Origin of the sequence: Actinomadura meridiana, from assembly GCF_039537545.1 — a bacterium.
GTDB classification, from domain to species: domain Bacteria; phylum Actinomycetota; class Actinomycetes; order Streptosporangiales; family Streptosporangiaceae; genus Spirillospora; species Spirillospora meridiana.
Genome location: NZ_BAABAS010000005.1, coordinates 110,697 through 167,513, shown reverse-complemented (window position 1 = coordinate 167,513; position 56,817 = coordinate 110,697). Strand labels below are relative to the sequence as shown.

56 protein-coding genes (2 of these 56 running past the window's edge) are annotated in these 56,817 nt (G+C 70.4%); 15 read left to right on the top strand and 41 right to left on the bottom strand.

Annotated elements, in window-relative coordinates; genetic code table 11:
* The 6 genes from ABD808_RS10075 to ABD808_RS10050 all read left to right on the top strand — a co-directional run.
* A protein-coding gene (locus ABD808_RS10075; RefSeq protein WP_344893434.1) for a protein phosphatase 2C domain-containing protein crosses the window boundary here: on the top strand, positions 1-1,077 show its 3' portion. 231 nt of this gene lie to the left of the window's left edge; the window shows 1,077 of its 1,308 coding nt (coding positions 232-1,308); its start codon lies off the left edge, out of view; its stop codon occupies positions 1,075-1,077.
* The gene (locus ABD808_RS10070) at positions 1,074-2,420 is read left to right on the top strand and encodes a vWA domain-containing protein (protein WP_344893431.1); all 1,347 of its coding nucleotides are present in this window, start codon (positions 1,074-1,076) and stop codon (positions 2,418-2,420) included. Before ABD808_RS10075 ends, ABD808_RS10070 begins: the two co-directional genes overlap by 4 nt.
* A 2-nt stretch (positions 2,421-2,422) precedes the next feature.
* Positions 2,423-3,283 carry an FHA domain-containing protein gene (locus tag ABD808_RS10065; RefSeq protein WP_344893428.1) on the top strand — a complete coding sequence of 287 codons (861 nt, stop codon included), beginning with the start codon at positions 2,423-2,425 and terminating at the stop codon, positions 3,281-3,283.
* Positions 3,280-4,797 (top strand): hypothetical protein, encoded by a 1,518-nt coding sequence (locus ABD808_RS10060; RefSeq protein WP_344893425.1) that lies wholly within the window; start codon positions 3,280-3,282, stop codon positions 4,795-4,797. Before ABD808_RS10065 ends, ABD808_RS10060 begins: the two co-directional genes overlap by 4 nt.
* Positions 4,785-5,708: a glutamate ABC transporter substrate-binding protein gene (locus tag ABD808_RS10055; protein WP_344893422.1), complete on the top strand. Its 924-nt coding sequence runs from the start codon at positions 4,785-4,787 to the stop codon at positions 5,706-5,708. Before ABD808_RS10060 ends, ABD808_RS10055 begins: the two co-directional genes overlap by 13 nt.
* A gap of 173 nt (positions 5,709-5,881) precedes the next feature.
* The gene (locus tag ABD808_RS10050; protein WP_344893419.1) at positions 5,882-7,042 is read left to right on the top strand and encodes a hypothetical protein; all 1,161 of its coding nucleotides are present in this window, start codon (positions 5,882-5,884) and stop codon (positions 7,040-7,042) included.
* Here the strand turns inward: ABD808_RS10050 and ABD808_RS10045 are convergent.
* A complete protein-coding gene (locus tag ABD808_RS10045) occupies positions 7,006-7,584 on the bottom strand; it encodes a hypothetical protein (RefSeq protein WP_344893417.1) in 579 nt (192 codons plus the stop codon). The two genes, ABD808_RS10050 and ABD808_RS10045, sit on opposite strands and share 37 nt — an antisense overlap.
* A 124-nt stretch (positions 7,585-7,708) precedes the next feature.
* On the opposite strand from ABD808_RS10045, the gene ABD808_RS10040 reads away from it, so the two are divergent.
* Both ABD808_RS10040 and ABD808_RS10035 read left to right on the top strand, forming a co-directional pair.
* A complete protein-coding gene (locus ABD808_RS10040; protein ID WP_344893414.1) occupies positions 7,709-8,227 on the top strand; it encodes a PH domain-containing protein in 519 nt (172 codons plus the stop codon).
* 222 nt (positions 8,228-8,449) lie between these two features.
* On the top strand, positions 8,450-8,701 hold the full coding sequence (locus ABD808_RS10035; RefSeq protein WP_344893412.1) for a type II toxin -antitoxin system TacA 1-like antitoxin: 252 nt from the start codon (positions 8,450-8,452) through the stop codon (positions 8,699-8,701).
* A 222-nt stretch (positions 8,702-8,923) separates the two neighbouring features.
* Here ABD808_RS10035 and ABD808_RS10030 read toward each other — a convergent pair whose 3' ends face one another.
* From ABD808_RS10030 to rlmN, 4 genes are all read right to left on the bottom strand, one after another.
* On the bottom strand, positions 8,924-9,328 hold the full coding sequence (locus ABD808_RS10030) for an HIT family protein (RefSeq protein ID WP_344893409.1): 405 nt from the start codon (positions 9,326-9,328) through the stop codon (positions 8,924-8,926).
* A gap of 1,156 nt (positions 9,329-10,484) precedes the next feature.
* Positions 10,485-11,312, bottom strand: a complete 828-nt coding sequence (locus tag ABD808_RS10025) for a DUF1963 domain-containing protein (protein ID WP_344893406.1) — start codon at positions 11,310-11,312, stop codon at positions 10,485-10,487.
* Between the two features lie 63 nt (positions 11,313-11,375).
* Positions 11,376-11,882 carry a DivIVA domain-containing protein gene (locus ABD808_RS10020; RefSeq protein WP_344893403.1) on the bottom strand — a complete coding sequence of 169 codons (507 nt, stop codon included), beginning with the start codon at positions 11,880-11,882 and terminating at the stop codon, positions 11,376-11,378.
* Positions 11,883-11,939: 57 nt separating this feature from the next.
* On the bottom strand, positions 11,940-13,085 hold the full coding sequence (gene rlmN / locus ABD808_RS10015; RefSeq protein WP_344893399.1) for a dual-specificity RNA methyltransferase RlmN: 1,146 nt from the start codon (positions 13,083-13,085) through the stop codon (positions 11,940-11,942).
* A 112-nt stretch (positions 13,086-13,197) separates the two neighbouring features.
* On the opposite strand from rlmN, the gene ABD808_RS10010 reads away from it, so the two are divergent.
* Positions 13,198-14,343 carry a suppressor of fused domain protein gene (locus tag ABD808_RS10010; protein ID WP_344893396.1) on the top strand — a complete coding sequence of 382 codons (1,146 nt, stop codon included), beginning with the start codon at positions 13,198-13,200 and terminating at the stop codon, positions 14,341-14,343.
* A 42-nt stretch (positions 14,344-14,385) separates the two neighbouring features.
* Here ABD808_RS10010 and ABD808_RS10005 read toward each other — a convergent pair whose 3' ends face one another.
* The 5 genes from ABD808_RS10005 to rpsB form a co-directional block, all read right to left on the bottom strand.
* On the bottom strand, positions 14,386-15,159 hold the full coding sequence (locus tag ABD808_RS10005; protein WP_344893394.1) for a phosphatidate cytidylyltransferase: 774 nt from the start codon (positions 15,157-15,159) through the stop codon (positions 14,386-14,388).
* Positions 15,160-15,524: 365 nt separating this feature from the next.
* A complete protein-coding gene (gene frr, locus ABD808_RS10000) occupies positions 15,525-16,082 on the bottom strand; it encodes a ribosome recycling factor (RefSeq protein WP_344893392.1) in 558 nt (185 codons plus the stop codon).
* A gap of 89 nt (positions 16,083-16,171) precedes the next feature.
* The gene (gene pyrH, locus ABD808_RS09995) at positions 16,172-16,984 is read right to left on the bottom strand and encodes a UMP kinase (protein ID WP_344893390.1); all 813 of its coding nucleotides are present in this window, start codon (positions 16,982-16,984) and stop codon (positions 16,172-16,174) included.
* 55 nt (positions 16,985-17,039) lie between these two features.
* Positions 17,040-17,876: a translation elongation factor Ts gene (tsf, locus tag ABD808_RS09990; protein WP_344893388.1), complete on the bottom strand. Its 837-nt coding sequence runs from the start codon at positions 17,874-17,876 to the stop codon at positions 17,040-17,042.
* Between the two features lie 85 nt (positions 17,877-17,961).
* The gene (rpsB, locus tag ABD808_RS09985; RefSeq protein WP_344893385.1) at positions 17,962-18,984 is read right to left on the bottom strand and encodes a 30S ribosomal protein S2; all 1,023 of its coding nucleotides are present in this window, start codon (positions 18,982-18,984) and stop codon (positions 17,962-17,964) included.
* Between the two features lie 382 nt (positions 18,985-19,366).
* Between rpsB and ABD808_RS09980 the strand changes: the two genes are divergently transcribed.
* Positions 19,367-20,113 (top strand): M23 family metallopeptidase, encoded by a 747-nt coding sequence (locus ABD808_RS09980; RefSeq protein WP_344893382.1) that lies wholly within the window; start codon positions 19,367-19,369, stop codon positions 20,111-20,113.
* 53 nt (positions 20,114-20,166) lie between these two features.
* Here the strand turns inward: ABD808_RS09980 and ABD808_RS09975 are convergent, their stop codons facing one another.
* Entirely contained in the window at positions 20,167-21,072 is a 906-nt protein-coding gene (locus tag ABD808_RS09975) for a tyrosine recombinase XerC (RefSeq protein WP_425548907.1), read from the bottom strand.
* Between the two features lie 132 nt (positions 21,073-21,204).
* On the opposite strand from ABD808_RS09975, the gene ABD808_RS09970 reads away from it, so the two are divergent.
* From ABD808_RS09970 to dprA, 3 genes are read left to right on the top strand one after another with little or no spacing between them, the layout of a single operon-like run.
* Entirely contained in the window at positions 21,205-21,558 is a 354-nt protein-coding gene (locus ABD808_RS09970; protein ID WP_344893379.1) for a YraN family protein, read from the top strand.
* Positions 21,558-23,111 (top strand): YifB family Mg chelatase-like AAA ATPase, encoded by a 1,554-nt coding sequence (locus ABD808_RS09965; protein ID WP_344893376.1) that lies wholly within the window; start codon positions 21,558-21,560, stop codon positions 23,109-23,111. The genes ABD808_RS09970 and ABD808_RS09965 overlap by 1 nt, the downstream gene beginning before the upstream one ends.
* Complete coding sequence (gene dprA, locus ABD808_RS09960; RefSeq protein ID WP_344893373.1) at positions 23,108-24,277, top strand: DNA-processing protein DprA; 1,170 nt, start codon at positions 23,108-23,110, stop codon at positions 24,275-24,277. Before ABD808_RS09965 ends, dprA begins: the two co-directional genes overlap by 4 nt.
* Before the next feature lie 458 nt (positions 24,278-24,735).
* Here the strand turns inward: dprA and ABD808_RS09955 are convergent, their stop codons facing one another.
* The 26 genes from ABD808_RS09955 to rsmD all read right to left on the bottom strand — a co-directional run bounded on the left by ABD808_RS09955 (position 24,736) and on the right by rsmD (position 50,043).
* Positions 24,736-25,050, bottom strand: coding sequence for a DUF2469 domain-containing protein (locus ABD808_RS09955; RefSeq protein WP_344893370.1), 315 nt, complete (start codon positions 25,048-25,050; stop codon positions 24,736-24,738).
* Positions 25,047-25,772 carry a ribonuclease HII gene (locus tag ABD808_RS09950; protein ID WP_344893367.1) on the bottom strand — a complete coding sequence of 242 codons (726 nt, stop codon included), beginning with the start codon at positions 25,770-25,772 and terminating at the stop codon, positions 25,047-25,049. Before ABD808_RS09950 ends, ABD808_RS09955 begins: the two co-directional genes overlap by 4 nt.
* 324 nt (positions 25,773-26,096) lie before the next feature.
* The gene (gene lepB, locus ABD808_RS09945; RefSeq protein ID WP_344893364.1) at positions 26,097-27,002 is read right to left on the bottom strand and encodes a signal peptidase I; all 906 of its coding nucleotides are present in this window, start codon (positions 27,000-27,002) and stop codon (positions 26,097-26,099) included.
* Between the two features lie 199 nt (positions 27,003-27,201).
* Complete coding sequence (rplS, locus tag ABD808_RS09940) at positions 27,202-27,552, bottom strand: 50S ribosomal protein L19 (protein WP_344893361.1); 351 nt, start codon at positions 27,550-27,552, stop codon at positions 27,202-27,204.
* 118 nt (positions 27,553-27,670) lie between these two features.
* Positions 27,671-28,489: a tRNA (guanosine(37)-N1)-methyltransferase TrmD gene (gene trmD / locus ABD808_RS09935; protein ID WP_344893358.1), complete on the bottom strand. Its 819-nt coding sequence runs from the start codon at positions 28,487-28,489 to the stop codon at positions 27,671-27,673.
* Positions 28,486-28,998 (bottom strand): ribosome maturation factor RimM, encoded by a 513-nt coding sequence (gene rimM, locus ABD808_RS09930; RefSeq protein WP_344893355.1) that lies wholly within the window; start codon positions 28,996-28,998, stop codon positions 28,486-28,488. The genes trmD and rimM overlap by 4 nt, the downstream gene beginning before the upstream one ends.
* 11 nt (positions 28,999-29,009) lie before the next feature.
* The gene (locus ABD808_RS09925; protein WP_021598307.1) at positions 29,010-29,252 is read right to left on the bottom strand and encodes an RNA-binding protein; all 243 of its coding nucleotides are present in this window, start codon (positions 29,250-29,252) and stop codon (positions 29,010-29,012) included.
* A 1-nt stretch (position 29,253) separates the two neighbouring features.
* Positions 29,254-29,709: a 30S ribosomal protein S16 gene (rpsP, locus tag ABD808_RS09920; protein ID WP_344893352.1), complete on the bottom strand. Its 456-nt coding sequence runs from the start codon at positions 29,707-29,709 to the stop codon at positions 29,254-29,256.
* Positions 29,710-29,936: 227 nt separating this feature from the next.
* Positions 29,937-31,535, bottom strand: coding sequence for a signal recognition particle protein (gene ffh, locus ABD808_RS09915; RefSeq protein ID WP_344893349.1), 1,599 nt, complete (start codon positions 31,533-31,535; stop codon positions 29,937-29,939).
* A 105-nt stretch (positions 31,536-31,640) separates the two neighbouring features.
* Positions 31,641-33,917, bottom strand: a complete 2,277-nt coding sequence (locus ABD808_RS09910; protein WP_344893346.1) for a [protein-PII] uridylyltransferase — start codon at positions 33,915-33,917, stop codon at positions 31,641-31,643.
* Positions 33,892-34,230, bottom strand: a complete 339-nt coding sequence (locus tag ABD808_RS09905) for a P-II family nitrogen regulator (protein ID WP_344893343.1) — start codon at positions 34,228-34,230, stop codon at positions 33,892-33,894. The genes ABD808_RS09910 and ABD808_RS09905 overlap by 26 nt, the downstream gene beginning before the upstream one ends.
* Positions 34,227-35,552, bottom strand: a complete 1,326-nt coding sequence (locus ABD808_RS09900) for an ammonium transporter (RefSeq protein WP_344893340.1) — start codon at positions 35,550-35,552, stop codon at positions 34,227-34,229. The genes ABD808_RS09905 and ABD808_RS09900 overlap by 4 nt, the downstream gene beginning before the upstream one ends.
* A 169-nt stretch (positions 35,553-35,721) precedes the next feature.
* The gene (gene ftsY, locus ABD808_RS09895) at positions 35,722-36,876 is read right to left on the bottom strand and encodes a signal recognition particle-docking protein FtsY (protein WP_344893337.1); all 1,155 of its coding nucleotides are present in this window, start codon (positions 36,874-36,876) and stop codon (positions 35,722-35,724) included.
* 81 nt (positions 36,877-36,957) lie between these two features.
* Positions 36,958-37,620, bottom strand: coding sequence for a DivIVA domain-containing protein (locus ABD808_RS09890; protein WP_344893334.1), 663 nt, complete (start codon positions 37,618-37,620; stop codon positions 36,958-36,960).
* Between the two features lie 5 nt (positions 37,621-37,625).
* Positions 37,626-38,822 (bottom strand): globin domain-containing protein, encoded by a 1,197-nt coding sequence (locus ABD808_RS09885; RefSeq protein WP_344893331.1) that lies wholly within the window; start codon positions 38,820-38,822, stop codon positions 37,626-37,628.
* 5 nt (positions 38,823-38,827) lie between these two features.
* Positions 38,828-39,235 (bottom strand): globin domain-containing protein, encoded by a 408-nt coding sequence (locus ABD808_RS09880; protein WP_344893327.1) that lies wholly within the window; start codon positions 39,233-39,235, stop codon positions 38,828-38,830.
* Positions 39,236-39,596: 361 nt separating this feature from the next.
* Positions 39,597-43,250, bottom strand: a complete 3,654-nt coding sequence (smc, locus tag ABD808_RS09875; RefSeq protein WP_344895343.1) for a chromosome segregation protein SMC — start codon at positions 43,248-43,250, stop codon at positions 39,597-39,599.
* A 514-nt stretch (positions 43,251-43,764) separates the two neighbouring features.
* A complete protein-coding gene (locus tag ABD808_RS09870; RefSeq protein WP_067883924.1) occupies positions 43,765-43,962 on the bottom strand; it encodes a hypothetical protein in 198 nt (65 codons plus the stop codon).
* Positions 43,963-44,140: 178 nt separating this feature from the next.
* Positions 44,141-44,431 carry an acylphosphatase gene (locus ABD808_RS09865; RefSeq protein WP_344893318.1) on the bottom strand — a complete coding sequence of 97 codons (291 nt, stop codon included), beginning with the start codon at positions 44,429-44,431 and terminating at the stop codon, positions 44,141-44,143.
* Between the two features lie 21 nt (positions 44,432-44,452).
* Complete coding sequence (mutM, locus tag ABD808_RS09860; protein WP_344893315.1) at positions 44,453-45,406, bottom strand: bifunctional DNA-formamidopyrimidine glycosylase/DNA-(apurinic or apyrimidinic site) lyase; 954 nt, start codon at positions 45,404-45,406, stop codon at positions 44,453-44,455.
* The gene (gene rnc / locus ABD808_RS09855; protein WP_344893312.1) at positions 45,399-46,172 is read right to left on the bottom strand and encodes a ribonuclease III; all 774 of its coding nucleotides are present in this window, start codon (positions 46,170-46,172) and stop codon (positions 45,399-45,401) included. Before rnc ends, mutM begins: the two co-directional genes overlap by 8 nt.
* Positions 46,173-46,490: 318 nt before the next feature.
* Entirely contained in the window at positions 46,491-46,670 is a 180-nt protein-coding gene (gene rpmF, locus ABD808_RS09850; protein ID WP_344893309.1) for a 50S ribosomal protein L32, read from the bottom strand.
* A 1-nt stretch (position 46,671) separates the two neighbouring features.
* A complete protein-coding gene (locus ABD808_RS09845) occupies positions 46,672-47,322 on the bottom strand; it encodes a YceD family protein (RefSeq protein ID WP_344893306.1) in 651 nt (216 codons plus the stop codon).
* 91 nt (positions 47,323-47,413) lie between these two features.
* Positions 47,414-47,893, bottom strand: coding sequence for a pantetheine-phosphate adenylyltransferase (gene coaD / locus ABD808_RS09840; RefSeq protein WP_344893303.1), 480 nt, complete (start codon positions 47,891-47,893; stop codon positions 47,414-47,416).
* Between the two features lie 95 nt (positions 47,894-47,988).
* Complete coding sequence (locus ABD808_RS09835; protein ID WP_344893300.1) at positions 47,989-49,443, bottom strand: penicillin-binding transpeptidase domain-containing protein; 1,455 nt, start codon at positions 49,441-49,443, stop codon at positions 47,989-47,991.
* A gap of 30 nt (positions 49,444-49,473) precedes the next feature.
* Complete coding sequence (gene rsmD / locus ABD808_RS09830; protein WP_344893297.1) at positions 49,474-50,043, bottom strand: 16S rRNA (guanine(966)-N(2))-methyltransferase RsmD; 570 nt, start codon at positions 50,041-50,043, stop codon at positions 49,474-49,476.
* A gap of 205 nt (positions 50,044-50,248) precedes the next feature.
* Here rsmD and ABD808_RS09825 point away from each other — a divergent pair, with 205 nt between their 5' ends.
* The gene (locus ABD808_RS09825; RefSeq protein ID WP_344893294.1) at positions 50,249-50,986 is read left to right on the top strand and encodes a hypothetical protein; all 738 of its coding nucleotides are present in this window, start codon (positions 50,249-50,251) and stop codon (positions 50,984-50,986) included.
* Between the two features lie 58 nt (positions 50,987-51,044).
* On the opposite strand, the gene ABD808_RS09820 is transcribed toward ABD808_RS09825, so the two are convergent.
* Positions 51,045-52,808 carry a serine/threonine protein kinase gene (locus ABD808_RS09820; protein WP_344893291.1) on the bottom strand — a complete coding sequence of 588 codons (1,764 nt, stop codon included), beginning with the start codon at positions 52,806-52,808 and terminating at the stop codon, positions 51,045-51,047.
* A gap of 187 nt (positions 52,809-52,995) precedes the next feature.
* Positions 52,996-55,185 (bottom strand): ATP-dependent DNA helicase RecG, encoded by a 2,190-nt coding sequence (gene recG / locus ABD808_RS09815; RefSeq protein WP_344893288.1) that lies wholly within the window; start codon positions 55,183-55,185, stop codon positions 52,996-52,998.
* Between the two features lie 189 nt (positions 55,186-55,374).
* Here recG and rpmB point away from each other — a divergent pair, with 189 nt between their 5' ends.
* Positions 55,375-55,569 carry a 50S ribosomal protein L28 gene (rpmB, locus tag ABD808_RS09810; protein WP_117399620.1) on the top strand — a complete coding sequence of 65 codons (195 nt, stop codon included), beginning with the start codon at positions 55,375-55,377 and terminating at the stop codon, positions 55,567-55,569.
* 97 nt (positions 55,570-55,666) lie between these two features.
* Here rpmB and thiD read toward each other — a convergent pair whose 3' ends face one another.
* Together thiD and ABD808_RS09800 are read right to left on the bottom strand one after the other, a co-directional pair.
* On the bottom strand, positions 55,667-56,479 hold the full coding sequence (gene thiD, locus ABD808_RS09805; protein WP_344893280.1) for a bifunctional hydroxymethylpyrimidine kinase/phosphomethylpyrimidine kinase: 813 nt from the start codon (positions 56,477-56,479) through the stop codon (positions 55,667-55,669).
* A gap of 68 nt (positions 56,480-56,547) precedes the next feature.
* Positions 56,548-56,817: the 3' portion of a cellulose binding domain-containing protein gene (locus tag ABD808_RS09800; RefSeq protein WP_344893277.1), read on the bottom strand. It continues 639 nt past the right edge of the window; 270 of the gene's 909 nt are visible here — the last part of the coding sequence; its start codon lies off the right edge, out of view; its stop codon occupies positions 56,548-56,550.

The window sequence follows — 56,817 nt, the reverse complement described above, 5'->3', positions numbered from 1 at the left end:
GACGCGGAGGGCTACTGCGAGTCCTGCGGGCTGCGCCAGCCAGCCGCACGCGACCACATCGAGATCGAGGTCTCCGCAGCGGGCGGCGGGAACGGGACGCGTCCCGTCGTCGCGGCGGGCGCCAGCGACCGTGGCCGCCGGTACAGCCGCAACGAGGACGCCCTCGCCATCACCGCGCACGCCGCCGGAGTCGCGGCCGTGGTGTGCGACGGCGTCGGGTCGTCGCAGCGTCCCGACGACGCGTCCCACGCGGCGGCCGAGACGGGCGCCGCCGAGCTGGTGGCGCGCATCGACGCCGGTGAGGACCCCGAGGACGCCACCCGCCTGGCCGCGTTGAAGGCCGCCGCCGCCGTCGCGGCGCTGGCCACGTCACCGAACGACGCGCCGTCGTGCACGTACGTGTCAGCGGTGACGCGCGGCTCTACGGTGACGGTCGGCTGGGTCGGCGACAGCCGCGCCTACTGGCTGTCCGCGGACGGCGCCGAGGAATACGACCCCGCCGGCCAGTCCGGGGACACCGACCCCGCCGAGGTCAGCACCGGCGACATGGCGGAGCTGGGGCCCTCGCGCAGGCTCACCGACGACGACTCCTGGGCCGCGTTCATGGTGGCCGAGGGCTCGCTGACCGAGGCCGAGGCCGAGGCGCACCCGAACGCGCATGTCATCACGGCCTGGCTCGGCGGCGACGCCGGGCAGGTCGACCCGCACGTCGCGTCGTTCCGTCCCACGGGTCCCGGCACGTTGCTGGTGTGCAGCGACGGCCTGTGGAACTACTTCCCCGAGGCCCGCGACCTCGCCGCGCTGCTGACCGCGAGCCCCGCACTCCCGAACCCCGCGCTCCCGGGCGACGCGGCCGATCCGAACCGTCCGACAGACGACGCACCCGGCCCGGCCGACGCGACCGGGGCCGATCCCGGGGCCGATCCGCTCGGCGCGGCGCGGACGCTCGTCCGGCGCGCCCTCGACGCGGGCGGCCGGGACAACATCACGGTCGTCGTCATCCCGCTTCCGTCCCCCGCCGCCCCGCAGAGCCGCATCCATGAGAGCACCACGCCGAGCACGGAGCAGCCCCGATGAGCGACCAGCCGAACTTCACCGTCAAGATCGACCAGAACAAGTTCCTGCCCGAGGGCGGCCACGAGGTGCACGCCATCGTGTCCGTCGAGGCGACCGCGGCGGAGGGCGCCGAGGGGGCCGCGCCGGTTCCGCCGACCACCCGGGCGTCCGAGGTCATCATCATCGACACCTCGGGCTCGATGTCCTACCCCGAGACGAAGCTGCGCGCGGCGGTCGCCGCGGCGAAGGTCGCGATCGACACGCTGCGCGACGGCGTGGAGTTCGCGGTCGTGTCCGGGTCCAACGTCGCCAAGATGGTGTTCCCGGCGCGGCCCGGCCTCGTCGCCGCGACCCCGCAGAGCCGCGAACAGGCCAAGGTCGCGTTGAACAAGCTGGGGGCGTCCGGCGGCACCGCGATCGGGTCGTGGCTGCGGCTCGCCGACGAGCTGTTCGACGACGACCAGGGCGGCATCCGGCACGCGATCCTGCTGACCGACGGCAAGAACCAGCACGAGACGCCCGAGCAGCTCGACGCCGTCCTGGCCCGCTGCGAGCGCCGGTTCGTGTGCGACTGCCGGGGCGTCGGCACCGACTGGGAGGTCGCCGAGCTGCGCAAGATCTCCTCCGCGCTGCTCGGCACCGTGGACATCGTCGCCGACCCGGCCGGGCTCGTCGCCGACTTCCAGGCGATGACGGAGGCGGCGATGGGCAAGACCGTCGCGGACGTCGCGCTGCGGGTGTGGACGCCGCAGACGGCGCGGCTCCGCTTCGTGAAACAGGTCATGCCGTCGGTGGAGGACCTGACTGCCAAGCGCGTCGAGTCGGCGCCGCAGGCGGGCGACTATCCGCTCGGCGCGTGGGGCGAGGAGGCCCGCGACTACCACATCTGCGTGGAGGTGCCGCCCGGCGAGATCGGCAAGGAGCTGCGCGCCGCGTGGGTGAAGCTGGTCGTCCCCGGCCCGCCGGGCGCGGAGGCGCAGGTTCTGGCCAGCGCGAACGTCCTCGCCCAGTGGACGGACGACGAGGCCCAGTCCACCAGGATCAACGCGCGGGTGGCGCACTACACGGGCCAGGCCGAGCTGGCCTCCGCCATCCAGGAGGGGCTCCAGGCCCGCAAGGACGGCGATGTCGACACCGCGACGGCGCGGCTCGGCCGGGCCGTGGTGCTGGCGAACGAGGCGGGCAACGAGGAGATCACCTCGATGCTGCGCCGCGTCGTGGAGGTCGTCGACCTGGAGACCGGCACCGTCCGGCTGAAGCGTGAGGTCAACAAGGCCGACGAGATGGAGCTGGACACCCGGTCAAGCAAAACGGTCCGGACGCGCAAGGACGAGACCGTCACCACGCGCCGGGGCGAGGGCTGAGCATGGCGAGCTGTCCCAACGGCCACACGTCGCAGGCGTCCGACTACTGCGACGTGTGCGGCGAGCGCATCGACCCGTCCGCCTCCGCCTCCCCGTCCGGCGGTGGCATGGGCGCGTCCGAGCCGCGCGCGGCCCAGTCCCACCGGGCCCAGTCGCAGGCGCGGACGACGAGCGCCCAGGCCGGTCCGACGCCGTGTCCCGACTGCGGGACGCCCGGCACCGACCGCTTCTGTGAGGCGTGCGGCTACGACTTCGCCACCGGCGGCGGCAAGCCTACGCCCCGGACGGCACCGGCCAACCCGTCCACGCCCTCTCCTCCACCTCCGCCCACCCCGCCTCCACCGACTCCGCCTGCGCCGACCCCGACTCAGCCCGCACCCACTCCCTCGGCGCCCGCGACCGGCCCGCCTCCCGTGACTCCGCCCGTCCCGACGGCGCCCGCCGCCGCGACCGTCTGGACGGCGGTCGTCACCGCCGACCGCGACTACTACAACTCGGTGATCGCCGAGGAGGGCCCGGACTCGGCGTCCCTCACGTTCCCGCCGTACGCGCCCGAACGGCGGATCCCGCTCGCCGAGCGGGAGATCCGCATCGGGCGGCGCAGCTCGGCGCAGCAGACCCCGCCGGAGATCGACCTGCGCGAACCGCCCGAGGACCCCGGCATCTCCCACGTCCACGCCGTCCTGCTGGCCAAGCCGGACGGCACCTGGACGCTCGTCGACCCCGGCTCCACCAACGGGACGTGCCTGAACGGCTCGATGGAGCCGATCCCGAACAACGTGGAGATCGGGGTCTCCGACGGCGACCGGATCCACGTGGGCGCGTGGACCACCATCACGCTCATCCGAGGCGAGGCGACATGACGGCCGTTGAGCAGACAGCCTCGGCGGGTCCGCCCGCCGTTTCCCCGCGGGGCCCGGCGGGGCCCGCGCAGCGGCGGTCCTCGGGCCGGCTGTGGCGGACGCCCGAACCGGCCCCGTCCGGCGTGGCCCGGCTGTTCCCGCGCACCGTCGCGTCCCGCATACGGGCGATGACGGCGACGACGGCGGTCCTGCTGGTGGCGATGCTGGCGGTCGGGTGGTGGGCGATCGCGAACGCCCGCGAGGGCGTCCGGGTGATCGGGCACGACGCGGGCCCGCAGGTCGTCGCGACCGGCGACCTGTACTTCCAGCTCACCGACATGGACGCGCAGCTCGCCAACGCGCTGCTGATCGGCGCCGCGCCGGGCGGCGGACGCGCGCAGGCCCTCGCCCGCTACAACGTGAACCGGCAGAAGGCGGGCGACGCGCTCCTCAAGGCCGCCAAGCTCGCCGACGAGCGCACCGAGGACAACACGGCCCGCGACGTCCTGGACGCGCTCGGCCGCTACGAGCGCTTCGCCGGGCAGGCGCTGCTGCTCGACGAGCAGTCCGGGCACGCGTCCGGGCCGCCGTCGGAGCGGGTCGTCAAGCTCTACCAGCAGGCCACCGACCTGATGAAGCTGGACCTGCTGCCCAAGGCGTACAACCTGACGCTCGACAACGGCACCCTCGTCCGGCACACCTACGAGGACAAGCGGTCGGCCGTCCGCGCGGGCCGCACCTGGATCCTCGCCACGGGCGTCGCGCTGCTCGCCGTCCTGGCCATCTTCCAGCTCTACCTGGCCAGGCGTTTCCGCAGGCTGCTGAACGTGCCGCTGGCGGCGGCCACGCTCATCACCCTCGCAATCGTCGCCATCGGGGCCACGATGCTCTCCAGCCAGGCGAGCCATCTCCGCAAGGCCAAGGAGGAGGGCTTCGACTCGATCCTGGCGCTGTCCCGGACGCGCGCAATCAGCAACAGCGCCGCCGCCGACGAGACCCGGTTCCTCCTCGACCCCGAACGTGCCGACGCCTACGAGCAGGTCTACCTGAGCAAATCCCAGACCGTCCTGTATCTGAAGGCCGGGAACCTGACCGAGTACAACGCGGCCGTGCAGAAAGACCTGGAGTTCGAGCCGGGACGCGCACCGTTCCTCGGTTTCCTCGGCACGGAGGCGAACCGTCCCACCGAGTCCGACAAACGGCGCGCCCAGCTGGCGGAAGCGCTGAGCAACGTGCTGAAGAACTACCAGAAGGTGCAGGCGAACGACAGTCAGATGAGGGCCCTCGTCCACGGCGGGAAACGCGACCAGGCCGTCGCCGCGCGCGGCGCGACCGCGGCCGACTTCGCCCGGTACGACCAGTCGTTGCAAGAACTGGCGCGCGTCCACCAGAAGGCGTTCGACGAGGCCGTGGACGACGGCGACGGCGGCACGCGCGGCTGGTACGCCGTCCTGCCGATCGCGGGCATCGTGATCGCCGGGCTCGTGCTCATCGGCGTCCGCCCCCGCCTCGCGGAGTACCGGTGGTCGAAGTGAGGCCCCGCGCGCTCCGCACCATGGTCGCCTTCCGCGCTGTGACCGCGCTGCGCACCGTCGCCGCCCTCCGGACCGTGACCGCGTTCCGCGCCGTGGCCGTGCTTCTCGCGGTCGTGGCCGCGGGCACCGCGTGCGGGGTCGCCGACGCGCGCGAGACCTCGGTGGCCCGCAAGGACACGCTGGTCATCGGCGTCAACGCCGACCAGCCCGGCGTCGGCGAACGCACCGGCGACGGCTCCTACGAGGGCTTCGACATCGACATCGCGTACGAGATCGCGAAACGGCTGGGCGTCGCCGCGGCGGACGTCACGTTCAAGAAGGTCACGTCCGCCACGCGCGAGAAGATGATCGAGGACGGCGACGTCGACCTCGTCGTGGCCAGCTACTCCGTGACACCCGAACGCAAGGTGAGGGTGGCGTTCGCGGGTCCCTACTACGTCGCCCACCAGGACGTTCTCGTCCGCGAGCCCGACCTGTCCAAGATCCGGAACGTGCACGACCTGGCGGGTCGCAAGCTGTGCAAGGTGCCCGGATCGGTGTCGTTCCCGCGCGTCCACGACGAGCAGGGCATCGCCGCGCTGCCCGTCCAGGCGGACGGCTACACCGACTGCCTCACCGCCCTCACCGCCGGGACCCTGGACGCCGTCTCCACCGACGACCTGATCCTCGCGGGCCTCGCGGCCAAGGCGTCCCTCCAGAAGCACCGCCTCAGGATCGTCAACGCCCCGTTCACCGACGAGCCGTACGGTGTCGGCATCAGCAAGGCCGACGTGGAGGGCTGCGAGGCGGTCAACAAGACGATCACGGAGATGTTCCAGGACCGCACCGCACCCCATCTGCTGGACAAATGGTTCGCTCCGGTTGGCCTCAAGGTGACGCCGACCGTCCCGCAATTCGAGGGCTGTGTCTGAAAGCCGTGACCGAGCGCACGAACACGGCTACGGAATGGCACAGGAAGGACAGGTGAAACCGCCTGGTCACTGAGATCAGTCGGTTACGTAAGTGGCGATCGGCGCGCGTGATCGTAAGTTATGGTCGCGAACAAATCCCGTTCCGGCAATCACCGTCACGCGCGAGGAGTCCCATGACGACGGTCATCCTGGTGGTGATGTGCGTCGTGGTGGGGGCGCTCGAACTGTACGCGGGCAGGCAGAGCCGGGACCAGGCCGACGCCTTCACCCGCCGGATCGAGGCGATGAACGACCAGGTCACCAAGCAGAACAACGTCCTGGTCGCGGTCGGTGAACGGCTCACCGCCGAACTGGCGCGCGTGAAACAGGATGTGCTTCCCGCGCTCGACACCCGGCTCCGGCAGAACACGGGGCAGGTCGAGGAACTGGCGGGCCTCGTCCACCAAGCCGACGACTCCCTGCGGACCCAGGCCGGACGCCTCCACGACCTCGAACAACAACGAATAACCCTCACCGCGTTGCGCCGCAAGCTGACCGAACTGGAAACGTCCGTACGCGCCGTCACCCGGACGGGCGCGGACGCGATCGAGGGCAGGGTCGACGCCGCGCTCGACAGGCTCGCCGACCTCGAACGCGGCGGCACCCGGATCCTGGAACTCCAACGCGCCCTCACCCGCACGCTGGAGGACGTCGAGGACGTCGTCGCCGAACTCCTCCGGTTCACCGAGGGCGAGCTGGACGGCACCGTCGTGGCCGCGCTCACGGGCCGTTCGGGCGGCCGTCCCGTCACCGCCACGGGCCGCCTCTGGACCCGCGACGAACAGCTCGACGACATCCTCGGCGACATCTACGAACGATGCGTCCGCGCGGGCGGGATGGACGTCCGGTTCCGCACAGCCGACGAACCCACCCCCGGCTCTCCTGAACGTCGCCGATACTTCCTCGGCGGGCGCCCCGTCGAAGCCCTCTCAGGGGCTTTCACCGCACTGCTCATCTCCACTGGCGCCGACCTGCCCGGCAACGGCACCGCCAGCCGACGCGGCCTGGCCCGCGTCGAACCCGGCGCCCCGCCCGTCGAACCCACGCGCCCGCCCGAGGACGAGGCCGCGCTCAAAGCCCTCCTGCGCACCCTGTCGGAAAGCACCGGCGCCATCGCGCAGATAGGCCCGCTCATGGCCGTCCGCACCCGCGACGAACTTCTGTGCGCCGTGCTCAGCCCGGAACAGTCCCTGGACAACGACGCAGACCTCTGGGACCCGGCGGCCGCCGCCGTCCGGCTGCGGCGGCTGCCGTCCCATCAGCTGTGGGACCTCACCGGCTGGGCCACCCCATAGACCCGCACGGTCCGCTCCGACGGCCCGCCGAGCCGCACGTACAACGGACACGCCACGGCCCGCGTCACCGGATCGGCCTCGACGCACAACCCGATCCCGGCCGCCCGGTCAAGGAACACGGCGTTCTCCACCGCCCGCGCCCCCCGCACCGCATACGGGACGGAATCCGCGTCGCCGGTGTCGAACAGCTCCTCGAACGTCAACCTGCGCGCGAACCGCATCAGCGCCCCGGCGTCCACCACGCGACTCCCGATCGCCGCCGCCGGACCCGCCGCCACGATCCCGAAACTAGGGTTCTCTTTCCCTCGCACATAGATCTCCCTATCCGGTTCAAGCCCCTTGCGCCGATCCCTGACCTGGACGCCGAACCCGGCGTCGTCCACATAGGCGGGCGGCCCGAAACCGTCCGCCGCGCCGTCCCGCACCCGCAGCGCACCCACCGGCATCTCCCAGCCCGGCAGATACACACCGAGGCCCCTCAGCAACAGTCGCCAGATGGGCCGAACCGTCACGTCCACCGCGAACTCGCGAACGCCCTCCATGCCGACCATAATCAGTCGCGATTCCCGCCCCATCAAGGCCAAGGCCCTTACCGCGCGGCCTCCTGCACCTGACCGCCGCGTCGGTTACCGTTGAACCAACCCGGATCATGACGAGGACGCCGCCGTGAATCTGCAGGACATGATGGTGCAGCACGACACCTCGTCGCGCACCGTCGACAAGTACCTGATGTCCTACGAGGGACGGGTCATCGCCGTCCGCCGCCACCCCGCCGTCCTGCTCCTCCCCGTGGCCGTCGTCGTCGCCGGCCTCGTCGCCTGCGGCGCCGCCAGCGCGGTCGTCGGCCTCGCCTGGATCTGGTGGCTGTGGCTCATCGCCATCGGCTACCTGGTCTGGAAGGTCATCGCCTGGTCGGTGGAGTTCTTCCTCGTCACCGAACACCGCGTCATGGTGATCAACGGCGTCCTCAACCGCAACGTGGCCATGATGCCCCTGGCCAAGGTCACCGACATCGCCCTGAACCGCTCCATGACCGGTCGCATCCTCGGCTACGGCGAGTTCGTCATGGAATCCGCGGGCCAGAAACAGGCGCTCCGCAACGTCGGCTTCATGCCGTACCCGGAACAGCTCTACCTGGAGGTCTCCTCGGTGATCTTCGGTACCATCGACGAGTCCCCCGACTAGCCCGACGAGCGGGACGCACGCCCCCGGAAACTCTCACGGCCGAATCCGCGCCGTCCCGGGCAACACCTCCACCAAGCGCTTCGTCTACACGAAACTACGCAAACAGGCCTACACCAGGCCCCGCGTCCTCCACCTGAGAGCTGACGATTCTCGTTCTCTCGTGGGATGTCTCGCTGACACCCCACGGCGTACTTTTAGATGCCCGAAGGAAGGAGACCGGCCATGTCTGAGTCGGTTCGCCAGAACCTTCCCGCCGCCGACGAGATCACGCTCCACCCCTCCGCCGAGCAGCTCCTGGTGATCCGCAAAGCGGCCGAGCTGATCGGCTGGACGGTCACGGACTACGTCATGTCCGCTCTCCTGGACAGGGCCGAACGAGACCTCTACGAACACGCCGCCGCCCGCGAGGAAATGCCCCCCACCAACACAGAACCAGTCGCCCCCCTAACAGCCCTCCTACTGGCCTACACCTAACCCCACCCCCCAACGCAAACTCGCGGCCACCACCACCCACCCGCCACAAGGCCCGCAGCCATACCGTGCCCCGCCACACCCACAGCCGCGCCCACTTTCGCTCCCTCCTCCCCCAAGAGCGAGCTGCATCAACCCGATAACAACCGCAATAACAACCACCTCAAAACCAGAACAGTAAGCGACCCTCCCCGAACCGGCCGGTCACCACCGTCTCTCCACAAGTCATCCGCCAACCTCAGCCGACAAGCGTGCGGCGTAGTCAGCAGCCTCCTCATCGGACTCATACTTCTGCCGAGGCCAGAAGAATCCGCGAAGGCCGTCCTTCCGATTACGCGGGACGACATGAACATGCAGATGCGGGACGCTCTGACTGACCCGGTTGTTCATCGCCACGAACGAACCCGCCGCGCCGAGCACCGACTCCATAGCCCCCGCGATCCGTTGAGCACGTTCGAAGAACGGCCCCAGAAACTCGCCAGGCAAATCCATCAGCGTCTCGTAGTGCACGCGCGGCACCAGCAACGTATGCCCCTTGAACAGCGGCCGCGTATCAAGAAACGCCACCACATCCGGCATGTCCATCACCAGATGCGCACCCCGCTCCCCCTCAACAATCTCGCAGAACACACACCCCTGCCCCACCCCACCCACTCGCACCACTCCCCTTCACCCGCATCCCCCGCGACGCTACCCGAGCCCCACAACTACCACCCAGCACCGACAAGACGCCTGACACCCACCACCGACAACACAACCGCCAAACAAAACACAACCAACCCCCAATAACCACCACCAAACCTCCTCTCTAGCAACAACCCACGCAGCACACGACCAACGGCGCAGCACGCGCCACCAACCCTCGGCACGCCACCAACCCCCGTTGCCACACCACCAGGCACTCTCAAGCTGCTCGGCGTTGTCCGAGAGATCCGGTGACGTGACGCCCGGACGGGGCGACTTTGTGTACTTCGGGTGGTGCCGGGATGGCTGGGTCATCTGACGGGCCAGGTCCTCGACCGTGGGGGGCGCACTCGGTGATTGCCCCTGTTACGAGGTCGGGTTCGCGTGAGTCATGGGGCGTTGAGGTGGGTCGTGTGTGTTGTTGATCAGCGCGCGGGGCCGCGCTCGGGCTTAGCTCTCTGGTGTCGCGCCGAGGGGGTTGGCGTGCCTTGGGCGGAGAGTGTGTTCTCCATACGCAGCCAAAACCCCTGGCATCACGCGGAGCGTCACGCCACGCCCAGACAGGGGCCCCGGTCAAGGCACGTAAACCTCCTCGGGAAAGCCTGGGTCGGACGAACGAGCACTCGGTTGGACTTGGTTTGGTGGGAGGGCGTTGTTCGGGAGTGCGGTTGCGTGATGGTGGACGCGGGCCAGCTCGGCGTCCTCGGCACGGCTGAGTCTCAGAGGAGCCTGGATGGGACGAGCGCTCGGTCGAGCCTGGCTCAATGGGAGGGCGTTGTTGGGTGGGGGTGTCGGTTGCGTGATGGCGGGTTCGCCTTCGTTCGGGTGGTGCGGGCGTGGCCGGTGGCTTGGTGTGCGGCGTAATGGGGACGCCTGTTGTGGTTGCGCGTTCGTTGGTCGTTGGGTGAGCGTTGGTCGTTGTGCGTGCCTTGGTCGTTGGGGTGAGCGTGCCTTGGTCGTTGGGGTGAGCACCCGTCGTTGGGTGAGCGTTGGTCGTCGGGGTGAACGTTCGTCGTTGGGTGGGCGTTCCTCGTTGGGGTGGGCATGGGAGCTGGGGGGTGGTGGGGCTGTGGGCGGGTGGGGAGGCTGGGGCGGGGGTGGGTTAGGCGGCTTGGAGGGTTAGCCAGGAATTTTCTGGGGGGTCGGTGGGGCGGGCGGAGAAGTAGATGCGGCCTGGGTCGCCCCAGTACCAGCCGAGGCGGTCGTCGGAGTCGAGTTGGAGGAGGAGTTGCCACTCCTGCACGGCTTGTTCTTCCTCGGGGGTCAGGGGTGGGGGGTTGAGGGTCTCCAGAGGGCGGCCCGTTGAGGCGTACAGGCAGTCGGGGCCGATCGGGCGTTGGACGAGGGCGGGCCAGCCTCCCAGTTGGTGGACGGGCATGTCGTCCGGCCAGATGTGCTGTGCCCAGACTGCGTGCAGCTGTTCGTAGATGGCTAAGAAGCCGCTGCAGGTGGCCTCCAGGCGTCGTATGGGCGCCTCCTGGGGTGAGGGCAGGGAGAGGAATGGGGCGGCGTGCAGGAGGGTTTGAGGGGAGTTCGAGGCGCCGGGTGGCGGGGTGGCTTCGCGGAGGTCGCCGGTGAGGACGCGCCAGCCGTCGCGCTGGGTCGCCTCGTCTCCCCACGGGCGGGGAGTTTCGCAGGCGTAGTAGAACGCGGCCTTGCCGGATGGCGGTAGGCCAGCGATGTCCTTGAAGCGGCTGAGGGCGGCGAAGTCGATCGCCCCCAGGAAGCCGAGGAGGCGTCCCTTCCAGCACGGCCAGGGCTCGTCGGGCGGGAGCAGCGGGACGCCGCCCAGGTGGACGGGTACCTCGCCGCTGGTGCCCAGTCGCAGCGCGGGCCTGGTCAGGGGCATCAAGGCCGCCGCGAACTCGGGAGGAAGGAAAGCCGCCAGAAGGCATCGGAGCCGCACAAACTGTGCCTTGAAGTCGTCCATGTACGTAGGGTTACGCAGCCCCCAGGCCGCGTGCAGCACCCCGCGAAATTGTGGATAACTTCGTCAGCGGCGTTCGAGGGCGCCCGCGAGCTGCAAGAGGAAGCGGTCGACCTCCTGCTCGTCGTAGCCGGGTCCGAGCCGGACGACGCGGAACGAGCTCTCCCGCACGTCCCGGGCGGACAGCGGTGGGGCGGTGCCGCGCAGACCGGCGATCACACGGTCCAGGAAGGCGTCCACGTCGCGTACGTCGTAACCGGAACGCATGCCCGCGCCCGCGAAACGGGCGTTCTGGATCCAGTTGATAAGCCAGGCCGGGTGCGCGCGCGGACGGCCGAGCCGTTCGGAGAGCGGAGACTTGACCTGGAGTTCCAGGATGCATTCACGTACCAGTTGGTCCACGGCATGGGGTTCGTAGCCGCGCAGGACGATGTCGAAGCGCACCCTCCGCACCTCGTCCGCGGACATCGGGGGCCCGCCGTTCAGTGCCCGCGCGATCCGGCGCAGCAAGCGATCAACCTGGATCCTGTCGTAGCCGCGCAAGACCACCGGCAGCCGCGCATCCGCTCTCACCGCGACCTGCTCCTCAGCCGTGTCCCCTCGCCCCGCGGGCGCGACCCCGCGGAACGCTCAGTCCTTGGTCGACGCGGCCAGCTGACCGCAGGCCCCGTCGATCTCCCTGCCCCGAGTGTCGCGCACCGTGACCGGGACCCGGTGGGCCTCCAGCCGCCGGACGAACTCACGCTCGTCCTCGGGCCGTGAAGCGGTCCACTTGGAACCCGGCGTTGGATTCAACGGGATCAGATTGACGTGTACGAGTTTCCCGCGCAAGAGCCTTCCGAGAAGATCCGCCCGCCACGCCTGGTCGTTGACGTCCTTGATGAGGGCGTACTCGATCGAGACACGGCGGCCGCTGCGGTCGGCGTACGCCCAGGCCGCGTCCAGGACCTCGGCGACCTTCCACCGGTTGTTGACCGGGACGAGGTCGTCGCGGAGTTCGTCGTCGGGCGCGTGCAGGGACACTGCCAACCGCACCGACATGTCCTCGGCGGCGAGTTTCTCCATCGCCGGGACGAGCCCGACCGTCGAAACAGTAACCGCGCGTTGCGAGATGCCCAGGCCGGCGGGTGCGGGGTCGGTGATGCGCCGCACCGCGCCCATCACCGCCTTGTAGTTCGCCAGAGGTTCACCCATGCCCATGAACACGATGTTGGACAGACGTCCCGGCCCACCAGTGATGCGTCCACGCGCCAGTGCGCGCGCGCCCGCAGTGACCTGTTCGACTATTTCGGCCGTAGAGAGGTTGCGGGTGAGCCCCGCCTGACCCGTCGCGCAGAAGGGACAGTTCATGCCGCACCCTGCCTGGGACGAGACGCACAGCGTGGCCCGATCCGGGTACCGCATCAGCACGGACTCGAACAGCACGCCATCGAACGCCTTCCAGACGGTCTTCAGCGTCTTCCCGCCATCGCAGTCCATCTCGCGCACCGAGGTGAGCAGCGAGGGCAGAAGGTCGGACACGAGACGTTCCCGGACGGCGGCGGGCAGGTCCGTCATCTCGGCGGGATCGTCGACCAGCCGGGAGAAATAGTGACGCGACAGCTGGTCGGCCCGGAACGGCTTCTCACCCAGCTGGACGACCGCCTCGCGGCGTTCCGCGGAGCTGAGGTCGGCGAGATGCCGCGGCGGCTTACCGCGCCTGGGCGCCGCGAAGACGAGTTTCGCGGGGGTCTTCTCAGGCGCGGAGGCAGTGACGGCTGGCTGGGTGCTAGACATGGTTCTTCCAGTGTCGCAAATACCGGCACGTGCATCGTCCATCTACGGACACACGCCCACTCGACACTCGACATTCCTGCACATGACCTTGTGTGCGACTAAGGTCTCGATCATGTCGGTATTGCGCAGGGGCGCCGCCTCGTCCCAGGGTTCGGCGGCCACGGTGGTCCACGCCGCGGCGAGTCCGTACGGTAGTCGGCGGCTCACCATCGAGACCGACGGTGATGTCACCGCCGCTTACCTGAAGGACGCGCGTGACTCCGTGGTCGGGGCGGTGTGGGTCGCGAACCATCGCAAGGCCCCGTCCGATCTCGACCAGTCCCGGCTTGGCGCGGGCCGCGCGCCCCTTCTGCCCGAGTCCCACGTGCGCCATCCGGGGGGACGCAAGGCGTTGGACGCCGAGAGCCTGGAGGTCGTGTGGTTCGAGGAGGGCGACGGAGTGGCCGTCCTCGAAGCGGGCGATCCCCTGTTCGTGATCCCTGGTTGGTCCGACATGGGTCGCGGCATCCCCGGATACGCCCGTGACGCAGCGCGCCAGAGTCCTTTCGCGTTCCCGCTGGACGAGGAGATCGACGACTTCGGCCCGCGGATCGACCGGGCCCGCGAGCACTGGAAGATGTGCCGCGCGGACGGTTCGTGGGCGGAGTTCCAGCAATCGGTGCTCGGACACCTGCTCCAACGGCTCGGCCCAGGTGGCCACTACTGGCACGACGTAGGACGGCAACTTGGCAGCGGACGCACCGGCATGGCCCCGACCGTAGGGGTTTCGGAACGTCCCGCACGCGGCGAGCGCGAATTCACCGTCCTCAGCACTGTCGGGATGTGCCGCCAGAGGATGCCAACGGTCGAACTCTACGAAGACGACGTCACCCCGTACGGACGCATAGAGCTGGCAGTAGCGAGCACCCTGCCGAGTCAGCGCGTGGGAAGCATTTTCCCGTGGCTGTCGCAGTACCCGTGGCGGTCGGTGACGTGGTTCGCGCCCGGAGACGTCGTCAAGTGGTACCACGAGGCCAGCACGTTCCCGCTGCGCAGCGGCGACTCCACCTGGGAGGGCGTACTCCTCCTGGACGACCCCAGCCGTCTGGCGGGCCCAGAGTCACCTGGGTTGACGGGGCTCACACTCCATAGCGACCCCGTCCGATGGCTGTGGCTGGTGCCCATCACCGGTGAAGAGCACCGCCACGCCAAGAACGAGGGTTCGGACGCACTGGTCCGCCGCCTCGCGCAACAGGGACGCTCCTGGGTCGTGTCCTGAACCAACCCAGGAGGCTTCTCAGCCACCGCGCGAAGGCGCGTCCTAGCTCGGGACGAACAGTTCCAGGAGAAGCCAGACGACGGGGGCCGTGACCACCAGGGAGTCGAGGCGGTCCATCACGCCCCCGTGGCCGGGAAGGATCGTTCCCAAGTCCTTGATGCCGAGGTCACGCTTGATCATCGACTCGACGAGGTCGCCCGCGGTCGCGGTGACCACGGCGGCGAGACCGACCAGCACGCCCTGCCAGATCTTGCCGTCGTCCAGCAGCCACCAGACCAGGCCGCCGCCGACGAGCACGCACATGAGAGCGGAGCCCGTGACCCCTTCCCAGGTCTTCTTCGGGCTGATCGTGGGCGCCAGCTTGTGCTTGCCCAGGAATGCTCCCGCGAACAGGCCGCCCGTGTCGCTCGCCACCGTGGTGGCGATGAAAATGACGATGCGGTGGTCGCCGTCATCGGGACGCATGAGCAGCGCCACGATCCCGCCTACGAGCACCAGATAGCCGACCACGAAAACGCCCGCCGAGACGTCCCGCACATAGCCATCGGCGCCGTCAGTCAACCGTGCCAGCAGTAGCGCGAACACCGTCACCGATACCGCTGCCAACGCGGCAGTGGAACCCCACTCGTACGCCACGACCGGTGTGCCCACCATGCCCACCGCGACCGGGACGAACGGAACGCGGATGTCGCGGCTCTTGAAAGCCTCCGTCAGCTCCCGCATCCCGATGAAGAGGAACACGATCATCACGGCAAGGAAGATCTCCTTGACCGTGTAGAGCGAGAGCAGCACCAAGGAGCCGAGCCCCAGCCCCACACCGATCGCGAGGGGAAGGTCGCGTCCAGTCCTGCCCGCGCGCTTGCCCCCGGACGTCCCGGAAGGCGGGCTTGCGGAAGAAACCCCACCGGCGGACGCGTCCGCAGACCCGCCGTTTACAGAAGACGCCCCTGCAAGAGAGGCGCCTCCAGTGGACGTGTCGTCATCAACCAGCCCCGGAGGGGACTCGTCAGTGCGAGGGGTGTCAGAAGGCGGGACGTATGCGTGCGCGCCAGCGGGAGGGGCGGCGCCAGAGGACGACTCGTCCTCCGTGGGGGTGTCCGGTGCCTTCCCGGCCATGTCGGCCATGTCGGCCTCCGGCTCCTCCGGGGAGCGCGGAGGCCCCCCGGCGTCGTCGAGTTCCATCAAACTTCGAGCAGTTCCGCCTTCTTGTGCTCAAGCAACTCGTCGATCTGCGCCACGTAGCGGTGCGTGACGTCGTCGAGCTCCTTCTCCGCACGCCGGACATCGTCCTCCCCCGCCTCGCCGTCCTTGGCGAGCTTGTCGAGGCTGTCCTTGGCCCGGCGGCGGATGTTGCGGATGGAGACCCGGCTGTCCTCCGCCTTGGTGCCCGCGACCTTGATGAACTCCTTGCGGCGCTCCTCCGACAGGTCGGGGAAGACCACCCGGATGACGTTGCCGTCGTTGGTGGGGTTCACGCCAAGGTCGCTGTCACGGATCGCCCGCTCCACGGCCTGCATGGACGACTTGTCGAAGACCTGGACGATGACCATCCGCGGCTCCGGCAACGTGAACGACGCGAGCTGGTTGATCGGCGTCGGCGTGCCGTAGTACTCGGCGGTGATCTTGTTGAACATCGCGGGGGTGACCCGGCCGGTGCGGATGGCCTGGAAGTCCTCCTTGGCGACCGCGACCGCCTTCTCCATCTTCTCCTCCGCTTCGAGGAGGGTCTCGTCGATCACTGTGACTCCCATGTCATCTGGTCGGCCCTGGTCGTACGGTTCCGCGCTGGGTCCCGTACCGTGTCGCGCACCGCGGTCGGGGGCTGCGGTCAGCCCTCCTCCGGGCTGACCAGCGTGCCGATCTTCTCACCCCGGACGGCCCGGACGATGTTGCCCTGCCCCATGAGATCGAACACCACGATGGGGAGCGCGTTGTCCATGCAGAGGCTGATGGCCGTGGCGTCCATGACCTTCAGGCCCCGCTGTAGAACCTCACCGTATTCCAAACGGTCGAACTTGACCGCGTCAGGATTCTTTCGCGGATCGGCGTCGTAGACACCGTCCACTTGCGTGCCCTTCAGGACGGCCTCCGCGCCGATCTCCAGCGCGCGCTGCGCGGCGGTGGTGTCGGTGGAGAAGAACGGCTGCCCGAGGCCCGCGCCGAAGATGACGACGCGTCCCTTCTCCAGGTGCCGGATGGCGCGCCGTGGGATGTAGGGCTCGGCGACCTGGCTCATGGTGATGGCCGTCTGCACGCGGGTGTCGAGACCGAGCTTCTCCAGGAAGTCCTGGAGGGCCAGGCAGTTGATGACCGTGCCGATCATGCCCATGTAGTCGGCGCGTCCGCGATCCATACCGCGTTCGGCCATGACCGCGCCGCGGAACATGTTGCCCCCGCCGCAGACGACCGCCACCTGGACGCCGTCCCGTACGGCCTCGGCGATGGCCTCGGCCACATGCTGGACGATCTCCGGGTCGATGCCGAGTGGGTCGCGTCCGGCGAAGGCCTCGCCCGAGAGCTTCAGCAGTACCCGCTTCCAGCCCGCGCGCGGCGCGTGCTGGCCGTGCGCGGGCTGTCGGCTGCTGACATCCCGATCGGACGACGAGGCCGCCGTCGCGCTAGTGGTCGTCTTCTCCGGCACGTCGGCGGCCTCCTCGTTGCTTCGTGTTCTGTCGGCGTCTGTCTCCAGAGTGCCCCTATGCCTGCCCGACCTTGAACCGGGCAAAGCGGACAACCTTCACACCGGCCTCGTCCAGGACCTTCGCGATGGTCTTCTTGCCATCCTTCACGAAAGCCTGCTCGACCAGCACGAAATCACGGAAGTAGGCGTTCACCCGGCCCTCCACGATCTTCGGGATGGCCTGCTCGGGCTTGCCCTCGTCGCGGGTGAGCTGCTCGGCGAGCGCCCGCTCCTTCTCGATCGCCTCGGCGGGGATCTCCTCGCGGGTGAGGTACTTGGGGGCCATCGCCGCGATCTGCTGGGCGATGTCCTTGGCGACCTCGGGGTTCTCGGCGTCCAGCTCGACCAGCACACCGGTGGTCGGCGGCAGGGACGGGTCGGACTTGTGCAGGTAACTGGCCACATAGGCGCCCTGGAAGTGGGCGAAGCGGCGCAGCTCCAGCTTCTCGCCGATCTTGGCGCTGTTCTGCTCGATCAGGGCCTGGACGGTCGTGCCCGGCTCGATCTCGGCGGTCAGCAGCCCCGGCGCGTCGGCGGTGCCGCTGCCCGCGGCGAACTCGACGAGCCGGTTCGCCAGCTCGATGAACTGCTCGTTCTTGGCGACGAAGTCGGTCTCGCAGTTGAGCTCGAGGAGCGCCCCGTCGCCGGAGTTCGCGAAGTACTCGGCGACCAGCCCGTTGGCGGCGGTGCGCTCGGCGCGCTTGCCGACGTCCTTGGCGCCCTTGAGACGCAGCAGTTCGGTGGCCTTCTCGAAGTCGCCGTCGGCCTCGGTGAGGGCGTTCTTCACGGCCATCATGCCGGAGCCGGTCAGGTCGCGCAGCCGCTTGACGTCAGCGGCGGTGAAGTTGGCCATAGCTCTCTTCGCTTCTCTCGTCGTTGATCGTGGGATCCGCGACGCTCCCGGCCGCGCCCGCGCCGGGGCGGCCGGGAGCGTGGGATCAAGCCTGCTCGGCCTCGGCGGGCTTCGGGGCCTCCTCGGCGGACTGCTCGGCGGGCTGCTCAACGGGCTGCTCGACGGCCTCCGCAGTGGGCTCCGCGGGCTCCGCAGCCTGCTCGGCCTGCTCAGTCTCCTCGGCCTCGGCCTCGGCCGGAGCGCTGTCGGCGGGCTCGGCGGGAGCCTCGGCCGGGGCCTCCGGCGCTTCGGCGGGCGCCTCCGCGGCGTTCTCGTTCGGCTTGAGGAGGTCGCGCTCCCACTCGGCCAGCGGCTCCTCGGCGCCTCCAGCGGCGGCGCCCTCCGCCGGCTTCTGGTCGCCGCCGGGCGCGGCACCCGCGCGGGCGATGAGACCGTCCGCGACGGAGTCGGCGACGACGCGGGTCAGCAGGCTGACACTGCGGATGGCGTCGTCGTTGCCCGGAACCGGGTAGTCGACCTCGTCGGGGTCACAGTTGGTGTCCAGGATCGCCACGACCGGGATACCGAGCTTCTTCGCCTCGTTGACGGCGATGTGCTCCTTCTTGGTGTCCACGATCCAGATGGCGCTCGGAACCTTCGCCATGTCGCGGATACCACCGAGGGTGCGCTCCAGCTTGTCCTTCTCACGGCGCAGACCGAGAAGCTCCTTCTTGGTCATGCCGGAGCCGGCCACATCGTCGTAGTTGATCTCCTCCAGCTCCTTGAGCCGGGTGAGCCGCTTGTGGACGGTGGAGAAGTTCGTGAGCATGCCGCCGAGCCAACGCTGGTTGACGAAGGGCATGCCGACCCTGGTGGCCTGCTCGGCGATGGACTCCTGGGCCTGCTTCTTGGTGCCGACGAACAGGATCGTCCCGCCGTGGGCGACCGTGGCCTTGACGAACTCGAAGGCGCGGTCGATGTAGGACAGCGACTGCTGCAGGTCGATGATGTAGATGCCGTTGCGCTCGGTGAGGATGAAGCGCTTCATCTTCGGGTTCCACCGGCGGGTCTGGTGGCCGAAATGGACGCCGCTCTCAAGGAGCTGCCGCATGGTGACGACGGGTGCCATTGCCCGTGTTCTCCTTCTCTGGCCCTGCCGGGCCGCATTTGGTTGTCTGCCTACGCCCGGGCGTCATCCCACCGTCGCCGTGCGACGGACCGAGGGACGGCGCCCCACCCTGCGCGGATGGCATGCGGGCGCGTGAAATCAGCCGCCTGGGACAACCCTGGCGGCTGTGACCCGTTCCCGGGTCCTGTGACCGTTCCGCTCAACGCGGCTTCTCGGCGTTCCCCCTGGGGGGATCGTCAACGGCCTGGCCTGGCCGGTGCCCCCTCGGACACGGTTACAGATTATCAGGGCGTGGACGGGTCCGGGAATCGCTGGTGCGATGGTTATCCACAGTTCGGGGACCTTGGGACGCGGGGTGCGTGGCACCGACAGGCTGCGGGACATGGTCTTGCTGACACTGCTCCTCACCTGCGTGATCACCGCCGCGACGTCGGGCCTGAGCGCCTGGAGCCCCGCCCTGGACGCCTGGCGTTGGCCGCTGGGCCCGCCCGCCCCTCGGATCATCCGGGGTTTCAGCCCTCCCGTGTCCACATGGGGACCAGGTCACCGGGGCGTCGATCTCGCGGCCCGTCCGGGGCAGCCCGTCTACGCCTCCGGTCCGGGCCGCATCCTCTACGCCGCCCGTCTGGCGGGACGCGGGGTGGTCGCGATCGGCCATGGCGAGCTGCGGACCACGTATCTGCCGGTCCGTCCCAGCGTCCGGGTGGGCCGCCGGGTCACGTCCGGCGCCCGCATCGGCACCGTGGAGGACGGCTCGCACCACTGCCCGGAAACCTGCCTGCACTGGGGCCTGCTACGCGGGCCCGTCTACCTGAATCCGATCAGTCTGGTGCAGCGCGAGCTACGGCTGCTCCCCCTCTGGGAACGCCCAACACCGTCCGCGAGCCGCCCCGCCCCAGACCCAGCCCCCGATTCGGGGATCGCCCTGCGAGACGCAACCACCGCGACAGGCGGGGCGTTATCCGGCATGGCCCTCAGCTTCACCCTGACCTTCGTCTGGCGCCGCACCCACGCCCGCTCCCGCCTGCACAGTCGCCGCCACCCACCGCCCGGCGTCATCAACCTCTCCCGAGAACGCCGCCTACGCCACACCCCTAAACCCACCACGGGCGACCGTTCCCGCTGGTGAGTGCAGTTGTCTGTCACGAGCGAGCGCTGGCCCGCCCCTGCGAAGTTCGGGTGTTACCGGGCTCCGCGGGGGTGGGCTTGGCGGTGGACCTGTTTGAGGCGTTCGGCCGAGACATGCGTGTACAGCTGGGTCGTCTGTAGGGAGGCGTGGCCGAGGATTTCCTGGACGCTTCGCAGGTCGGCGCCGCCCTCCAGCAGATGCGTGGCGGCACTGTGGCGAAGGCCGTGCGGGCTGAGGTCGGTCACCTGGCCGACCTCGGCGATCCGCGTGTGGACGATGCGGCGCGCACTCGTCGGGTGCAGGCGTTTCCCCCGGGCTCCCAGGAACAGTGCGGGCCCGCTGCCGTCCGTCACCAACGCGGGGCGTCCGGCTCGCAACCAGTCCTGGACGGCGCGAGCGGCGGGTTCTCCCACCGGGACGGTCCGTTCGCGTCCGCCCTTCCCAAGGACGCGGACGGTGCCGCGTCCGGTGTCCAGGTCGTCGATGTCGAGACCGCACAGTTCGCTGACGCGGACGCCCGTCGCGTAGAACGTCTCCAGAACGGCCAGGTCGCGGAGCCCCAGTGGGCCCTCCGAGTCCATCGTGTCAAGGAGTCGTGCCGCCTCGTCCTGGGTGAGCACCCCGGGGAGATCACGGTGCTTCCTCGGGGTTCCGAGCAGCAGGCCGGGGTCGTCCTGGAGCAGACCGCGCCGGTGCAGATGCCGGGTGAACGCGCGGACGGCGGCCGTGCGGCGAGCCAGGGTGGCACGGGAGCGGCCAAGCGCGTGCTGACGGGCAAGCCAGGCGCGCAGAAGCGTGACGTCCAACTCCGCCGGGTCCACGACGCCGACACCGCTGGCGTAGCCGGTCAGGTCGCTCAGATCACCGAGGTAGGCCCTCAGGGTGTGCGGCGAGACATCGCGTTCGGCCCGCAGATGGCGCCCGAACTCGGAGACGGCGTCCTCCATCGCGTTGGCCACAGCGTCACGGTGCGACGACCGCCCGCGAGAAGCAAGCACCGAACGCCGTTTCCCCAAAGTTATCCACAGGGTGTCATTTCTCGGCGACGCACTGTCACGGCACGGCATCGTCGGAATCCGGAGGTGAGGCCCATGAACGCCCACATCAGCCTCGGTCGGCGCGGTGAGGACGCCGCCACCGACTACCTGGTCGACCTCGGCTGGACGATCCTCGACCGCAACTGGCGCTGCCGCGAGGGAGAGCTCGACATCGTCGCCCACGACGGCCGGAGCCATGTCGCCTGCGAGGTGAAGACCCGCGGCTCCGACCGCTTCGGAGACCCCCTCGAAGCGATCACCGCGGACAAGGCGGCCCGGTTACGGAGGCTGGCCTGGCGCTGGGCCGCCGCGCACGGCGTCAACGGAGGGCTCGTCCGGGTCGACGTTCTCGGCCTGCTCCCGGACGGCGACGGTTTCTCGGTCGACCACATGCGGGAGGTGTGTTGATGACGCTCGCGAAAACACGCTCGGTCTCGCTCGTCGGGGTGGACGGCTGCGTGGTCGACGTCGAGGCGGCCATCACCAGCGGCGTCCCCGGCCTGCACCTGGTCGGCCTCCCGGACACGGCGCTCAGCGAGGCCCGCGACCGGGTCCGCGCCGCCATATTCAACTCGGGCGAGGATTGGCCCAATCGCCACGTCACGATCTCCCTTTTCCCAGCGAGCATGCCGAAAAAGGGGTCGACCTTCGATCTCAGCATCGCAATCGCCTTGCTCGCCGCTGCGGAGGCCGTTCCGGCACAGGCCTGCGCCGACCTCGTCCTGATCGGCGAACTGGGATTGGACGGCCGCATCCGCCCCATCCAGGGCGCGCTCCCCGCCGTGCTGGCCGCAGCCAACCAGGGCTGCCAGACGGTCGTCGTCCCACGCGCGAACGCCGCCGAGGCCGAACTCGTCCCGGGGATGAAAGTCGTGTCCGCCGCCACGCTGCGCGGCCTCCTGTGCCTCCTGCGCGACGAACCACCGCCCATCGAAGAGGAGGAGAGCACCGGTCCCTCCTCCCCCTCCGACCGACTCGCCATACGGCAGCAGGACGTCCCGCCCGACCTCGACCTGGCGGATGTCCGCGGCCAGGCGGAGGCCCGCCGAGCACTGGAGATCAGCGCCGCGGGAGGCCATCACCTCGCCTTCACGGGCCCGCCCGGATGCGGCAAAACCATGTTGGCGGAGCGGCTGCCAACGCTGATGCCACCGCTCGAACCCGACATCGCGCTGGAGGTCACAGCGATCCACTCGGTGGCGGGGACGTTACGACCGGGTCAGCCGCTCATCACCCAGCCACCGTTCTACGCCCCACACCACAGTGCGTCCCGCGCCTCAATGGTCGGCGGCGGCTCGGGCCGCGTCCTGCAACCGGGAGCGGTATCCCTAGCCCACCGCGGCATTCTCTTCCTGGACGAGGCCCCCGAATTCATGTCGGGAACCCTGGATGCCCTTCGCCAACCCCTCGAAGAAGGCGTCGTCAGAATCTCCCGGATCGAGGGTATGGCGCGTTTTCCCGCTCGCTTCACCCTCGTCCTGGCGGCGAACCCATGCCCGTGCGCCGCCGCCAAACAGATCGACTGTTCCTGCTCTCCGGGCATCCGCCGCAAATACGTCTCCCGCCTGTCGGGCCCGCTTCTCGACCGCATCGACCTCAAGCTCGAACTGGCACCGGCCAGCCGCGCCGAGCTCCGCTTCGACCTGGAGTTCGCCGAGTCCAGCCAGGTGGTGGCCGAACGTGTCCAGCTCGCCAGGGAACGGACGCTCAGACGCCTGGAGGGCACGCCGTGGCGATCCAACTCCGAGATCCCGGGGCCGGAGCTGCGCCGCCGCTTCACTCCCCCGGCCGACGCGATGGTGGGCGCCGACGAAGCTCTCCAACGAGGCGCACTGAGCGCACGCGGCCTCGACCGCGTCCTGCGGGTCGCATGGACGATCGCCGACCTGACGGGCCACGACGAACCGGACGCGGACGACATCGGCGGCGCGCTGACACTGTGGACGGCGGGGCGCCAATGAGCGACGAACGCACCGCCCGCGCCACCCTCACCGCAGTCGCCGAACCCGGAGACATCTTTCTCAACCGAATCATCGACCATTGCGGCCCAGAACAGGCGCTCGAATCCATACGCACCACCCGGATCCCCGACGGCCTGTACGCCTCCCCGAAGGAGATCCAACGCCTCGAACACTGGCGCATCCGCCTTATCGCCGCGGAACCCGACCAGGACATGGCCGTCTGTTCCCAGTTCCGCGGACGCCTCGTCTGCCCGGGAGACCCGGAGTGGCCCACGACCCTCGACGATCTCGGAACCGGACGCCCCTACGCCCTGTGGCTGCGCGGCCCCGGGGACCTGCGGTACAGCTGCCTGCGTTCGGTCGCCATCGTCGGTTCCCGCGCCGCGTCGCCCTACGGCCTGCGGGCCGCGTCCGACTTCGCCGCCGAACTGGCCGACGGAGGCTGGACGGTGATCTCCGGCGGCGCCCTCGGAATCGACGCGGCGGCCCACCGGGGCGTCCTCGCCGCCGACGGCTCCACCGTCGCCGTCCTCGCCAACGGCGTCGACGTCCCGTACCCGGCCGCCAACGAGGGCCTGTTCGCGGAGATGGCCCGGCGTTCCGTCCTGGTGAGCGAGTCCCCACCGGGCACCCACCCGCACCGCCTCCGCTTCCTCGTCCGCAACCGCCTGATCGCCGCGCTCTCCAGAGGAACGGTCGTCGTAGAAGCGGAAGCCCGCAGCGGCGCCCTCAACACCGCTTCCTGGGCGGCAAAACTGGGCCGCATGGTCATGGCCGTGCCCGGCCCGATCACCAGCCGATCCTCAGTCGGATGTCACCGCCTCCTACGCGAGGACGGCGCCACCCTCACCACCCGCACCGCAGAGATCATTGAGGCCGTGGGCCGTTTCGGCACCGACCTCGCCCCACCACCAAACACCCCCGTCCTGGCCCGCGACCGCCTGGAACCAGTGACCCGATCCGTTCTGGAAGCATTCCCCTCACGCGGCACCACCGGCCCCGCACAACTAGCCGTCAAGGCAGGCGTCGACCTGACAACGATCAACGCCAAACTGGGCCTCCTCGCCGCCGCAGGCTTCATCGAACGCACCCCGTCAGGCTGGCGCCTAACCAAATCAGCCAAGACCCCCACCAGCCCAACCACCAACAACCCCAAACCTCCCTGAGCCGACCCCACGCGCACCGCCCTCCCAACCCAACGACACCGACCCAATCACCAACCACAACCCTTCCTGAGAGGACGCCACAGGCGACCCTCCCGCAACCCGAGGACACCGGCCCGACCACCACCGCCAGCCCCAGTTGCCCTGAGGAGGCCCGTCACGTAGCTCTTCCGCAACCGAACGACACCAACACCACGCCCACCCGAACTGACCGCTGCCCTCACAGCCCAGCCTCGCCCAATAGACCCACCGGCCGTAGCCAGGGCAGTGAACCCGTAGAACCACACTGGTCACTGAGATACGGCGGGGTCTGTCTGGGGTTGGTGTCGCGTCGGTTCAGGTGGGTTTGGGTGTCGTTTGCCGTGCTGCCATCGGGAGGGGAGGCCAGGCCGTGCTTTTGGTGTTCCGGGGGGCGGTTTACCGCTCGAATGGTGGCGTGGTGGACGGTTCCAGGCGTTTTGCTACTGGTCGGAGGGGGGTTCGAAATCGCTCTTGGCGAGTTCTTCGACGTTGACGTCCTTGAAGGTGACGACACGTACGTTCTTGACGAAGCGGGCAGGGCGGTACATGTCCCAGACCCAGGCGTCCTGCATCGTCACCTCGAAGAAGACCTCGCCGTTGTCGACGCTGCGCACCTGAAGGTCGACCGAGTTGGTGAGATAGAACCGGCGCTCGGTCTCGACGACATAGCCGAAAAGCCCGAGAACGTCTCGGTACTCGCGGTAGAGCTGCAGCTCCATCTCGGTCTCGTACTTTTCGAGATCCTCGGCGCTCACGCCCGTGCCCCTTCCGCGTGGCCCCCGCCGGGGACCTCCCCTTCGGTCTCCTCCACCAAGGCCACCTCCCCATTGTTACGCAAGGCACGCCCAACGTTGACATAGGAGAACCGATGCTCTGGACAGGGTCCGTGCTCGGCGAGCGCCTTGCCGTGCACGCGGGTCACATACCCCTTGTGGAGGTTGAAGCCGTACTCCGGGTACCGCTCGTGGAGGGCCACCATGATCCGGTCTCGGGTGACCTTCGCGACGATGGACGCCGCCGCCACGCACGCCGCCGTCTGGTCGCCTTTGATCATCGCGAGCCCGGGGACTTCCAGGCCGGGCACGCGGAACCCGTCGCTGAGGACGTACGCGGGCCGCCGGTCCAGGGCGGCGAGGGCCCGTCGCATCCCCGTGATGTTGCAGCGGTGGAGGCCGATCCGATCGATGTCATGGCACGGAATGATGACCGCGCTCCAGGCGTACGCGCGCTCGGTGATCTCGGCGTACAGCTCCTCACGCCGCGCGGGGGTCAGCAGCTTGGAATCGGTGAGGCCGTCGATCTTGCCGCGTCCGCCCTGGAGGATCACCGCGGCGACGACCAGGGGGCCCGCGCACGCCCCGCGACCAGCCTCATCGACACCGGCGACCGGGCTGAGCCCCGCGTGTTGCAGGGAACGCTCGTATGCGTGCAACCCCGCGTCACGGCGCGGCGTGAAGCGCAGTGGACGACCCTTCATGCTCCGCAGCGTACGTCCCCACGGCCGTCCGCCGCTCCCTGAACGCCCCCGTTCCATCAGTCCCTGAACGCCGCCGTTCCATGACGTTCCTGATCACATGGCATGACAACACTCCATACGAAGGCTGAGGCCGAACAACACTCCGCACGAAGGCTGAGGCTGACTGCGGGTGTCCCTCAACGCCCGGGGGCATTCCCTTGGCGATGGCGGTTGCGGCCGTACGTTCTGGTGGCCGTGGGCGCAGTGGTCATGTTCTTGCAGGTGCGTTGGACGGCGCTGATGTGGCTATGGCATGCCGTGGACGCGCGGGTGGCGGTCGGGAGTTCAGGGGGCGTGTTTTGTGGGGTGGGGCTTAGGGGCTCTTCGGCGGCGTCTTTGGATGTAGGCGAAGGGGAGTGCGCCTATGGCGCCCAGAGCGTAGGGGGTGGCGGGGACTGCGGCTGCCAGGGACTTTTGTTTGAAGGTGTCGGGGATCGGGAGGGTGTCCATGCGGTTCAGCGGCCAGACGATGACGAAGGCGCGGCCGATGACGCGGTCGGTGGGGATGGTGCCGCCGCCCGGGTCGCCGCGGTGGGAGCGGGAGTCGTAGGAGAGTTCGCGGTGGTCGCCCATGACCCAGAGCTGGCCCGGCTTCACGGTGACGTCGAAGGGGTCGTTGGACGGCTTGTTCCGCTCGTGCGTCACCGGGTCGGTGAACAGGTAGGAGTTCTCGTCCAGCGGGACGCCGTTGACCATGACGCGGCCCTGGGCGTCGCAGCACTTGATGTGGTCGCCGGGGATGCCGATGACGCGCTTGATGTAGTCCTTCTCGTTGGGCGCGACGCCGAAGGCGGTGCCCACGGCCCGCAGTGCCTTCGAGACGGGGTTGCCGGGCTCGTCGACCTCGATCTCCGGGTCCCAGGAGTCGAGGCCGTTGAAGACGATCACGTCGCCGCGGGCGATGTCGCGGGTGTGATAAACGATCTTGTTGACGAGGACGCGGTCGCCGACCTGGAGGGTGTTCTCCATGGATCCCGACGGGATGTAGAAGGCCTGGACCGCGAACGTCTTGATGACGAGCGCGAGCACGACGGCGACCACGATGAGGATGGGGAGCTCTTTCCAGAAGGAGCCCTGTTTCCTCTTCTTGCGTTTGCCCTTGCCGGAGTCGTCGGAGTCGTCGGCCGTCTCGTCGGCCGAATCCACAGGCTCCTTTTCTTCGGGCGCCGCGCCCTCGGCCTCGGATCGCACGTCTCTCCGATCGTTCTCGTCAGTCATCAGAGCGAAAGCCTAGCGGCGAGGTGCCCATTGGACGCCGCCTGTGGGCGTGTCGCCTGCGGCCTGACTGACCATCTCAGTCCGAAACGGGCAACGCCCCGGTAACCGTCTGGGGTTCCCGGGGCGTTGGTGTTCATCAGCTCAGCTGGACCTTTTTTTCGAACGGTGCACGTCAGTGGTCGCGCTTCTCCTTGATGCGCGCCGCCTTGCCGCGCAGATTACGCAGGTAGTAGAGCTTGGCGCGGCGGACGTCTCCGCGGGTGACCACCTCGATCTTGTCGATGGAGGGGCTGTTGATCGGGAACGTCCGCTCGACGCCCACACTGTAGCTGATCTTGCGGACGGTGAACGTCTCGCGGGCGCCGCCGCCCTGACGCCGGATCACCACGCCCTGGAACACCTGGATACGGCTCCGGTTGCCCTCGGTGACGCGCACGTGCACCTTCAGCGTGTCGCCCGGACGGAAGTCCGGGACGTCGGCACGCATCGCGGCCTTCTCGATCTCCTGGATCAGGGTGTGCATCGCAGCGGTTTCCTCATGGTCGAACGCGGACGTCGAGAGGCCCCGGTGTGTCTTGAGTGGGGGCGTCGCGCCGCGGAGTGTGGTCGTGGGGTGCCGTGCAGTTGGACGCACGGACGCTTTAGTCTGCCATATCTTCGGCGTCAACCGGAAAACCGGCCTCACGCAGAACCGCGCGGTCGCGGTCGTCCAGGCCCCCGCGCGCGAGGTGGACCAGCAGGTCGGGACGGTGCTTGGCGGTGCGGCGAAGCGCCTCGTCGCGGCGCCAGCGGGCGATCTCGCCGTGGTGGCCCGACAGCAGGACGTCCGGGACGGGACGTTCCCGCCAGACCTGCGGTTTGGTGTAGACGGGGCCCTCCAGCAGCGACTCCATGGCGCCGGGCGCGAACGAGTCGTCGGAGACGGAGTCGGCGTTGCCGAGGACGCCGGGCAGCAGGCGCCCGACCGCCTCGATCATGACCAGGACCGCGACCTCTCCCCCGGCGAGCACGAAATCGCCGAGGGACACCTCGTCCACGGGCATCCGCGTGCGCGCCTCGTCGACGACCCGCGAGTCGATGCCCTCGTAGCGGCCGCAGGCGAACAGCAGCCATGGCTCGGCGGCGTAGCGGGCAGCGAGTTCCTGTGTGAAGGGGCGCCCGCTCGGGGTCGGGATGATCAGGCGCGGCACCGCCCCGGAACGGCCCCCCGTGGCGGCGCACGGTGCCGTGGACGGGGGCGCGATGGTGTCGAGGGCCTCGCCCCAGGGGTCGGGTTTCATGACCATGCCGGGGCCGCCGCCGTACGGGGTGTCGTCGACGGTGCGGTGCCGGTCGTGGGTCCAGTCGCGCAGGTCGTGGACGTGGACGTCCAGCAGCCCGGTACGCCGCGCCTTGCCCAGAAGAGAGATGTCGAGGGCGGCGAAGTACTCGGGGAAGATCGTGACGATGTCGATTCTCATGGGGCGTCGAGCAGGCCGGGGGGCGGGTCGATGACGAGCCGCCCCCCGGGGACGTCCACCTCGGGGACGAGCGCGGTCACGAAGGGGACCAGCGTCTGCCCGGCGGGGCCGTCCACGACGAGAACGTCCTGGCCGTGGTGCAGGACGTCGGCGACACGGCCGACGTCGGCGCCGTCGGCGGTGACGACGGTGAGGCCGATCAGTTCCCGGTCGTGGAAGTCGTCCGGATCGGCGGACGAGGGGATGTCCTCGGGGTCGACGACGAGCCAGACGCCGCGCAGTTCCTCGGCGGCGTCGCGGTCGGCGATCCCGGTGAAACGCACGAGCAGGCGTCCCGAATGCCAGCGAGTGCGCTCGACGGTGAGGGGGCCGGAGGCCGCGGGGTCGGTGGCGATCGTCGTGCCCGCGGCGAACCGGGTGTCCGGTTCGTCGGTGCGGACGTCGATGCTGATCTCACCGCGAATCCCGTGCGGCCGTCCGATCCGTCCCACCACGAGCGGTTCGCTCATCGGGACGCCACTCAGCGGACCTCGTTGACGTCGAGGAGGTCAACACGCACGTAGCGACCGCCGGAGAGGGCGCTGATCACCGTGCGAAGGGCCTTGGCGGTGCGACCGCTGCGGCCGATGACCTTGCCCAGGTCCTCGGGGTGCACGCGCACCTCGAGGACCCTGCCGCCCCTGATCCGGCGGGCGCGGACCCGGACGTCGTCCGGGTTCTCCACGATCCCGCGGACCAGGTGCTCGAGCGCTTCTTCGAGCACGTCAGCCCTCGCTCTTAGCTTCGTTCGCCTCGGTGGCCTTCGCCTCGGACTTCTTCGGCTCGGCCTTCTTCTTGCCGCGGCCGGTCGTCGCGGCGCCCGAGGCCGCGTCGTCGCCGAGCGACTCCTTGACCGCGGTCTCGAAGACGGCCTTGCGGTCGGGCTTCGGCTCGGCGACCTTGAGGGTGCCCTCGGCGCCCGGCTCGCCCCTGAACTTCTGCCAGTCGCCGGTGATCTTCAGCAGGTTGCGGACGGGCTCGGTCGGCTGCGCGCCGACGCCGAGCCAGTACTGCGCCCGCTCGGAGTCGATCTGGATGAGCGAGGGCTCCTGCTTGGGCTGGTAGATCCCGATCTCTTCGATGGCGCGCCCGTCACGCTTGGTGCGGGCGTCGGCGACGACGATCCGGTACTGCGGGTTCCGGATCTTCCCCAGACGCTTGAGCTTGATCTTGACTGCCACGGGTGTGGTGTACTCCAGACTTCATCACAGGGTGGACGGGCCCGCGCCAGGTGGGGAACACCGGCTCGCGGCCGCCCGAGGACTCCGGTCGCGCAGGACGAGAGAGGGCGCCTGGCGACTCCGGGGTTTCCAGCCTGTCATTCTGCCAGACGATCCGCGCGAACGCGCAATCGTACGATCCCGTGTCGCCGCCGGGGCACCGGAGCCGGGCCACCGCCGGAGCCGGGCTACTTCTTCTTGCGGCCCGGGAACTTGTTCACGTCGGGCATCTGGAACCCGGGCGGGAGCTTGCCGAGGCCCGGCGGGAGCCCGCCGGGGGCACCGCCGGAGCCGCCGGGCCCGCCGAGGCCGGGCGGGAGGCCCTGCGGCGTCGCGTCGGCCGCGGGCTGCTGCTCCTGGGGCTGCTTGCCCCCGACGGCGCGTTTGCGCGGGTCGCCGCTGCGCTGCTTGCCCTTCTTGTTCTTGGCCGCCTTCGCGGCCCTGGTCTTGCGGCGGCCGCCGCCGGGCATGCCGGGCAGGCCCATCCCGCCCGCCATCTGGCGCATCATCTTCTGCGCGTCGAAGAAGCGGGTGACGAGGCTGCTGACCTCGCCGACGCTAACGCCGGAGCCGGTCGCGATGCGGGCCCGCCGGGAACCGTTGATGATCTTCGGCTGGCTGCGTTCCTGCGGGGTCATGGAGCGGATGATCGCGGCGATCCGGTCGAGGTCGCGGTCGTCGATCTGGTTGACCTGCTCCCTGACCTGGCCCATCCCGGGCATCATGCCGAGCAGGTTGCCGATCGGCCCGAGCTTGCGGATCATCATCATCTGTTCGAGGAAGTCCTCGAGGGTGAAGTCCTCGCCCGAGGCGAACTTGCTGGACATCTTCTCGGCCTGCTCGGCGTCGAACGCCTGCTCGGCCTGCTCGATCAGGGTGAGGATGTCGCCCATGTCGAGGATGCGGCCCGCCATGCGGTCCGGGTGGAAGACGCTGAAGTCCTCCAACTTCTCGCCCGTCGAGGCGAACATGATCGGACGGCCGGTGATGTGCCGGACGGACAGGGCCGCGCCGCCGCGCGCGTCGCCGTCGAGCTTGGTGAGGACGACGCCGTCGAAGCCGACGCCGTCCATGAACGCCTGCGCGGTGTTGACGGCGTCCTGGCCGACCATGGCGTCGACGACGAACAGGATGTCGTCGGGCTTGACGGCGTCGCGGATGTCGATCGCCTGCTGCATCATCTCGGTGTCGACGCCGAGGCGCCCGGCCGTGTCGATGACGACGACGTCGTGCTGGGCGTGCTTGGCCTGCTCGATGGAGCGGCGCGACACGTCCACCGGGTCGCCGACGCCGCTGCCCGGCTCGGGCGCGAACACCGGCACCCCGGCCCGCTCGCCGACGACCTGGAGCTGCTGGACGGCGTTCGGACGTTGCAGGTCGGCGGCCACGAGCATCGGCGCGTGACCCTCCTGCTTGAGCCACCGGGCGAGCTTGCCCGCGAGGGTCGTCTTACCGGCGCCCTGGAGGCCCGCCAGCATGATCACGGTGGGCGGGTTCTTGGCCAGCCGGATCCGCCGGGTCTCGCCGCCGAGGATGTTGACGAGCTCCTCGTTGACGATCTTGACGACCTGCTGCGCCGGGTTCAGCGCCTGCGAGACCTCCGAGCCGCGCGCCCGCTCCTTGACCTGGGCGATGAAGTCCTTGACGACGGGAAGCGCGACGTCGGCCTCGAGCAGGGCGATCCGGATCTCGCGGGCCGTGGCGTCGATGTCGGCCTCGGAGAGCCGGCCCTTGCTGCGCAGCGACGAGAAGACCGTCGTCAACCGGTCGGAGAGCGTCTCGAACACGTGTCTGGACCGTCCTTGGAAAGCTTCTGGGATCGCATATCAGCGTATCGGGTAACCGGACGAGCCCCACCCCCCTTACCCGGACAGTTCCCGGTGGACGGGTGGTCAGCCCAGCGCCGCGAGGATGTCGGCACGGACGCCCGCCAGGTCGGCGGGGTCGTCCAGGGGGCGGCCGGCCGCGTCCACGACGTAGAAGACGTCCACGGCCTCGGCGCCCAGGGTGTCGACGCGGGCGGCGCGAACGTCCAGGTCACGGGCACCGAGCGCCTGTCCGACGCGGCAGAGCAGGCCCGGCCGGTCATGGGCGCGGACCTCCACGACGGTGGCGGTGCGGGACGCGTCGTCCACGATCACGACGCGCGGCGGGGCCACCGCCGGGCCGGGACGCATCGACCGGGCGCGGCGTTCCAGGCGGTCCGCGACGTCGAGCCGGTCGGCGAGCATGCGGCGCAGGTCGGCCTCCAGGGTGGCCGGATCCGGCGGGTTGCCGTACTCGGGCACGGCCGTGAAGTCGAGCACGGCCGTCCGGTAGGGGGCGGTGTTCGGTTTCACGGCGGCGGAGACGGTGCGGGCGGTCTTCACGGCCAGCCGGTGCAGGGCGAGGACGCCCGCCGCGCGCCAGAGCAGGCCGGGACGGTCGGGAGCGGAGATGGTGATCCGCGAGCCGACGACGCGGACGGCGGCTCCGTCATGGCGGGCGAGGGCGACGTGGTCGGGGTCGAGAGCGGGGACGGGCGGGGGCGTCCCGCCGGACAGGGCGGCGGCCGCGCGGCCCGCGAGGTCGGCGACGAGGCGTGCCTTCCAGGTTCCCCAGGCGCCGGGGCCGGTGGCCTCCCCGTCGGCGACGGCAAGCGCGGCGAGGAGATCGAGGATCTCGCGCTCGCGGCCGGGCACCCGCGCGACGGCGGCCGTGACGGTCTGGACGGTGACCGGGTCGTCGATGTCGCGGCGGGTGGCGGTCTCGGGCAGGAGCAGGTGGTGGCGGACGAGCGTTTCCAGCACGCGGACGTCGTCCTCGGCGAATCCGAGGCGGGCGCCGATGTCGCGGGCGACGGCGGCCCCGGCGGTGGAGTGGTCGCCGCCCCGGCCCTTGCCGATGTCGTGCAGGAGTGCGCCGACGAGGAGCAGGTCGGGACGGGCGACGTCACGGGTGAGGGCGGCGGCGCGCGCGGCGGTCTCCACGAGGTGGCGGTCGACGGTGTAGCGGTGGACGGGGTTGCGCTGCGGCCGGTTCCGGACGTGCTCCCACCCGGGCAGCAGCCGGACGATCAACCCTGCCTGGTCGAGCGCCTCCCACACGCCGATGGCGGCGGGACCGGCGCCGAGCAGCGACACGAGCGCGTCGCGGGCGGCGGCGGGCCACGGCGTCCCGGGCAGGGCGGCGCGCTCGGCGAGCCGGGTGACGGTGGCGGGGGCGAGCGGCAGGCCCGCCTGGGCGGCGGCAGCGGCGACGCAGAGGGTGATCGCCGGGTCGTCCAGATCGGCATCGCGGGCGAGGACGACCTGGCCGTCGTGGTCGACGGCTCCGTCCCCGACCGGACGCCGCTCGACGACTCCGCGCGTCCTGGTGAGGCGGTGCACCCGATGCCAGGTGTGGGACGACGCGTAGGCGATGGCGCGGGCGGCCTCAGCGACGCGGCGTTGCAGGACGTCGGCGTCGGCGAACCCGAGCGCACGGGCCACAGCGTCGCGTTCTTGGAGGACGAGGCGGTCGCCGGAACGTCCCGTGACCTCGTGCAGCGCGTGCCGGACGTCCAGGAGCAGGTCATGGGCCGCCCGGACCCGCCCGTCCGGCCCCGACGTCACCCAGGACGCGGCGACGGCATGCATGACCTGGACGTCGCGCAGCCCCCCGCGCGCCTCCTTCAGGTCGGGTTCCTGGAGGAAGGCCAGTTCACCGTGGGTCTCCCACCGGTCGCGGCAGAGCCGGGCCAACTCGTCCAGGCGGGTGCGGGCGTCCGCACGCCAGTCGGCGAGGACGGCGGCGCGCAGCTCGTCCGCGAGCGCGCCGTCGCCCGCGATCCGCCGCGCCGAGAGCAGCCCGAGGGCCACCTTGAGGTCGGCGCGCGCCACCGTCCGCGCCTCGTCGACGGTGCGGACGGAGTGGTCGAGCCGCAGCCCGGAGTCCCACACGGGGTACCAGATCCGGTCGGCGAGCCCGGCGATCCCAGGGCCGCCACGGTGCAGCAGGACCAGATCGAGGTCGCCGCCGGGCGTCAGCTCGCGCCGGGCGTGGCCGCCGACGGCGAGCAGCGCGACACCGTCCTGGACGGGGCCGCCGGTCACCAGGGACGCCAGCCAGCGGTCCAGGTCGGCCGACCGGGCGGCCCGCGCCGAGGCGAGGGCCGCCCGGCCGTCAGAGGGCTTCCGGTCCGGTCTCACCGGTGCGGACCCGGACGACGGTGTCGACGGGGACGGCCCAGACCTTGCCGTCGCCGATCTTGTCGGTGCGGGCCGCCTTGACGATCACGTCGATGATGTCGTCGGCGTCCGCGGCCTCCACCAGGACCTCGATCCGCAGCTTGGGCACCAGGTCGACCTGGTACTCGGCGCCCCGGTAGACCTCGGTGTGGCCCTTCTGCCTGCCGTAGCCGCTGGCCTCGCTGACGGTCAGGCCGCGCACCCCGAACGCCTCCAGGGCCCGCCTGACCTCGTCCAGCTTGAACGGCTTGATGACTGCCGTGATCAGCTTCATCCCTTCGCCTCCACTTTCCGTGCCGTGACGGGCGCCGCCGCGGTCGCGCCGGAGCCGATGCCCGCCCGGATGGTGCCGAAGTCGTAGGCCGTCTCGGCGTGCGCCGTGCGGTCGATTCCGGCGGCCTCGTCGTCCGCGTCGATCCGGAACCCGAGCACCCGGTCGATGATCTTCGCGATCACGTAGGTGACGGTGAACGAGTAGACGAGGGTCGCGAGGACGGCCACCGCCTGCTTGCCGAGCAGCCCGAACCCGCCGCCGGTGAGCAGCCCGTCGGCGCCCGCGTCGTTCACGGTGGTGGTGGCGAGCAGGCCGATGAGCAGGGCGCCGACGATGCCGCCGACCATGTGGACGCCGACGACGTCCAGCGAGTCGTCGTACCCGAGCCGGTACTTCAGGCCGACCGCGAACGCGCAGACCGCGCCCGCGACGAGCCCGAGTCCGATGGCGCCGAGCGGCGTGACGAACGCGCAGGCCGGGGTGACGGCGACCAGCCCGGCGACGATGCCGGACGCGATGCCGAGCGTCGTGGACGCCCCGTCCCGCAGCTTCTCCACCACGATCCAGGCGAACCCGGCGGCGCAGGCGGCGGCGAGCGTGTTCACGAACGCGACGGCGGCGGCGGCACCGGCGCCGAGCGCCGACCCGGCGTTGAACCCGAACCAGCCGAACCACAGCAGCCCGGCGCCGAGCAGGACGAACGGCAGGTTGTGCGGACGCATCGGCTCCTCCGGCCAGCCCCGGCGCCGCCCGAGGACGAGGACCAGCGCGAGCGCGGCGGCGCCCGCGTTGATGTGCACGACGGTGCCGCCCGCGAAGTCGAGTGCGCCGAGGTCGAAGAGCCAGCCCGCCTTGTCGCCGTCCGACCACCACACCCAGTGGGCGATCGGGACGTACACGAGCGTCATCCACGCGAGCGCGAACACGACCCACGCGCCGAACTTGGCGCGGTCCGCGACGGCGCCGCTGATCAGCGCGACGGTGATGATCGCGAACGTCGCCTGGAACGCCACGAACACGAGTTGCGGGACGCCGGTGCCGTCGCCGGTCGTCGCGGCGTCCTCCAGGCCGAGCAGGCCCCAGTCGCCGAACCCGCCGATCACGGGGCTGAGCACGCCGCCGTCGCCGAACGTGAGGGAGTAGCCGTAGACGACCCACGCCATCCCCACGACGGCGATGCTGACGAAGCTCATCATCATCATGTTGAGCACGCTCTTGGCCCGGCTCATGCCTCCGTAGAAGAAGGCGAGCCCGGGCGTCATCAGCAGGACGAGCGCGGTGCTCGTCAGCATCCAGGCGGTACCACCGCTGTCGATCTTCATCTCTGAGAGTCCTCCCACGCCAGGGGAACCTGACTGCTCAGAGACTCGGGCGCGGCCGTTTCACCCGAGGGGCGGGGACGTTTCCACGGTGTGAAACCGCGGCCCGCCGTGTTTCGCCGGTGTTACCAAATCCCTACATACCGCGTTCGGGGGCGGATTGGCCTGTTTCTCACTCGCCGAGGATGGCGTCCACGAAGGCCTCGGGTTCGAACGGGGCGAGATCGTCCGGGCCCTCGCCGAGCCCGACCAGCTTGACCGGGACGCCAAGCTCGCGCTGGACCTGGACGACGATGCCGCCCTTCGCGGTGCCGTCAAGCTTGGTCAGCACCACGCCGGTGATGTTGACGACCTCGGCGAACACGCGGGCCTGCTGCATGCCGTTCTGACCGGTGGTCGCGTCCAGGACGAGCAGGACCTCGTCGACCATGGCCTGCTTCTCCACGACGCGCTTGACCTTGCCGAGCTCGTCCATCAGCCCGGTCTTGGTGTGCAGCCGCCCGGCGGTGTCGACGATCACGACGTCGACCTTGGTGTCGATGCCCTGCTTGACGGCGTCGAACGCGACGCTGGCCGGGTCGGCGCCCTCGTCCCTGCGGACGACCTGCGCCCCGACGCGGCTCCCCCACGTCTCCAACTGGTCGGCGGCGGCGGCGCGGAACGTGTCGGCGGCGCCGAGCAGCACGGTCTTCCCGTCGCCGACGAGGACGCGGCCGAGCTTGCCGCACGTCGTGGTCTTGCCCGTCCCGTTGACGCCGACGACCATCAGCACGGCGGGACGCTCACCCGGCGTCTCGGTGTGCAGCGACCGGTCCAGATCGGGCCCGATCTGCTTGACCAGCTCCTCCTTGAGCATGTCGCGCACCTCGCCCGGCGTGCGCGTGCCGAGCACCTGGACGCGGGTCCGCAGGTCGTCGGTGACCTGGCGCGCCACGGTCGTGCCCATGTCGGCGGTGATGAGGGTGTCCTCGATCTCCTCCCAGGCGTCGTCGTCGAGCGTCTCGCGCGACAGCAGCCCGAGCAGGGTCTTGCCGAACGTGGTCTGCGACCGGGCGAGCCGCGCCCGCAGCCGGACGAGCCGTCCGGCCCCCGGCGGCGGCTTCTCGATCTCGACGGCGGGCCGCTGCGGCGGCACCTCCACCGGCGGCGCGCGCTCGGCCGGGGGCGCCCCGGCGTCCGCCTCGTCGACGGCGGTCGCGCCCCCCGCCCGCTCCGAGGGCCGCTCGACGGGCGGCCTCGGCCGCCCCGCGCGCGGCCGTACCAACAGGACACCGCCGACGACCAACGCGACGACGACCAGCGCGGCAACAACGATCACAAATTCCATAGCGCCCCCAGTTTCCCAGAACACGTCGCCCGGCGGAGCCAGCCCCCCGGTGGGCGTGTCCTCGCCGCCCGGATCGGGGGGCTAGTGGGGCTGGGAGGCTCGTTCGGACGCTTCCCATTCGTCGACGTTGCGCAGGAGGGCTTCGAGGTAGGAGCGCAGGTGGGTGCGGTAGACGTCGCTGTAGGTGCGCAGGTAGGCGACCTCTCGTTCCAGTTCCATGGCGCGCCGTTCGTCGTCCGGCGGGCCCGGGGGGCGGGAGGCCGGACGGGCGGCCTGTTCGGCGGTGCGGACGGCCGCGTCGGCGACGGCGGCGGCCTTGCGGTGGGCGTCCTCCAGGATGTGCTCGGCGCGTCCCTTGGCGTCGGACAGGATCGCCTCGCGGTGCAGGCGGGCCTCGTGGGACAGCTCGCGGGTGTAGCGCTCGGCGTCGGCGACGTACAGGTCGGCGGTCTGCTGCGCCTGCGACAGGATCCGGACGGCCTGGAAGTGCGCGTCCTCGGGCGCCATGACCCGCGGCGTCCCCTCGGCGCCCTCGGCGCGCAGCCGGGTGACCTCGTCGGCCAGGGCCCCTCTCTCGCCGAGGAGCTGGACGAGTTCACGCTCGACGTGCGTCAGGAACGTGCGGACCTGGTCCTCGTCGAATCCGCGGCGACCGAGGGCCGCTCGGGCGAACACCACCGTCTGGAGTTCGGCGGGCGTCAGCCGCGTGCCCTCGGAGACGACGGGCAGGTCAGGAGGGTTCATCGCGCTCACCTCTGGGCGTCTGCGAAGGATTCCAACCGGATCTGGTCGCGCGGAAGGCCGAGCTGTAGGAGCTGCTCGACCGTATGGCCGACCATAGCCGAGGGGCCGCACACATAGGCGTCGTGATCGTTCCAAGGGCCGCGTTTGGCCACGACGTCTGACAGGTTCCCGAATTCCAGCTCGTCGTCGCCGGACCGCGAGACCGGTTCGAACCAGCTTCCCGGGCGGCGGACGCCCGACTGGAGCACGGCCGAGAAGCCGTGCCCCCCGGGTTCGTCCGACACGGCGGGGACGACGGTGAGCCATGGGAACTCGTCGGCGAGCTTCGTGAGGTCTTCCAGGTCGTACAGACCGTCACGGGTGCGGGCGCCGAAGAACAGGTGAACGCGGGGCGGGACGGGACGACCCGAGATCTGCTCCAGGATGGCCTTGAGCGGGGCGAGTCCCGTGCTGCCCCCGATGAGCAGCACGTCCCGTTCGGACGACTCGTCCAGCGTGAGCGTCCCGATGGGCGCGCCCATCCGGATCCGGTCGCCCGTCTCGGTCGCGCGCACCAGGACGGAGCTGACCGGGCCGCCGTCCACGAGACGCACGTGGAAGTCGAGCGTGTGGTCGGGACGCGGCGCGTTCGCCATCGAGTAGTACCGCCAGTGCCGCAGCCGTGACTGCACCTCGATCGCGACGGACTGCCCGGGCAGGTACGGCAGCGGCCGGTCCGGCTGGACCCGCAGGACGCTGATGTCGAACCTGCGCCGCTCGACCGCGACGATCTGGCCGTCCCACCAGGCGGGGCGGGTCAGGGCGTCCTCGTCGGCCGCTTCGAGCATGACCTTGGCGACGAGACCGTAGGCGGCGCTCCAGTCGCTCTCCAGTTCGTCGTTCCAGGCCGGTCCGGAGAAGTGCCGGAGGGTGGCGATGAGGCTCGCCCCCACGTTCGGGTAGTGCTCGGCGACGATCCCGAACCTGCGATGGTCGCGGCCGAGCTGTTGGAGGAACGTGACGAGGGTCGGCAGATCGTCCACCTGGGAGACGATCTGTCCGAGGGCGCGCAGCAGCTTGTCGCGCTGGGCGCTCATCCCGACCGGGAACATGTCGCGCAGATGGGGATTGCGGACGAACAGGTCGGCGTAGAAGAAAAGCGCGACGGCGTCGCCCTGTTCGGCGACGTGCGCGAAGTTGTCCTTGAGGCGCTGTGCGTCCACGTGGATCAGGAGACGAGCTCCGCGGCGGCCCCGGCCATGACCTCCGTGACGAGGCCGTAGGCGGCCGTCCAGTCCCGTTCGAGGTCGTCGTTCCACTCGGGTCCGCTGAAGTAGGCGAGGGTGGCCAGGAGGCTGACCCCGACCGGCCCGTAGTGCTCGCGCAGGACGCCGAAGCCGTGGTGGCGGCGGCCGAGGTCCTCCAGGTACGGGATGAGCGTGTCGTGGTCGTCGACGGACGACACGACCTGGGTGAGCGCGCCGAGCAGGACCTCGTACTGCCTGGTCATCCCGGTGGGGAACATCCGCCTGAGCTGCGGCTCCCGGGCGAAAAGGTCGGCGTAGAAATATTCGGCGACGTCAACGCCGTTCGCGCCCACCAGGGCGAAATTGTCTTTGAGTTTCTGCGCGTCCACGGGCATCACCTCCCGGGATCTCCGTAACGGGCGGGGGCGTCCGGTAGGGGAGCCGGAGATCCACGGTGCATATGCGTAGTGGATCGGCGCAAAGCCGCACAAGCCCGTGAGCGTCGCCGCACCGTCACGGTCAGTGCATGTCAGTGGCGTGGTCCAACCCGTCACCGGCGCAAATACACCGAGGCCAAACCGTTATAGGCCGTGAAAATAACCGTGACCCGATCATGCATGCCCGATATATGCACTACCGACCGATGTAACGGTCCAAGAAAAGTGCCAATCTTTTTACCATCCGGCGAACTGAACTCCGTTCGGTACGCGCCGCGCCGGTGCCATCAGCGTCCATCGTCAGTGGCCGCCGTCAGTCGCGCAGGCGCTGGCTGACGACCTGGGTGACGCCGTCGCCCCGCATGCTGACGCCGTAGAGCGCGTCGGCGCCCTCCATGGTCCGCTTCTGGTGCGTGATCACGATGAGCTGGGACGACTCGCGCAGCTCCTCGAAGACCGTGATGAGGCGCTGCGTGTTGGTGTCGTCCAGCGCGGCCTCGACCTCGTCCAGGACGTAGAACGGCGACGGACGGGCCTTGAAGACGGCGACGAGGAACGCGATCGCCACCAGCGACCGCTCGCCGCCCGACAGCAGCGACAGCCGCTTGACCTTCTTGCCGGGCGGACGGGCCGCGACCTCGACGCCGGTGGCGAGCATGTCGCCCGGCTCGGTCAGCGACAGGCTGCCCTCCCCGCCCGGGAACAGGCGGGCGAAAATGCGTTCGAATTCACGGGCGGTGTCGTCGTAGGCGGAGGCGAACACCTGCTGGACGCGGTCGTCGACCTCTTTGACGAGGCTGAGGAGTTCCCGCTGGGTCTTCTTCAGATCCTCCAGCTGCGAGGTGAGGAAGGCGTGCCGCTCTTCCAGTGCCGCGAACTCCTCCAGCGCCAGCGGATTGACCTTGCCAAGCTGGTTGAGCTGGCGTTCCGCCGTTTTCGCGCGCTTTTCCTGAACGGCTCGTTCATAGGGGGTGGGCTGCGCGTCCTCCCCTTTTTCGGGGTCGGGCGGAACGGGCTGGTCGGGCCCGTATTCCGAGACGAGCGACTCGACCTCCAGGCCGAATTCCTCCAGCGTCCGCTGTTCGAGCTGTTCCAGCCGGAGCCGTTGTTCGGCGCGGGCGACCTCGTTGCCGTGCACGACGTTGACGAGCCGTTCGAGCGTGGCCGAGAGCTCACGGACCTGCGTCCGGACGACCTTCAGCTCCGCCTCGCGCGCCGCCTTGGCCTGCTCGGCCGCCTCCCGCCGCCGGACGGCCGCGTCCAGGGAGTGCTCGATGCGGTCCAGCGCCGTCGTGGCGCCCCGCAGGACGGCGGCGGCGACCCTGGCCTGCTCCTCGCGGCGGGCGCGACGTCGCGCCGCGTGGGCCCGTTCCTCGCGTTCGCGGCGGGCGCCGCGTTCGAGGGCGTCGGCGCGTCCGGCGATGGCCTGGACGCGCTCCTCGGCGGTGCGGACCGTCAGCCGCGCCTCCATCTCTACGGCGCGCAACTCCTGGCAGCGGGCGTTCAGCTCGTCGCGGGCCTCGGTGTCGTGCCCGACGTCGTCGGCGACGTTCGCGGCCTCCTCCGCCTCGGCGAGCCGCATCGCCAGCTCCTCGGCGGCCTCCGTGTCGCGCTCCACGGACTCGTTGGCCGCGTCCAGCGCCTTCGTCAGCCGCTCCGCCTCGCCCCGGGCCGCGCGGACGTCGGCCTCCAGCCGGGCGGCTCGCTGCGCCTCCTGGGCGGCCTGCGCGTCGAACTCGCGCAGGCGCGCGCGGACACGGTCCAGCTCCGTCTGTGCCTGGTTCACGCTCGACTGGGCTCCGCCAACGGCGGCTTCGGCGGCCTCCACCGCCCCTTGCGCGGACTGCTCACGTTCCAGACAGGCAGCGAGTTCGTCGGCGGCCGCGATGGCCGCCGTCTCCGTCGCCGCCAGATCCTCGGTGGCCTCGTCGAGCGTCGCGCGCATCTGCAACAGGCCCTGCCCGCCCGCCGCGCCGCCCTGCGCCCAGTGGGCGCCGACAAGCTCACCGTCACGGGTCACGGCGCGCACGGACGGCCGCCCGCGCACGAGTGCCGCCGCCGCTGGGACGTCGTCCACCACGGCCACATCGCGCAACAAATGCTCCACGGCCGGACGCACCGAATCCGACACGCGCACCGCGTCGACCGCGTAGTCGACGCCGGGAACGCGGTCCCACGACACGGCCGCTCCCCCGCCGACCAGCAGCCCGGCGCGGCCCGCGTCCCGGGACCGCAGCAGCGCGAGCGCCGCCTCCGCCGTGGCGAGCGAGCCGACCGCGATGGCCTCGGCGGCGTTGCCGAGCGCCGCCGCGACCGCCGTCTCATACCCGGGGCGGACGTTCAGCAGCGACGCGACCGTCCCCAGCACACCGTCGAGCGAACCGTCGGACCCCGCCGACAGCAACGCCTCACCACCGTCGGCGGCGCTCGCCAGCGTCAGGTCGAGGGCCTCGATCCGCGCCTGCAACGCGGCGACCTTCTTCTGCGTCGCCTGGTCGGCCGAGCGGGCCGAGCCCACCGCCGCGCGGGCCTCCTTCAGGGCGCGGCGCGGCCCGTCCACCGCCGCCCGCGCCGACTCGGCGGCGTCCTTCGCCGTGGCGAGCGCCTCCTGGGCGGCCTCGTGCTCGGCCGCGAGCGCCGGATCCTCGACGACCTCCGCCTCGAACGCCTCGAACTCCACCCGGGCCGCCTCGGCGCGCTGCCCGGCCTCCTCACGGGCGTCGGCGAGGCGTCCGATCTCCGACCGTCCGGCCTGCGCCTTGCTGCGCAGCGCCTCGACGCGCCCGCGCAACCGGGCCAGCTCCTCACGGCGGTCAGCGGCGGCACGGGCCGCCGCCCGCAACCGGTGCTCCTCGCCCGCGAGGGCGTCCTCGGCACCCGACCGCTCCTCGACGGCCCTGGACAGGCCGTCCTGTGCCTCTTCCAGCGCGGCCCGCAGCATCTCCTCCTGCTCGCGGATCTCGACGGCCTCGCGCTCCATGTCCTCCGGATCGCGGCCGCGCCGTTCCTCCTCGCGCGCCTCAGCCGCGTTGCGGTGCCGCTCGGCGGCGAGGTCGGCGACGCCGCGCAGCCGCTCCTTCAGCGCCGACAGCCGGAACCAGGTGTCCTGGACGCTGGCGAGCATCGGCGCCTGCTCGGCCTCCTCCGCCTCCAGCAGCCCCTCGCGCTCCTGCGCCTCCGCGAGCGCCCGTTCCGTCTCGGTGCGCCGCTCGCGGACGGCCGCCTCGTCGGCCGCCTCCTGCTCCAGCCTCGTCCGCAGGGTGACCAGGTCGTCGGCCAGCAGCCGCAGCCGCGCGTCCCGCCAGTCGGCCTGGATGACGGCGGCCCTGCGCGCGATCTCCGCCTGCCTGCCCAGCGGCTTCAGCTGCCGCCGCAGCTCACCGGTGAGGTCCTGGACGCGGGTGAGGTTGCCCTGCATCGCGTCCAGCTTGCGGAGCGCCTTCTCCTTGCGCTTGCGGTGCTTGAGGACGCCCGCCGCCTCCTCGATCACGGCCCGGCGCCCCTCGGGACCCGAGTGCAGGACGCGGTCCAGCTGCCCCTGCCCGATGATCACGTGCATCTCGCGGCCGATGCCGGAGTCCGACAGCAGCTCCTGGATGTCCAGCAACCGGGCCGAGTCGCCGTTGATCGAGTACTCGCTGGACCCGGACCGGAACATCAACCGGCTGATCGTGACCTCGGTGTAGTCGATCGGCAGGGCCCCGTCGGAGTTGTCGATCGTCAGCACGACCTCGGCGCGGCCGAGCGGCGCCCGGCTCGCGGTGCCGGCGAAGATGACGTCCTCCATCTTCCCGCCGCGCAGCGACTTGGCGCCCTGCTCCCCCATCACCCAGGCCAGCGCGTCCACCACATTGGACTTGCCCGACCCGTTCGGCCCCACGACCGCCGTGATGCCCGGCTCGAACTTCAACGTGGTGGACGACGCGAAGGACTTGAAGCCGCGCAACGTCAGCGTCTTCAGGTACACGTCCTCCCCGCCTCCCTCCTCCACGGAGCCGACATCATCCGACGCACGATACCGAAAAGCCGCGGCATCCTCCGTCAGACGCGGTCGAGGCGGGCGCGCCGCGCACACCACCCCACCGTCCGGATCCGAGCGGATAACACGAAAGCGCGGACCCGGACATACCGGAATGGTGTGAGTTTTGACCCAATCTTGACCACCAGTGGGCGGCCATTGGCTCACGACGCAGAAATGGCGAACGTCCCCGCTCAGCCAAAAGGCACAAGCAGAACGACCGCGTTGTGGGACGAGTGACAGTCCGTGACCGAGAACCAGACCTCAACCACGGTCACGCGCAGGCGTGTGGAGCGAGTTCAACGAGCGGAACGCGCATGCGCGCCGACGCAGGCGACCGCAGCGACGCCCAACAAGCCACACGGGCACAGAAACCGAAACTGCGGCGTGAGGATCGCCTGCGTCGTGACGGGGGGGTACCAGGGGGGTCGTCCCCCCTGGGAGGTCAGGCCCCCCTGGGAGATCAAGTGAGCGCCGGTTCGCGGTCCTTCACCGCGAGCGACATCACGTCGTCGTCTGCCGCCGTCGCCAGCGCGTCGTTCTCCGCCTGGAGCCGTACGAGTTCGGCTTCCAGGTCACGTACGCGCTGCTGAAGGCGCCGCATCTCCGCGACCATCCGGGGGTCGGGACCGCCGACGTGGCCGAGTAGAGCCTTCGCCATGACTAAGGGTCCTCCACGCTGAGTAACCAGCAGGGATCGCGCACGAGAATCTGCTGAAGTCGGTGCGCGTATCGTCTAGAGTCGCACCGGCCGGTGTCCTGGTCAAGACGCACATCACAGGCCGGTAACAACCTTCCACGACCAGTTTAGCAGGTATAAACCAGGACTCCCTACCCCATCAGCACTCCTGGAAACCGGCGACGACTCCGCGCGCTTCGCTCCACCGTTCCGTGACCCCCGTGACCTTCCCCGGACGCGCCGGTTCGGTGATCTCGTCCCGCAGGAGGTCGAGGAGGCTTTCGCACTTCTCCCGGGTGCCCTCGGCGACGACCTCCACGCGGCCGTCGGCCAGGTTGGCGGCGCTGCCCGACAGACCGAGTTCCAGTGCCCGCGCCCGCACCCACCAGCGAAAACCGACCCCCTGGACATGGCCGCGCACCCAGGCCGTCAGCCGTACCGTCTCGTCCACCGCGTCCCCCGTTCCGATCGCCTAGTACCGTGCCCGCCGAGGACGCGGCTGGCACACCGGGCAGCTGTAGGACGAGCGGTTCATGAACTCGTCACGGCGGATGGGGGCGCCGCAGCGGCGGCACGGCTCGTCGCGGCGGCCGTAGGCGTCCAGCGAACGTTCGAAGTAGCCGCTCTCACCGTTCACGTTGACGTAGAGGCTGTCGAAGCTCGTGCCGCCGACCGCGAGGGCCGCGTCCATCACCTCGCGCGCGGCGTCCAGCACGCGCGTCGCCTCGGCCCGCGTCAGCGTCTCGGTCGGACGCGCCCAGTGCAGCCTGGCCCGCCACAGCGCCTCGTCGGCGTAGATGTTGCCGACGCCGCTGATCAGCGACTGGTCGAGCAGGGCCCGCTTGAGCCCGGTCCGGCGGCGGCGCAGGGCGCGGAAGAACGCCTCCGGGTCGAAGGCGTCCTCCAGCGGGTCGGCGGCGATGTGAACGATCGGCTCCGGGACGCTCCCCTGACCGCCGGCCGTGCCACCGGCCGTGCCACCGACCGTGCCACCGACCGTGCCACTGACAGGGCCGCCGACCGCGTCCGGAACCAGCTCGGTGACCATGAGGTGGCCGAACGTCCGCTGGTCGACGAAGCGCATGTCGAAGCCGTCGTCGTCGAAGACGACCCGGACGCGCAGGTGCTTCTCACGGTCACGATCCGGCTCGCCGACGAGCAACTGCCCGCTCATGCCGAGATGCGCCAGGACCGCCTCCTCCGGCGCCCCGCCCCCGTCGTCTGCCAGGGGCAGCCACAGGTACTTGCCGCGTCGCCGGGGCGGCAGGACGGTGCGTCCCGCGAGGCGTCCGGCGAAGTCGGCGGGACCGGCCTCGTGACGGCGCACCGAGCGCGGGTGCAGGACCTCGGCGGACGCGATGACGCGGCCGCTCGTGAAGCGGTCCAGGCCGCGCCGGACGACCTCGACCTCGGGCAGTTCAGGCACCGGCCTGGGCCGCCTGCCCCGACTTCTGCCCGCCCGCCCGGTTCGCGGCGTCGCGCTCCACGCCGATCGCGCGGATCTCGTTCCAGGCCGCCTCGGCGGCGTGCTGCTCGGCCTCCTTCTTGCTGCGGCCCTCACCGGACCCGTACGTCCGGCCGCCGACCCGCACCGAGGCGCGGAACGTCTTCTGGTGGTCGGGGCCGCTCTCGGCGACGTGGTACTCGGGGACGCCGAGCTCCTCCACGGCGGTGAGCTCCTGGAGCGAGGTCTTCCAGTCCAGGCCGGCGCCGAGGCCCGCCGAACGGGTGATCAGCGCGTCGAAGAGCCGGTGCACCAGGGCGGACGCCTCGTTCAGCCCGCGGTCGAGGTACACGGCGCCGATCAGCGCCTCCAGCGTGTCGGCGAGGATGGAGGCCTTGTCGCGGCCCCCGGTGCCCTCCTCGCCGCGGCCGAGCCGGATGTGGGCGCCGACGCCGAGGCCGCGGGCGACGCCCGCGAGGGCCCGCATGTTGACCACGGCGGCGCGCAGCTTGGCGAGCTGCCCCTCCGGCAGGTCGGGATGGCCGCGGAACAGCGTGTCGGTGACGACGAGGCCCAGCACCGAGTCGCCGAGGAACTCCAGGCGCTCGTTGGTGGGCAGGCCGCCGTTCTCGTAGGCGTACGAACGGTGCGTCAGCGCGCGTTCGAGCAGTGTGTCGGTCACATCGACGCCGAGAGCGCCGGTCAGTTCGTTGCGATCCGGCGCGGGATCGCTCTTCTTGCCGCTCACAGGCCCTCCTCGCAGGCCGTGAACCGCCCCGTGGGGCGGTCGCGTGTGGCGCGCGGCCGGTACGGCGAGGACGCACGGCGGGAGGGTCCGCGAAGACGAGGTGCGCGCCGGTCGGCTGATCCCGGCGTGCACCACGGCTCCGGGCGCAGTGAACGCCCGTCGTCCGGAGAAAGGGTGTTCGTCCGGGGAAGGGTGTTCAGTCTCCGTGCCGGTCACCACGCCGACGTGGTCGCGCCGGGTGGTCGGGTGCCTGTCCTACCGCATCGGGGGGCGGGTCGCGCCGTCCGCGCGTATCCGCCCCCCAGGATGCGAGAAGACTCAGGACGACGGTGCGATGACCTCGCGCCGGTTGTAGGTGCCACAGGTCGCGCACGCGGTGTGCGGCAACTTGGGGTCGCGGCACGTCGGGCACTCGACCAGGTTCGGCGCGCTGGTCTTCCACTGCGAGCGCCGGTGCCGCGTGTTGCTGCGCGACTTCTTCCGCTTGGGGACGGCCACGTCAGCCCTCCTGCTTTCGTTCTCGTCGGTCGGATGGTGCGCGGGAGCCGTTGCTGCTCCCGTTTCCCCGGTCGGAGGGCCCCGGCGCCGTGTCGTCGGCGAGGCCCCGCAACGCCGCCCACCGGGGGTCGGCGGCGTCGTGGTCGTGGTCGGGGTCGACGTCAGCCAACCGCGCGCCACAGTCCGGGCACAGGCCCGGGCAGTCGTCCCGGCACAGCGGGGACAGCGGCAGCGCGAGCACCACCGCGTCCCGCAGGACGGGTTCGAGGTCGATCAGGTCGCCCTCAAGGCGGAGCTCGTCGTCGGCGGCGTTCCCGCCGGAGCGGGTGTCGTCGTAGACGAAGAGTTCCTGGAACTCCGCCTCGAAGGTCGAGGCGATCGGGTCGAGGCAGCGGGCGCACTCCCCCCTGAGGGGGACCGTCGCCGTACCGGTGACGAGCACCCCCTCCAGGACCGCCTCGAACCGGAGGTCCAGTTCGAGCGCGGCGCTCTCGGGGACGCCCACCATCTCGACGCCGAGATTCTCCGGTGCCGGCACGGACAGGTGCTCCTCCCGCGACGACCCGGGTCGCCTGCCCAGAGCTCGGGTGTCGAGCACGAGAGGGGCGTTGGGGTCGAGGCGTGTCAGCGGATTCCTGCTTTCGTGAGGCATGAGAATACCGGCCACGGTGATGGCCGATGTCCCAGAGTACCGAAGACCCGGCGGTCGCCCCAACTCGCGGCCACCGTGACGAGTCCCGCGATCAGTCCTGCGTGAGCCGTTCGACGAGCCGCTCGTGGACGAGGTCGGGCACGAGGCCGGAGATGTCCCCGCCGAACCTCACGACCTCCTTCATGAGGCTCGACGACAGAAACGCGTACTCGGGGTTCGTCGCCATGAACAGCGTCTCGACCCCGGCGATGCGGTGGTTCATCTGCGCCATCTGCAACTCGTACTCGTAGTCGCTGACGGCCCGCAGCCCCCGGACGATCACCGGGATGTCCTGCTCGCGGCAGTAGTCGACGGTCAGGCCGTAGAAGGTGTCGACCCGGACGTTGCCGTACTCCCGGGTGACCTCGGTGATCATGTCGGCGCGCTCGTCGACGGTGAACAGGCTCTTCTTGCTCTTGTTGATCAGCACGGCGACGACCACCTCGTCATAGAGGTGGGAGGCGCGGCTGATGATGTCGAGATGCCCGTTGGTGACGGGGTCGAACGACCCCGGACAGACGACACGGCGCACGGCACGAACCCCTTCGGTCCCGTTTTCCGACCTGCGGCGCGAACGTACCAAATCGCCGTCGGCGTACCTTTCAGCGGGTGCGGGGGACGGGTCGTTCACCCGCGCTCCAGCGCGTCGATGATCTTCGCGGCGATGGGGCCGGACTCGGCTCCGTACCCGGGCGCCTCCGTCATCACCGCGACCGCGTACTTGGGTTCGTCCTTCGGCCCGACGCCGATGAACCAGCGGTCGTTGTAGGCGGCGCCCTCGACGTCGGCGGTCCCGGTCTTGCCGCCGAGGATGGACGTGCCCCGCAGCGACTTCCCGGTCCCCCGGGCGACGACCGCCTTCATCATGTCGAGCAGCTGACCCGCCTGTTCGCCGGTCAGGGCCTCGGACATCCGCTTCGGTTCGATGCGGTCGACGGTCGTCCCGGAGGGCGCGCGGAGCCTGTCGACCAGGTGCGGCCGCATGATCACGCCGTCGTTGGCGATGGCGGCGGCGACCATGGCCATCTGGAGCGGCGAGGCGACCGTGTTGCCCTGCCCGATGGAGCCGAGCGCGCTGAGCGACGCCTCCCCGGTCTTCGGGAACGAGCTGGCGGCGGCGTGCAGCCCGTCGGCGTACTCGATCCGGTCACCGAACCCGAACCGCTCGGCCTGCGCGTGGACGGCGTCGTTGCCCGGCTCCTCAGCCCCCATGAACGCGAACGTCGTGTTGCACGACTGCGCGTACGCCTCGATGAGCGGGATCCGGCTGAGGTCGCACGATCCGCCGATGTCGCCCGCGTCGTTGTTGATCGCCTGCCCGGCGCCGGGCGGACGGTAGCTGCGGCCCGCCCGGACGCGGGTCGTCTCGCTCGCCCCGGCCTTCAGCGCGGACGCGACGACCACCGTCTTGAACGTCGAGCCGGGCGGGAACACCTCGTTCGTCGCCTTGTCGAGCAGCGGCTTGAGCGGCTCGTCGTTGAGCCGGTCGAACGCCGCCGTCGCCTTCTTCCGGTCGAGGGTGGACACGTCGTTCGGGTCGTAGGACGGCGTCGACGCCATCGCCAGGATCGCGCCGGTCCTGGCGTCGAGCGCGACGGCGGCGGCGCGGCGGACGCCTGCCGACCGGAGCGCGTCGTAGGCGGCGCGTTGCGCGTCGGCGTTCACGGTGGTCTCGACCGTGCCGCCCGGGACGTGCTTGCCGATGAGCTTGTCGACGAGGTTGGTCGTGGCGAGGCGGTCGTCCGTCCCGTCCAGGAAGTGGTTCTCCGCGGACTCCAGGCCCGTCTGGGAGAACACGGAGAAGTAGCCGGTGACGGGGGCGAACACCGGACCGTCCTTGTAGTGGCGCTGGTAGCGGTCGTGGCCGGTCTTCTCCGACCAGGCGAGGCGCTCGCCGTCCGCGACGATGGGGCCTCGGTCGATCTTGAAGCGGTCCTCGAACTGGCGGGCGTTGTTCGGGTCGTCGCGCAGGTTCTGGGCGTCGAAGCCCTGGACGTAGGTGATATTCGCCATGAGCGCGACGACCAACACCAGGGTGATGACCCATGTACGCCCCACGGCGCGGTCAACACCCGGCTTCATGGGCCGACCCCTACCCCACGGATGGTCTTCTCAACTGCCGACGGCACGCCCGTACCAGAACACCGCCTCGCCGTAACGTCGTTCGCGTTCGGCCTCGTACCCGTCGGGCCAGCGCAACGCCGGGCCGCGGGTGGCGCGCTCCACGACGACCAGCGCGTCCGGCGCCGTCCACCCGTGGTCGCGGAGGTCTTCCAGCAGTGTGGTGACGGATTTGTCGTCGAGCGCGTACGGCGGATCGGCGAAGATCAGGTCGTAGGGGCCGTCCGGTGGCGGTTTGCGGACGATCCGCTCCACCTTGCCCGCGCACGGGACGGCGCCCGGCAGCCCGATCTCCTCGGCGTTCTTCTGGATCACCTTCATCGCGCGCGGATGCGACTCGACGAGCAACGCGTGCGCGGCGCCCCGCGACAGCGCTTCCAAGCCCACCGCGCCCGACCCGGCGTAGAGGTCGGCGACGCGCGACCCGTCCAGCGGGCCGAGCAGTGCCAGCACCGTGCCGAACAGGCCCTCACGCGCGCGGTCGCTGGTCGGCCTGGTGTCCCGTCCCGGCGGGACGGCCAGCCGCCGTCCGCCCGCGCTGCCCGCGATGACCCTGGTCATCCCCCCAGTATCCCGGCCTCGCGGCACCGCCCTTCCCGGGGCGACACGCCCCAAGAATGCACAACCGGGGCACGCGGCTCTTGTGAAACTCGACCTAAATGATCCGATTACGGTTCACAGCCGCTACTGGACGTGTAAGCGTGCTCGCAGGTTGTACAACCCGATCCCCTCAGGAGCATCAGTGCATCACGGTAGGAGACTGGCGGTGACGGCCGGCGCGACGGTCCTCGGTATCGCCGCCATGAGCGGCGTTTCCCACGCCGAGACCTCCCAGCCCTCCGCCAAACCGTCCAAGAGCGCGACGGCGAAGAGTTCGGGCTCACTGCTGAACCTCAGCCTCGCCCCAACGGCGAAAACCGACAAGTCATCCAAGACCACCAGCCTGGGACTCGACCTCGGCCTGGGCGTCGGCTCCCCCGACACCGGCGTGAACGTCCGCGTCCACGCGGGCGCCACGCTGGGCGGCTCGGGCACGCGGTCCGGCAACCGGACCACGGCCGCGAGCCAGGGCACCGGCGTCTCGGTCGGCGCGGGCGTCGGGGTCTCGGCGGGCGGCAACCGGCTCGTCGGCGCCCGGGCCAACGCGAGCGCCGGGGTCGACCCGGTCGCCGTCAACGTGTCGGCCAACGCCTGCGTCGGAGGCTGCAACCAGGCCCCGACCCCGCCCACGCCGCCCACTCCCCCGACCCCGCCGACGCCGCCCAGCCCGCCGGTGCCGCCGGGACCGACCCAGCCGGGTCCGCCGTCCGGTCCGCTGCTGCCGGACCTGCCGTCCTCACCGATGGGCCCCGGCGCCACGGCGGAGGGCGAGTTCACGCCGCCGAAGGAACTGCCGTTCACCGGGACCGACGCGCTGCCGCTGGTGGCGCTCGGCCTCGCCGCCATCGCCGCGGGCAGCGCCGCGGTCGCCGCGACCCGTAGGCGTGCGGCCCGCGAGTCCTGAGCAAGCCCGTGAAAGGGGCGTCTCCAGAACCATGGAGGCGCCCCTTCACCGTGCGGTGTCAGAGGTTCTCAGAACCCGTGACCTTCCAGGTGCCGCCCGAACGCTGAAGCTGGAGCCGGTGGACGGTGACCGGCTTCTCGTCGGTGCAGTCGCCCTTGCAGGTGCCGAGCGTCACCAGCGCGACCAACCGGTCGTCCTGACCGCCCGAGCGCAGCCCGACCTCCACGGGCGTCCCGGACGCGACGGTCGGCGCCTGCGCCACCGCGTCGAGCGCCCCCCGCGCCGGTGCGCCCGGCCAGGTCGCACCCGCGAGGTCGGCGCGCGGCGAGGCCGCCTTCAACGAGTACAGGCTGTCGAGCAGCCAGCCGCCGCCCTGCCTGACCACGGTGGCCCGCATCGGGTTCTGGAGGCGGTTCGGGTCGGCGTTCTCGGCGCGGACCGTCCGCTTGACGTACGACAGCACCGTGACCTTGTCGGGCGACGCGGACACCACCGCCGAGTCGACGATCGCCGTGGTGACCGAGCCCTTCTTGGCCGTCAGTTCCGCGCGGTATCCACGGGCCTTCAGTTGCCGGTCGTACTCGGTGCCGTACCTGGGCGTGGACGCCCTGTGCGCCGCTTCCACGTTCTGGTCGAACCGCGCGTGGTCGAAGCTCAGCACCGCCTTGATCGCCTCCGCGGCGGGACCGACGGCCGCCGCGACGTCCGGGGGCGGCGCCGCTACCGCGTCGGCCTCCGCCGGGCTCTCCGACGATCCGTCCGACAGCAGCGCCCACGCCGCCCCGCCCACCCCGAGCGCCAGCAGAGCTGCTGCGGCAGCCGCGATGACGGCCGTCCCTCGCCGCCTGCGCTGTGGCGGGACGGTCGGCGGCGGTTGCTGGCCGAACCCGTCCGAGCTCGTCGCGGCGAAATGATCGATCCTGCCTACTGTTGGCGGCGCGGTCTGCGGCGTCCTCGGATCACCCGCGAAATGGGCGCCGGTGGTCAGCGTCCCCTCGCTGCTCGCCCGGTCGGGTGCCTCACCGCCGAGCAGGTTCAACAACACCTGCTGCGCTTCCGGCCGCCCCGCCGGGTCCTTGTCCAGACAAGACCTGACAACCCCTTGCAACCTGTCCGGCAACGCCGACAGGTCGGGCTCGTAGTTCAGGATTCGGTGGAAGACGGCGGAGATCGTGTCGTTACCGAAGGGATGGCGTCCCGTCGCCGCGAACAACATCGTCGCCGCCCACGTGAACAGGTCGACGCCCGTACCGAGGTCGGTGTCGGTGACCTGCTCGGGCGCCATGTACGACGGCGTCCCCACCACGCCGCTGCCGCGCGCCGACGATGCCCCGATGACCCGCGCGATACCGAAGTCGATGACCCGAGGCCCATCGGGCCCCATCAGCACGTTGGACGGCTTGAAGTCGCGATGCAGGATCCCCGCCCGGTGAATCGCCGCCAGCGCCGTCACCGTCCCGATCGCGAGCCGATCAAGATCCGTCCCCGTCCGGGGGCCTTTCCCGTTGACCAACCCGCTCAACGACGGCCCCGGCACGTACTCGCTTACGACATAGGGCAGATCACCAGAAATGTCGGCGTCCAGAACCTGGGCGGTGCAGAATCCCGCGACCCGCCCGATCATCCCCATCTCACGCTCGAACCGCGCCCGCCACTCGGGATCACGGCTGAACCGGTCCCGCAGCAGCTTCACCGCCGCCTGCTCGCCGTCCTCACGCCGCCCCAGATAGACAACGCTCTGCCCGCCCTCACCGATCCGCCCGACCAGCTCATACCGCCCAAGCCGCTCAGGATCACCGGGCAGCAGCGAAGCGACATCCATGGGGAGCTCCTTTGTCGCACACAACCCGCCACAGGAACCTGTACCCGCGCGAGCACCGCATGGTTACTCACAATGCGCAATACGTTAGACGTTGGTGTCTGTCGGGGGCGAGCACGGAAGTTTGCGCCCCGCCCACCCGTTTCGGGCAAGCCCGTGCGCGCAGCCGAGGGGGCGCGCACGGTGAACGTCAGCCTTTCTCCAGGAATTCAGTGCGTTCCTCGTTGAGGAGGGACGTCAGGATTGTGGCCAGGGCTGGGTGGTCTGTCAGGTCGGGGTCGGCGTTCACCAGGGTCGTGGCCTCGTCGCGGGCGTCGCGGATGACGTCCTCGTCCCGCTGGAGGGTGAGCAGGCGGAGGCTGGAGGCGCGGCCCGCCTGGGCGGCGCCGAGGACGTCGCCCTCGCGGCGTTGTTCCAGGTCGAGGCGGGACAGTTGGAAGCCGTCGGTGGTGGACGCGACGGCGTCGAGGCGTTCGCGGGCCTTGCTCGCGGGTGCGGCGTCGGTGACGAGGAGGCACAGGCCCGGGTGTGATCCACGGCCGACGCGGCCACGGAGCTGGTGGAGCTGGGAGACGCCGAACCGATCCGCGTCCATGATCACCATGACGGTGGCGTTGGGCACGTCCACGCCGACCTCGATGACCGTGGTGGCGAGCAGGACGTCCAGGTCGCCGTCGGTGAAGCGGCGCATCACCCCGTCCTTCTCGTCGGGGTGCAGCTTGCCGTGCAGGACGCCGATGCGGAGCCCGTCGAGGAGCTCCTCCAGTTTCGGGAGGACCTCCATGATGCCGAGCGGCGAGCGGCGGCCCTCCTCGTCCGGGGCGACGGCGTCGCCCTCGTCGCCTTCCTGCTCGCCGATGCGGGGGCAGACGATGTAGATCTGGCGTCCCTTGGCGGCCTCCTCCTTGATGCGCTCCCAGGTGCGGGCCAGGAACGCGGGCTTCTCCGGCGGGACGACATGGGTCTGGATCTGGGAGCGGCCCGCCGGGAGCTGGCCGAGGACGGACGTCTCCAGGTCGCCGAACACGGTCATCGCCACCGTGCGCGGGATCGGCGTCGCCGTCATGACGAGCACGTGGGGACGGCCGCCCGTGGTCTTCTCGCGCAGGGCGTCCCGCTGTTCGACGCCGAAGCGGTGCTGTTCGTCCACGACGACGAGGCCGAGATCGGCGAACTGGACGCTCTCCTGGAGGAGCGCGTGGGTGCCGACGACGATCCCGGCGGCGCCGGACGCCGCGTCCAGCAGGGCCCCCTTGCGCGCCTTGGCGCCCTGCGACCCGGTGAGCAGCGCGACCCGGGTGGCGTTGTCGGCCCCGTCGAGCTGCCCGGCCCGCCCGAGGTCGCCGAGCATGCCGGTGATCGACCGGTGGTGCTGCTGCGCGAGGACCTCGGTGGGCGCGAGCAGCGCCGCCTGCCCCCCGCCGTCCACGACCTGCAACATCGCCCGCAACGCGACCACGGTCTTTCCAGAGCCGACGTCTCCTTGGAGGAGGCGGTGCATGGGGTGGTCCAGGGCGAGGTCGGCGGCTATCTCGTCGCCGACCTGGCGTTGGCCGTCGGTGAGCTCGAAGGGGAGGCGGGTGTCGAACTCCGACTGGAGGGCGCCGAAGGAGGGTGGACGCGGTGTCGCCGGGAGCGCGGCGGCGGCGATGCGGCGCTGTGCCAGGGCCACCTGGACGACGAACGCCTCGTCCCACTTCAGGCGGTTCTTGGCGCGGCCCAGCTCGTCCCAGCTGCTCGGGCGGTGGATGCCCTCGTAGGCCTCGCGGAGGCCGATCAGGTCGCGGCGGCGAAGCAGTTCGGCGGGCATCGGATCGGCGGGGAGATCGAGCTGGTCGAGGACGGTCCCGACCGACGTGCCGATCGTCTCGATCGGGAGGGACTTCGTCGACGGGTAGATCGGGATGATCTCGTCGGCCCACTCCTGCGCGGCCTGCTCGGCGCTCGTGTCGTGGACGACCTTGTACTGCGGGTGCGCGAGCTGCCTGACCTCCCGGCCGCTCCGGGGACGGTAGGTGCTGATCTTCCCGGCGAACAGGCCGCGGGTGCCGGGCGAGAGGTCCTTCTCCGCGCGGTAGGAGCCCTTGCGGCCGAAGAAGCTGAGCTTGAGCTGGCCCGTCCCGTCGGTGACGGTGATCTCCAGGACGTAACCGGGGTTGCGCTGGAGGGTGCGGCCCTGGACCTTCTCGACCTCCGCCATGACGGTGACGTGCTCGCCGTCCTGGAGGCCGCTGAGCTGGGTCAGCTCGCCGCGGTGGGCGTAGCGGCGCGGGTAGTGGTGCAGGAGGTCGCCGACGGTGTCCAGGTCGAGGCCCTTCTCCAGGACCTTGGCCGTCTTGTCGCCGAGGACCTTGCGCAACGGCTCGTCGAGATTCGCCACACCGTCTTTTCTAGCCGATGGGGACGACGGGCATCAGGGAACGCCGGGACGCGGCGGGCGCCGATTCGCCTACGTGACCGGCGGTCGGCTACCCTGGTCCGTGCGCCTCGTCCGAGGCGCTTACCCGTGATGCCCCGTCTCGGTCGGGCGGCGCTCCGGTCAGAGTATCGACACCACTTGGAGTTTCCCGTGGCTTCCGTCTGCGACGTCTGCGGCAAGGGACCCGGTTTCGGCATGCGCGTCTCCCACTCGCACCGCCGCACCCCGCGCCGCTGGAACCCCAACATCCAGCGCGTGCGCGCCGTCGTGAACGGCAGCACCAAGCGGATCAACGCCTGCACCTCCTGCATCAAGGCCGGAAAGGTCGCCAAGCCGACCGTCTGACGGCACCCGAGCGAGGTCGCGGCCGGCTCATCGGACTCGTCCGGTGGGTCGGCTTTTCGCGTGCCCGCGCTCGGGGGCTCTCGTGGCCGGGGGCAGGTCAGGGGCGGTGGCGCCAGCCGTGGTCGACGGGGCCGATGCCCGCGCCGAGCGGGAAGCCCGCCGCGATCGCGCCCGTCACGTACTCCTTCGCCTTCGCGACAGCCGTCGGCATGTCGTCGCCCAGCGCGAGGTGCGACGCGATGGCGGACGCGAGCGTGCAGCCGGTGCCGTGGGTGTGCCGGTTGTCGTGGCGGGGCGCGGTGAACCGGTGCTCGTGCTCCCCGTCGAACAGCAGGTCGGCGGGCTCGCCGGGGAGATGCCCGCCCTTGATCAGCACCCATCGCGGGCCGAGTGCCTTGACGGCCTCGGCCGCCTCGCGCAGGCCCGACTCGTCCACCACCTTGACCCCGGTGAGCTGCTCGACCTCGAACAGGTTGGGCGTGACGACCGTCGCGGCGGGCAGCAGTGCCGTCCGGACGGCGTGGACGGCGTCCGCCGCGAGCAGCGAGTCGCCGTGCTTGGACACGCCGACCGGGTCCACGACCACGGGCGCGTCGGACGCGGCCAGCACCTCGGCGACGGTCTCGACCAGGACCGTGGACGCGAGCATCCCCGTCTTGATCGCGTGGACGCCGATGTCGGACAGCACCGAGTCGAGCTGGGCGCGCACCGCCTCGGGCGGCAGTTCCCAGTAGCCCTGGACGCCGAGCGAGTTCTGCGCGGTGACGGCGGCGACGACGCTCATCCCGTGGACGCCGAGCGCGAGCATGGTCTTCAGGTCGGCCTGGATCCCGGCGCCGCCGCCGGAGTCGGAGCCCGCGACGGTGAGCACGAGCGGCGGAGTCCGGGACGTCGACGGAGAATGCGGCATGACGTCCACTTTATGGTGATCTCAGGCCGGGCTCACACCATGGCCCGGGCTCACACCATGGGCCCGGCTCACACCATGGCGCAGGGCTGGCTGTTCAGCACGCACGTGGACGGCTTGTGCGCGACGCCCTTCGCCGCGAACACGACCCGCACCTTCTGGCCGGGGGCGATCGCGGTGCGTCCGCGCACATAGGCGATCTTGCCTGTCTTCACGACGGTGGCGCCCTTGATGGCGGTGACGGTCGCGGTGGTGATCGTGAACGCCAGCGCCCACTTCGTGACGGGCTGCGCGCCCTTGTTGGCGATCGTGGCGGTCGCCTTGAAGCCGCCGGGGTTCTT

What these genes read in the sequence shown, in the direction of transcription:
- ABD808_RS10070 (WP_344893431.1), top strand. Translation starts at nt 1,074, where the DNA reads ATGAGCGACCAGCCGAACTTCACCGTCAAGATCGACCAGAACAAGTTC.
- ABD808_RS10065 (WP_344893428.1), top strand. Translation starts at nt 2,423, where the DNA reads ATGGCGAGCTGTCCCAACGGCCACACGTCGCAGGCGTCCGACTACTGC.
- ABD808_RS10060 (WP_344893425.1), top strand. Translation starts at nt 3,280, where the DNA reads ATGACGGCCGTTGAGCAGACAGCCTCGGCGGGTCCGCCCGCCGTTTCC.
- ABD808_RS10050 (WP_344893419.1), top strand. Translation starts at nt 5,882, where the DNA reads ATGACGACGGTCATCCTGGTGGTGATGTGCGTCGTGGTGGGGGCGCTC.
- ABD808_RS10045 (WP_344893417.1), bottom strand. Translation starts at nt 7,584, where the DNA reads ATGGAGGGCGTTCGCGAGTTCGCGGTGGACGTGACGGTTCGGCCCATC.
- ABD808_RS10035 (WP_344893412.1), top strand. Translation starts at nt 8,450, where the DNA reads ATGTCTGAGTCGGTTCGCCAGAACCTTCCCGCCGCCGACGAGATCACG.
- ABD808_RS10025 (WP_344893406.1), bottom strand. Translation starts at nt 11,312, where the DNA reads ATGGACGACTTCAAGGCACAGTTTGTGCGGCTCCGATGCCTTCTGGCG.
- rlmN (WP_344893399.1), bottom strand. Translation starts at nt 13,085, where the DNA reads ATGTCTAGCACCCAGCCAGCCGTCACTGCCTCCGCGCCTGAGAAGACC.
- ABD808_RS10010 (WP_344893396.1), top strand. Translation starts at nt 13,198, where the DNA reads ATGTCGGTATTGCGCAGGGGCGCCGCCTCGTCCCAGGGTTCGGCGGCC.
- tsf (WP_344893388.1), bottom strand. Translation starts at nt 17,876, where the DNA reads ATGGCCAACTTCACCGCCGCTGACGTCAAGCGGCTGCGCGACCTGACC.
- rpsB (WP_344893385.1), bottom strand. Translation starts at nt 18,984, where the DNA reads ATGGCACCCGTCGTCACCATGCGGCAGCTCCTTGAGAGCGGCGTCCAT.
- ABD808_RS09980 (WP_344893382.1), top strand. Translation starts at nt 19,367, where the DNA reads ATGGTCTTGCTGACACTGCTCCTCACCTGCGTGATCACCGCCGCGACG.
- ABD808_RS09970 (WP_344893379.1), top strand. Translation starts at nt 21,205, where the DNA reads ATGAACGCCCACATCAGCCTCGGTCGGCGCGGTGAGGACGCCGCCACC.
- ABD808_RS09965 (WP_344893376.1), top strand. Translation starts at nt 21,558, where the DNA reads ATGACGCTCGCGAAAACACGCTCGGTCTCGCTCGTCGGGGTGGACGGC.
- dprA (WP_344893373.1), top strand. Translation starts at nt 23,108, where the DNA reads ATGAGCGACGAACGCACCGCCCGCGCCACCCTCACCGCAGTCGCCGAA.
- ABD808_RS09950 (WP_344893367.1), bottom strand. Translation starts at nt 25,772, where the DNA reads ATGAAGGGTCGTCCACTGCGCTTCACGCCGCGCCGTGACGCGGGGTTG.
- rplS (WP_344893361.1), bottom strand. Translation starts at nt 27,552, where the DNA reads ATGCACACCCTGATCCAGGAGATCGAGAAGGCCGCGATGCGTGCCGAC.
- trmD (WP_344893358.1), bottom strand. Translation starts at nt 28,489, where the DNA reads ATGAGAATCGACATCGTCACGATCTTCCCCGAGTACTTCGCCGCCCTC.
- rimM (WP_344893355.1), bottom strand. Translation starts at nt 28,998, where the DNA reads ATGAGCGAACCGCTCGTGGTGGGACGGATCGGACGGCCGCACGGGATT.
- ABD808_RS09905 (WP_344893343.1), bottom strand. Translation starts at nt 34,230, where the DNA reads ATGAAGCTGATCACGGCAGTCATCAAGCCGTTCAAGCTGGACGAGGTC.
- ABD808_RS09900 (WP_344893340.1), bottom strand. Translation starts at nt 35,552, where the DNA reads ATGAAGATCGACAGCGGTGGTACCGCCTGGATGCTGACGAGCACCGCG.
- ftsY (WP_344893337.1), bottom strand. Translation starts at nt 36,876, where the DNA reads ATGGAATTTGTGATCGTTGTTGCCGCGCTGGTCGTCGTCGCGTTGGTC.
- ABD808_RS09890 (WP_344893334.1), bottom strand. Translation starts at nt 37,620, where the DNA reads ATGAACCCTCCTGACCTGCCCGTCGTCTCCGAGGGCACGCGGCTGACG.
- ABD808_RS09870 (WP_067883924.1), bottom strand. Translation starts at nt 43,962, where the DNA reads ATGGCGAAGGCTCTACTCGGCCACGTCGGCGGTCCCGACCCCCGGATG.
- ABD808_RS09845 (WP_344893306.1), bottom strand. Translation starts at nt 47,322, where the DNA reads ATGCCTCACGAAAGCAGGAATCCGCTGACACGCCTCGACCCCAACGCC.
- ABD808_RS09835 (WP_344893300.1), bottom strand. Translation starts at nt 49,443, where the DNA reads ATGAAGCCGGGTGTTGACCGCGCCGTGGGGCGTACATGGGTCATCACC.
- rsmD (WP_344893297.1), bottom strand. Translation starts at nt 50,043, where the DNA reads ATGACCAGGGTCATCGCGGGCAGCGCGGGCGGACGGCGGCTGGCCGTC.
- ABD808_RS09820 (WP_344893291.1), bottom strand. Translation starts at nt 52,808, where the DNA reads ATGGATGTCGCTTCGCTGCTGCCCGGTGATCCTGAGCGGCTTGGGCGG.
- thiD (WP_344893280.1), bottom strand. Translation starts at nt 56,479, where the DNA reads ATGCCGCATTCTCCGTCGACGTCCCGGACTCCGCCGCTCGTGCTCACC.